This is a genomic window from Streptomyces sp. NPDC005955 (assembly GCF_042871255.1).
Taxonomy (GTDB): Bacteria; Actinomycetota; Actinomycetes; order Streptomycetales; family Streptomycetaceae; genus Streptomyces.
In genome coordinates, this window is sequence record NZ_JBIAIF010000003.1 from 397,557 (window position 1) to 453,641 (window position 56,085).

The following is a 56,085-nucleotide window of genomic DNA, read 5'->3' on the forward strand; positions in this document are numbered from 1 at the left end:
GCTCAACGAGGCCATCCTCGACGACCGGCAACAGACCTGGTCGGCGCAGAACTTCACCGACACCCCCTGGAACACGCGGGCCGTCCGCGGCGCGGCCTGGGGGCACTACCTGGGCTCCCAGCCCGCCACGCCGTACGCCGCACCGGCCCGCGCCGAAGACCTGTCCGGCCTCCCGCCGGCCTACATCGCCACCGCGGAGTTCGACCCGAACCGCGACGAGGCCATCACCTACGCACAGCGCCTGCTCCAGGCGGGGGTCTCGGTCGAACTGCACCAGTGGCCCGGCACCTTCCACGGGTCGCAGGCGCTCCAGTCCGCCGAGGTCTCCCAGCGGCAACTCACCGAACTCGGCACCGTCCTGCGCCGGGCCCTCGCGGGCTGAGGCCCTCCCGGCCACGGCGCTCGGGGGGCGTGCCCGACCGCGCGTTCCGCCGACCGCCGTGGCCGGCGACCCGGTGGCGTCCCGGGTTCGGTACTGTCGAGGCCGATGCGAAAGACCCTGATCGTCACGAACGACTTCCCGCCCCGGCCCGGTGGTATCCAGGCGTTCCTGCACAACATGGCCCTGCGGTTGGACCCCGAGCGGATCGTCGTCTACGCCTCCACCTGGAAGCGGAGCCGCGAGGGCGTGGAGGCCACCGCCGCCTTCGACGCGGAACAGCCCTTCACCGTCGTCCGCGACCGCACCACCATGCTGCTGCCGACCCCGCGCGTCACCCGTCGGGCCACCGCGCTGCTGCGCGAGCACGGCTGCGAGTCGGTGTGGTTCGGGGCCGCCGCCCCGCTCGGCCTGATGGCGCCCGCACTGCGCGCCGCGGGGGCGCAGCGGCTGGTCGCCACCACCCACGGCCACGAAGCGGGCTGGGCGCAACTGCCCGCCGCCCGGCAACTGCTCCGCCGGATCGGCGAGTCGACGGACACCCTCACCTACCTCGGTGAGTACACCCGCTCCCGGATCGCCGGTGCGCTGACGCCGGCCGCCGCGGCCCGCATGGTGCAATTGCCGCCGGGCGTCGACGAGAAGACCTTCCACCCCGGCTCGGGCGGCGACCTGGTGCGCCGACGCCTCGGCCTCGCGGACCGGCCCGTCGTCGTGTGCGTCTCCCGACTGGTGCCGCGCAAGGGACAGGACACCCTGATCGAGGCGATGCCCCGCATCCTGGCCGCCGTGCCGGACGCGGTGCTGCTGGTGGTGGGCGGCGGCCCGTACGAGAAGGACCTGCGCGCGCTCGCCGGGACGACGGGGGTCGCCGACTCGGTGCGGTTCACCGGGGCGGTGCCGTGGTCGGAACTGCCCGCCCACTACGGCGCGGGGGACGTCTTCGCGATGCCGTGCCGCACCCGTCGGGGCGGACTCGACGTCGAGGGCCTGGGGATCGTGTACCTGGAGGCGTCCGCCACCGGGCTGCCCGTGGTCGCCGGGGACTCCGGCGGCGCTCCGGACGCCGTCCTGGAGGGCGAGACCGGCTGGGTGGTGCGCGGCGGACGCCCCGAGGAGGCGGCCGACCGGATCGTGACCCTGCTCGGCGACGCGGAACTGCGGCGGCGGATGGGGGAGCGCGGCCGGGCCTGGGTCGAGGAGCGTTGGCGCTGGGACCTGCTGGCGGAGCGGCTGCGCGAACTGCTTTGACCGTCCGCCCGGGCCCACCGATCGGTCCGGGCGCCGGCCTCGAACGGGGCCGTTCGCGCAGTTCCCCGCGCCCCTGACGGGGCACTCCTGTGGCGCACGGGTCGGAAGCCGCCCCGGTGGGGGCGCGGGGTACTGCGCACGACACCGGCGCACCCGTGCAGGGCAGCGCACCGCCAGGTGAACGTACCCAGAGGGGCGCGGGGAACGGCGCGGGCAACCGCGACGCACCCCGCACGGAGCAGCGCACATGCAGCGGAACGCACCCGAAGGGGCGCGGGGAACTGCGCAGCGCCCCGGCCCGGACCCGGCGGCCGGGGCACGGCTCCACGAACCGGGCGCCGGTTCTCAGCCGACGAGTTCGGCCTTGTTCATCGCGCTCACCGAGGAGGACGCACGGTCCTCGGGAATGACGATCTTCGCGAGCTGTCCGGCGGCCCCGATCAGGAAACCGGAGACCACGAGGGTGGCGAAGGCGAGCGCGAGACGTCGGACGGTCATGGGAACCCCCTGGGACACGGGCCGTCGTCGCCCGGGTGGCCGACGGCGGCTGCGGACACCGCCACTGCGGCGGCACTTGGGACAGTAGGGCGCCCGCCCGCGCCCCGCCAGACCCGTTCCGGGCCGAAGCCCGGTCACCGCGCCGACCGGGGCACGCCGGCGGCGGCCCGACTCACCCCGCGTCCCGTCGCCGCAGCGCCGCGTACCCCGCGGCGAGCGCGACGGCGGCCCACCCCGCGAGGATCGCGGTCCCCGTCCAGGGCCCGTACGCCCGGGGGAACGCCGGATCCTCCGGCGGCCCGGCCAGGTGCATGATGAACGAGCCCGCGGAGTCCGGCAGGAACTGCATCACCTCCTGGAGCTGCGGCAGGTTGCCGAGCCCCTGCGAACCGAGGAAGAGCAGCGGCAACAGCACCCCCATCGCCAGCGCCGGCCTGCGCACCACGGTGGCCACGCCGAACGCGAACCACCCGATCAACATCAGGTACAGCCAGGAGCCGACCGCCGTCCGGTACGTGTCCCGGTCCCCCCACCCGATCCCCCACGGGCCGAGGGCCGCCTGCCCGGCCGCGAACCCCGTCGCCACCGTCACCAGGCAGACGACGGACAACAGGGCCGTCACCGCGCCCAGTTTGCCCGCGTAGTAGCGGCCCCGGCCCGGGGTCGCGACCAGCGAGACGCGCACCGTGCCCGTCGCGTACTCGCCGCCGACCGCCAGCACCGCGAACACCACCACGGCCAACTGGGCCAGCGTCAGACCGTAGGTGCTCGCGAAGACCGGGTCGACCAGCCCCGGCCCGTCCGCCGACGGGTCCTCCCAGCCCGCCCGCAACGCCCGCCCGATCAGCGCCGCCCCGCCCCCGCCGACGGCCACCACCGCCGCCAGGGACCACGGCATCGACCGCACGGTGAGGATCTTGGTCAGCTCGGCGCGGAACACGCTCACCGTCCCGCCCCCCGGTACTCCACGGCGGCGTCGGTGAGCCGCAACACCGACTCCTCCAACGTGCCCCCGCCCCCCGCGGCCACCACCTCGGCGAGCGGCGCGTCCGCCAGCAGCCTGCCCCGCCCGATCACCAGCAGATGATCGGCGGTGAGCTCCATCTCGGCCATCAGATGGCTGGACACCAGCACCGTGCGGCCCTCCGCGGCGAGGGCCCGCAGCAGTTTCCTGATCCAGCGGACGCCCTCCGGGTCGAGTCCGTTGACGGGCTCGTCCAGGATCAGCACCGGAGGATCACCGAGCAGCGCACCGGCGATCCCGAGCCGCTGCGTCATCCCCAGCGAGAACCCCTTGGTGCGTCGCGACCCGGCGTCACCCAGCCCGACCAGGTCCAGCACCTCGCGGACCCGGCGGGCCGGTATCCGGTTGCTGTGCGCCTGCCACAGCAGGTGGTGCCGGGCCCGCCGGCCCCCGTGCAGGGCGCCGGCGTCGAGCAGCGCCCCCACGTGGCACAGCGGACGGGTCAGCTCCCGGTAGGGCCGCTCCCCGATCAGTGCCGTGCCGGACGTCGGGCGGTCCAGCCCCAGGACCATGCGCAGCGTGGTGGACTTGCCCGCGCCGTTGGGGCCCACGAACCCGGTCACCCGCCCGGGGCGGACCGTGAAGGTCAGGTCGTCCACCGCGACCCGGGGACCGTACCTCTTGGCGAGGTTCCGTACGTTGATCATGCTGCGACGCTAGGGGCGCGACCCGCCGCGGCACCGCCCCCGAAAGTGGGCGGAGCCGATCCGCCTTCGTGGTGTGGCGCCGTCCGCGCGGCGCGTCCTACGCTGCTCGCCATGATCCGCCCGATCCTCGCCGCGGTCGCCGCGCCCGCCGTGGTCGCGACGGACACCCTCCTGCTGACCGCGGCCCACTTGGGTGGTCCGTCGCGGTGGGTCACGGTCCCGGGGTACGCGGCGCTCGCCGTCGCCCTCGTCTGGTGGGGCCGGCGCGCCCCGGCCGCGGCCTTCGCGGCGACCGTGGTGGTCTCGGTGGTGCCCGGCGCGTACACGCTGCTGCTGTGGAGCGGGTACCGGGCCGGCCACGCACCCGCCACCCGCGCCGGTACCGCGATCACCGTGGGCGCCGCCTGCGGCGGTCTCGCGGCCCAGTTGGCGTTGCGGGCCGCCGGGGTGGGGATCGCCACCGTCGTCACCGGCTACCTGGTGTTCGTCGCGATGCCGCTGCTGGTGGGCCGTCACCAGGCGCAGCACGACCAGTTGGTGGCCGCCCTGTCCCAACGCAACCGGCAACTCGTCCGCCGACAGGAACTGCTCGCCGAACGGGAGCGGTTGGCGGAGCGGCTGCGGATCGCGCGGGACATGCACGACTCCTTGGGCGGGCGGCTCAGCCTGGTGTCGGTGCAGGCCGCCGCGCTGGAGGTGGCGGACCTGCCGCCCGCCCAGCGGGACGGGGTGCGACGGCTGGCCGGGTCCGCCCGGGGCGCCGTGGACGACCTGCACGAACTGGTCGGGGCGCTGCGCGGGGCGGAGGAGGCGTCGCCCGAGCCGGGGCCGGCCGCCGTCGAACGGGTCGTCGCGGAGTTCCGGGAGGCCGGGGTGCCCGTGGTGCTGTCCGGCGGCGGGGAGCCGCTGGAGCTCACCGACGCCGGTTGGCGCGCCGCCTACCGGGTGGTGCAGGAGGGGCTGACGAACGCGGTCAAGCACGCGGCCGGTCAGCCCGTGACGGTGGCGTTCGACTGGGAGGGCGACGCCGCCCTGCTCACCGTCGTCAGCCGGGGCGCGACCGGGCCCGACCGGGGCACCGCACCGGGCGCCGGGCACGGCCTGGCGGGGCTCCGGGAACGGGTGCGGCACGCCGGCGGCCTGCTGGACCACGGGCCCACCGGGGACGGCTTCCGGCTGCTGGCGATGCTGCCCGCGCGCCGCCCCGACGCGGAGGACGGCAGGGGCGTGCGGTCCGTCGCAGCGGGGGACGTCGATCTCGACGGCCCGGTGCCGCCGTGGTCTGCGGTGCCCGACGGAACCGTCCGGTCCGTCGTCCAGGGGGTCGCCGTCGCCGTGCTGGTGTTCGTGGTGGTGCCCGGTTCCCTGATGCTGGGGGTGCGCTGAATGATCAGGGTCCTGATCGCCGACGACGAGCCGCTCATCACGGCGGGCATCCGCACCGTCCTCACCTCCGCCGCGGACATCGAGGTCGTCGCGGAGGCGGGCGACGGGCGCGGCGCCGTGGAACAGGCGGTGCGCCACCGGCCGGACGTGGCCCTGCTCGACGTGGTCATGCCGGTGCTGGACGGACTGGGCGCCGTGGCGGAACTGCGCGGCAAGGCGCCGTCGACCCGGTGCGTGGTCCTGACCGCCTTCGGCGCGGAGCCCCACGTCCTGGCGGCCCTGCAACACGGCGCGGCGGGTTTCGTGCTGAAGAACTGCGAACCGGGGGAGCTGATCCGGGCGGTCCGCGCGGCACACGCCGGGGACGCCTTCCTCTCGCCCCAGGTGACCCGACTGCTGCTGGACACCGTCGGCGCCGAACGGGTGGCCCGGCGCCAGGAGGCGGTGCAGCGGCTGACCCGGCTGACCACCCGCGAGTCCCAGGTGCTGGCACTGGTCGCCGAGGGGCTGTCCAACGCCCAGATCGCCCGCCGCCTCCACATGACGGAGATGACCATCAAGACGTACGTGAGCCGGGTGCTGGCCAAGCTCGACTGCGCCAACCGGGTCCAGGCCGCGCTGCTCTGCCGGGACGCCCACCCGGGCGCCCCGGGCTGACCGCTCCCGGGCGCCGGGTGCCACCCCGACGGCCGGCCGTCGACCGTCGACCCTCGATACAGACTCGATACACAGCCGCGCGACTTCTGAAGCGCTCCCCTGAACAACCGGAAGCGCGCCTCCCGGAAGGTGTCGGGGTACCCGGGCCCCGGGTGTCCGTGACCGTGGGGAGACACCTACCGTGCCGAGCCTTCCGAGGGCCACCGCGCCCGCCACCGCCACCGCGCCCCCCGCCGCCCCTCCCGTGCGCCCCGCCCCGGACGCCGCCCCGGACGCCGAGCGGGGCGTCGAGCGGGACACCGCCCGGGAGGCAGCGGGAGAGGCAGCCGGGGAGGCCGCGGAGTGCACCGCCCCCCGGTCCCGCCTCCGCGGCCGCCGACCGGCGGTCGCCGCCCTGTTCACCGGGGCCCTCATGGCGCTGCACGCCTCGCTGCCCAACACCGTCGGCAACCTCGGCAGCCTCGTCCAGACGCTGCTGCCCTGGCTGGGCCTGAGCGTGCCCGTCCTGCTCGCCCTGGCGGCGCTGCGCCGCTCCCGGCTCGCCGCCGTCGCCGCGCTGGTTCCCGCCGTGGTGTGGGCCTCGCTCTTCGGCGGTGTGCTCACGGACAAGTCGGGTGCGCACGGAGGTGGTGCCGGCCGGCTGGTGGTGGTCAGCCACAACGTGGACGAGGGCAACCGGGACCCGGAGGGCACCGCCCGCGCCCTCGCCGCGACGGAGGCGGACGTCCTGGCCCTGGAGGAACTGGGCCGGGACGCCGCCCCCGTCTACGCCCGCGAACTGGCCGGCGCCTACCCGCACCGGACGGTGCACGGCGGGATCGGACTGTGGAGCCGACACCGGCTGGAGGACGTCGAGGTGGTGCCGATCATGCCGTGGACCCGTGCGGTGCGGGCCACCGTCCGCACCCCCGAAGGACCCGTCGCCGTCTACGCCGCCCACCTCGCCTCGGTCCGCGTCCACCCCTTCCACGGCTTCACCACCGAGCGCCGCAACGACGCGGCCCGCCTGCTCGCCGACGCGGTCCACGCGGAGCCGCTGCCCCGGGTCGTGGTGCTGGGCGACCTCAACGGCACGGACCGGGACCGCTCCCTGGCACCCCTCACCTCCGGGCTGCGTTCCGCCCAGCGGGAAGCGGGCGACGGCTTCGGGTTCACCTGGCCCGCCGCGTTCCCGATGGTCCGCATCGACGACGTCCTGGTCCGCGGAATGACCCCGCGCTCCTCCTGGACGTTGCCCGCCACCGGCAGCGACCACCTTCCCGTCGCCGCCTCCCTCACGCTGTGAGATGCGTCCCCGCCCACCGCCGGGCGGCCGGAGCCGGGGCTACGATGCGAACGACCGACACCCCCCACGACCAGGAAGGCACCGTGCCGCAAGCCCGGGCCAACGACCCCGTACCCGCCCCCGTACACGTGCTGCTCGTCGAGGACGACGCCACGATCCGCCGCGGTGTCCAACTCTCCCTGGAGCGGTACGGCTACCGGGTCACGGTCGCCGCCGACGGGCTCAGCGGGCTGGAGGGCTTCCGCGCGGGCGGCCACGACCTGCTGCTCCTCGACGTGATGCTGCCCGAGCTCGACGGGATCGGGCTGTGCCACCGCATCCGTGAGGAGAGCCTGGTCCCGGTCCTGATGATGTCCGCCCGCGGCGACTCCCTCGACGTGATCGCCGGACTGGAGGCGGGCGCCGACGACTACGTGGTCAAACCCGTCGAGACCAACGTCCTGGTGGCCCGCATCCGGACCCTGCTGCGCCGCGCCACCTACCGGCCGCCCGCGGAGTCCGTGACGGCCGCCGACCGGGACCCCGTACGGCCGCTGGTCTTCGGGGACCTGAGCGTGGACCCCCTGGGCATGGAGGTGCGCCGGGACGGACACCTCGTCCCGCTGACCCCCACCGAGCTGCGGCTGCTGCTGGAGTTCGCCGCCGCGCCCGGCGCCGTCCTCGACCGCCGGCGGCTGCTGCGCGACGTCTGGGACTACGGGTGGGAGGGCGACACCCGGGTCGTGGACCTGTGCGTGCTGCGGCTGCGCAAGAAGATCGGCAGCGGTCGGATCGAGACCGTCCGCGGCTTCGGCTACAAGCTCGTCCGCGGCTGACCGCGGTGAGCCTGTCCGCCTTCCGCACCCTGCGCTGGAAGATCGCCGTACTGACCGCCGTCGCCTGTTGCGCGGTCGCCGGAGTGATCGGCGTCCTCGTGCGCGACGCGGTCCACGACCGGGGCATGAAAGTGATGCGCGAGCACGTCGAGGACCGACTGCTCGCGGCGGAGAAGGAGTACGTCCGCACGGGCCGGGTGGGGCTCCCCGTCGACGCCCGCGCCCCCGAGGAGCTGCCCGCGCCCCTGGCCCGCTTGCTGGCCGCCGAGCAGTCCGCGGGCTGGAACAAGGCCCTGTGGTACGACGTCGACCCGCCCAACTGGTACTGGATGTGGGGCGCCGCCGCGGTCGGGGACCGGGTGCTGGTCGTCCGGATGGACATGAGCCGGGAGGAACGCAACCGCCAGCTCCTGGACCGCCGCATCCTCATCTCCCTGTTCACCTCGCTCGCCGTCGTCGTCCCGCTCGCCGCCCTGGCCACCGAGCCCGTCCACCGGCGGCTGCGCTACGGCGCCCGCACCGCCCGGGTGATCGCCGACGGCGACCTCGACGCCCGCATCGGACGACCCGGACGGGCCCGTGACGAGATCACCGAGATGTCGGCGGCCGTCGACGAGATGGCCGCCGCCCTGCAACGCAAGCTGGAGGACGAACGCCGGTTCACCGCGGACGTCGCCCATGAGCTGCGCACCCCGCTGATGGGCCTGGCGACCGCCGCCGGGCTGCTCGGCGAGGACGACGAGGCGACCGCCCTGGTACGGGACCGGGTACGGGCGCTGACCGTGCTGGTCGAGGACCTGTTGGAGATCTCCCGACTCGACGCGGGGGTCGAACGGGCCCGGCTGGACCGGGTGCCGCTCGCGGAGTTCGTCGAGGACGTGGTGCGGCGCTCGGGCGCCGGCTCCCCGGCGGACACCCGGATCACCGTCCGGGACGCCGCCGTGATGGAGACCGATCCGCGCCGGGTGGAGCGCATCGTGGTCAATCTGGTCACCAACGCCCACCGGCACGGGGCGACGCCCGTGGAGGTCACCGTCACCGGCACCCGGATCGTCGTGCGCGACCACGGGCCGGGCTTCCCCGCGGCGCTGCTGGAGCACGGGCCGCGCCGGTTCCTCACCGGGGCCAGCGAGCGCGGACGCGGCCACGGCCTCGGGCTGACCGTCGCCGAGGGCCAGGCACGGGTGCTCGGAGCCCGGCTGACCTTCGAGGACGCCCCGGACGGCGGGGCGGTCGCGACCCTCCACCTGACCTCCGGCACCCTCTGAAACGGAACCGAAACGGGACTACGCGGCGGCCGAAACGGCGCCGCACCGGCCCGGAAGAACGACTCCCCGAAGGTGGGGTGCGTACCCGGCGCACACGTCTTCCGGAGGTTCCCCGTGTCAGTCGACCACCCGTCAGTCGACCACCCGTCAGTCGACCACCCGTCAGTCGGTCCCCGCACCCGTCCGGCCCCCCGTCCGACCTTCCGTCCGGCGGGCCGACGCACCGTGCTCGCCCCGCTCGTCGCGGCGGCCGTGCTGGCGACCGGCACCGGAGCCTGGCTCTTCCTCGGCGGCGACGAGCGGCGCCTCGCCCCCGCCGTCACCGAGGCCCCGCCGACGCTCTCCGCGGCCCGGGCGCTGGACCTGCCGTGGCCCGCCGAGGGCCAGGCGAGCGTGACGGTCGAGGGGGTCGGCAGCCTCGGTACCCGCGGCGCCCAGACCCCGGTGCCGATCGCCAGCCTCACCAAGGTCATGACCGCCTACGTGATCCTGAAGGAACACCCCGTCCGGGCCGGCTCCGGGGGCGCCGACGTCACGGCCGACCAGCGGGCCGCCGACGAGTCGTACTCGTCCGTCGAGTCGACCGTCCCGGTGGACGAAGGGCGCACGTACTCCCAGCGGCGGCTGCTGGAGTACATGATGGTGGGCTCCGCCAACAACGTGGCCCGACTGCTGGCCCGTTGGGACGCGGGCGACGAGCAGGCGTTCGTCGCGAAGATGAACCGGGCCGCCGACGACCTCGGCATGGGCCGCACCACGTACACCGGGGTCAGCGGCATGGAGGCCAGCACCAAGAGCACCGCCACCGATCAACTCCGGCTGGCCCGCGCCGTCATGAAGGACCCGGTCTTCCGGGAGGTCGTCGCCACCGAGGAGGTCGCGGGCGGCAGCGGGGCGCGGGTGGCGAACACCAACAAGCTCCTCGGCCGGGACGGCGTCGTCGGCCTCAAGACCGGCTCCTCCACCCCGGCCGGCGGCAACCTCGTGTGGGCCGTCCGGCAGGAGGTCGCGGGCAGTTCACGGCTGGTCCTCGGAGTGGTCCTCGGGCAGCGCGCCGGCAGCAACCCGGTCGCCGGCGGGGCCGCCGCCCACGAGGTCAGCCACGCCCTGATCACCGCGGTCCGGGGGGCCCTGCCGGACGTCATCGGCCGCGGATGACCGGCCGGGCCCTACGGTCGGTAGAGCGCCTCGATCTCGTCCGCGAAGTCCTTCGCGACGACGTTCCGCTTCAGCTTCAGGGACGGCGTCAGATGCCCCGAGTCCTCGGTGAACTGCGAGTCCAGGACGCGGAACTTGCGCACCGACTCCGCCTTGGACACCGCGGCGTTGCCGTCGTCGACGGCGCGCTGGAGGGTGGCCAGCAGATCCGGGTCCGAGCGCAGGGAGGCCGGCGTGGCGTCGGCGGGCTTGCCGTTCTCCCGCACCCAGCGACCGAGGAAGTCCTCGTCCAGGGTGATCAGCGCGCCGACGAACGGACGCCCGTCGCCGACCACCATGCACTCGGCGATCAGGGCGTGCGCGCGGATGCGGTCCTCGATCACCGCGGGCGCCACGTTCTTGCCGCCCGCGGTGACGATGATCTCCTTCTTCCGGCCGGTGATCCGCAGATAACCGTCCTCGTCCAGGGTGCCGATGTCCCCGGTGTGGAACCAGCCGTCGCGCAGCGCCTCGGCGGTCGCGGCCTCGTTGTTCCAGTAGCCGGTGAACAGGTGCTCGCCGTGCAGCAGCACCTCGCCGTCGTCGGCGATCCGGACCACCGAACCGGGGAGCGGCTGTCCGACCGTGCCGATCTTCTGCCGGTCCCACGGGTTGAACGTGGTCGCCGCGCAGCTCTCGGTGAGGCCGTACCCCTCCAGGACGGTGAAGCCGATGCCCCGGAAGAAGTGGCCCAGCCGCTCCCCGAGCGGTGCGCCGCCCGAGATCGCGTACTCGCCGCGCCCGCCCAGCACCGCGCGGATCTTGCGGTAGACCAGCTTGTCGAAGATCTTGTGCTTGATCCGCAGTCCCAGCGACGGGCCCTGCGCGGTGTCCCGGGCCCGGCTGTACGCGATGGCCGTGTCGGCGGCCCGGTCGAAGATCTTGCCCTTGCCGTCGGCCTGCGCCTTGGCCCGGGCGCCGTTGTAGACCTTCTCGAAGACCCGGGGCACGCCGAGCACCAACGTCGGCTGGAACGAGGCCAGTTCGTCCGTGAGCTGGCGGATGTCCGGTACGCAGCCGAGCCGGATCGGCGCCACCATCGGCGCGATCTGCACCATGCGGCCGAAGACGTGCGCGAGCGGCAGGAACAACAGGATCGAACACTCGCCGGTGCGGAACAGGGGCCGCAGCCGCTCCACCACGTTGCCGCACTCCGCGAGGAAGCTGCGGTGGGTCAGCACGCAGCCCTTCGGCCGGCCCGTGGTGCCGGACGTGTAGATGATGGTCGCCGGATCGTCGGCCTTGGCGAGCGAGCCCCGTTCGGCGACCACCGCGTCACCGTCCGCCAGCTCGGCGCCGAGCCGTCCCAGCTCCTCCACCCCGCCCGCGTCGATCTGCCAGACGTGCCGCAGCGCCGGGAGCCGATCGCGCACCGCCGCCAGTTCGGCCGCGTGGGAGTCCAGCTCGACCACGCAGGCCACCGCGCCCGCGTCGGACAGGATCCACTCCAGCTGCTCGGACGAGCTGGTCTCGTACACCGGGACGGTGACCCCGCCCGCGCTCCAGATCGCGAAGTCCAGCAGGGTCCACTCGTAGCGGGTGCGGGACATCAGGCCGACCCGGTCGCCGGGGCCCACCCCGGCGGCGATCAGGCCCTTGGCCGCCTTCTCGACCTCGGCGAGGAACGCGCGTGCGGACACGTCCTGCCAGGCGGCGCCCGCCTTGCGGGCGATCACGGCGACCTCGGGGTGGCGCGTCGCGTTTCTGCGGACGATGTCGGTCAGGTTGCCGTCCGTCGGGACCTCGTACAGGGCCGGAAGGCTGAACTCGCGCAAGGCTGCTGCTCCTCATAGGGCGCCGGCGCCACGACACTGTGTCGCTGCGGCGGTCCGGTCACGGCTCGGCAGTGCCGCGGACTCCGCTACCGGGCCCCGCGACCGGGGCGCGGCACACGGCGCCGGGCTCGGAGCTCGACGGCACGACGGGACGGCCCGGACGTTACCGACCGGTACGACTCTTCGATAGAGGGTTCCGGCCAGATGTTCGCTGCGTCACATGTCATGGTGTTCCTGCGCGCACAGTAGTCCACCCCCTTCCCGACTGGGAAGTAACCGCAGGTCCGGCGCCCTCCGGTAGGCCCCTACGGCCCTGTCGGAGCACCGTGGGCCCACCGCTCCCGTTCTAGGGTCGGGCCATGGCAGTCACCGCGTCCCGAACACGCCACCCCCGCCCCCGCACCCGCGTTCACGTGGTGAGCGACGTCCACGGCAACGCCCGGGACCTCGCCCGCGCCGGGGACGGTGCCGACGCCCTCCTCTGCCTCGGTGACCTGGTGCTCTTCCTCGACTACGCCGACCACGCGCGCGGTATCTTCCCCCAGCTGTTCGGCGCGGAGAGCGCCACGCGGCTCATCGCGCTGCGCACCGCCCGCCGCTTCGACGAGGCGCGGGCCTTCGCGGCGGAGCTCTGGGCGGGCGTCGACCGGAACGCGGCCGTCGAGCAGGCCGTGCGCGAGCAGTACGCCGAGTTGTTCGCCGCCCTCCCCACTCCGACGTACGCCACCTACGGCAACGTCGACATACCGGGCCTGTGGCCCGAGTACGCCCGCCCCGGCACCACGGTCCTGGACGGACAGCGCGTCGAGATCGGCGGGCGGACCTTCGGGTTCGTCGGCGGGGGGCTGCGCAGCCCCATGCGCACGCCCTACGAGATCGGCGACGAGGAGTACGCCGCCAAGGTCGAGGCGCTGGGCGAGGTCGACGTGCTGTGCAGCCACATCCCGCCGGACGTGCCCGAGCTGCTCTACGACACCGTGCCGCGCCGCTTCGAACGGGGCAGCCGCGCCCTGCTCGACGCCATCCGCCGCACCCGCCCCCGGTACGCCCTCTTCGGGCACGTCCACCAGCCGCTCGCCCGGCGGATGCGGATCGGCGCCACCGAGTGCGTGAACGTCGGGCACTTCGCCCGTACCGGGCGGCCCTGGGTCCTGGAGTGGTGAACCGCCCCCGCACCCCGTCGCGGGCCGCCGCCGGCCGACCGGCGGCCCGGGGCCGGGAACGGCCGGTCAGCGCTGCGCGGTAGCCTTCATCCCTGTCCCGCGCGGCACACGCGCACCCCGCACCCACCTGACCGCATCTGGAGGAGCCACGGCGATGGCGGAGTACACCAGTTCGAGCATCAGGATCGAGGCCGCCCCGGCCGAGGTCATGGCCGTGATCGCCGACTTCGCCCGCTACCCCGACTGGACCGGCGAGGTGAAGGAGGCCCAGGTGCTGGCCACCGACGCCGACGGCCGCGCCGAAGAGGTGCGGCTCGTCATGGACGCCGGCGCGATCAAGGACGACCAGACCCTCGCCTACACCTGGGGCGGTCCGCACGAGGTGAGCTGGACGCTGGTGAAGTCGCAGATGCTGCGCTCGCTGGACGGCTCGTACCTGCTCAAGGAGGTGGGGGCGGCGGTGACGGAGGTCACCTACCAGCTCACCGTGGACGTCAAGATCCCCATGCTGGGGATGATCAAGCGCAAGGCCGAGAAGGTCATCATCGACCGCGCGCTCGCCGGACTCAAGAAGCGCGTCGAGTCCGCCTGACACGACGGGTCCGCCCCTGACACGGCGGGTCGGCCTGACGCGCCGGGTCTGCCTCGCCACCGACCGACGTCGGGGGACCGACCGGTCCGTACGGGCTCCCCGACCGCCCCTACGGCCGCGCCCCCTCCCGTACGGCCACGCCCCCCGCACGGCCGCGCCGTCGGCAGGCACCGCGGCAGGCACTAGCGTTCGGGCATGCGAACGATCCTCGTCACGGGCCCCGGCGGAGCGGGCCGCAGCACGGCTGCGGCCGCCACCGCACTGACCGCCGCCCGCGCGGGACAACGGACCCTGGTCCTGTCCACCGACCCCGCCGACGGCCTCGGCGCGGCCCTCGGCACCCCCACCCGCCAGGACCCCGTCGAACTCGCGCCCGGCCTCACCGCCTGGCGTCCCTCGGCGGCGCCCTCCTTCGGCGAGGAACTGCTGCGCCTCCAGGACTGGGCCGCCCCCGCACTCGACCTCGCGGGAGCCGCCCGGCTGGACGGCGAGGAACTCACCCCGCTGCCCGGAGCGGAGGAAGCCGCCGTCTTCCGCGCCCTGCGGGAAGCCGTCCGGGCCCCGCACGACGTGGTCGTCGTCGACCTGCCGCCCCTCGACCGGGCCCTCGCCCTGCTCGCCCTGCCCCAGCAGCTCCGCCGCTACCTGCGCCGACTGCTGCCCCCCGAGCGCCGGGCGGCCCGCGCCCTGCGCCCCGTCCTCGGCCGGCTCGCCGGCGTCCCGCTGCCCACCGCCGCCCTGTACGAGACCGTGGAACGCTGGGACGGGGAACTCGCCGCCGTCGAAGCCGTCATCGCCGACCCGGCCACCACCGTGCGCCTGGTCGCCGAACCCGGCTCCGCCGCCACCGACGCCCTGCACACCGCCGCCACCGGCCTCGCCCTGCACGGACTGCGGGTGGACACCCTCCTCGCCAACCGGGTGCTCCCCGAGGACACCGGCAGCCACTGGCTGGCCGGCGCGGTCGCCCAGCAGCGCAAGGCCCTCGCCGACTGGGCCCCCTACCCCGTGCACGAGGTGCCGCACCTGGGCCGCGAGCCGCGCGGCGACGACGACCTCGCCGCACTCGCCGTCCCCTTCGACCCCGCGCCCCCGACCCCCGTCACCTGGTCGCTCACCGACCGGATCGCCGCCGACGGCGTACTGGTGTGGGCGATCCCGCTGCCCGGGGCCGTCCGCGAAGAGCTCGACCTGGTCCGTCGCGGCGACGAACTCGTCATCACCGCGGGACGGTTCCGCAGGATCGTTCCGCTCCCCTCCGCACTGCGCCGCTGCACGGTCGTCGGCGCCGGCCTGCGCGACGGGGAGCTCCGGATCCGCTGCGCGCCCGACCCCGGACTGTGGCCGGCGAAGTGAAGGGGACACCGCCGTTCGGGTACCGTCGAAGGGGCGAACCGTCGTCTTCCTCTTCAGGAGTCAGCCCGTCATGAGCGATGCCGAGCGCCCCGCCCCCAGCTCCAGCCCCGGTGCCGAAGGCGGCTCGGGCGGCAAGGACCAGCGGGGCGCCGCCCCGTCCGACCCCGGCTTCGACACCGACGCCTGGTCCACGGCCTGCGCCGAGGACCTCGCCGAGGAGCAGGCCCGCCGCCGGGCCCAGTACGGCCCGCCGCCCGGCTCCGCCACCGAAGAACTGCGCAAGCTGATGGACGCGGTCGCCGACAAGCTCTCCGGGCTGTCCGGCCCGCTGCTCGGCCCCGCCACCTCGGGCGTCGTCCAGCAGGTGGTGCGCCAGGCCCGGGAGGCCGTCGAACCGGTCATCGAGCGCAACCCGGCGGTCTTCGACCACCTCACCGCCGCGGGCGGCGAACTGCTCGCCGCGTACCGCTCCGCCGTCCAGAACCAGGAGTCCCGCTGGACCCGGGGCCCCGCCGAGGACCCCCGCAAGAGCACCGACGGCGCCGCGTCCCACGACCCCGACGCCCCCGCCGACCCCGGTGACCAGCCGGGCGACGAGGGCACCAGCGGTGGCGGACGGATCGATCTCGACTGAACTCCCCCTCGGGTACCGTGTGCCGTGCGGGGCACGACCGAACTGAGGGACACATGGGACTGACCATCGGGGTCGACATCGGCGGCACGAAGATCGCGGCCGGAGTGGTCGACGAAGAGGGCGCGATCCTGGAGACGCACACCGTGCCGACGCCGTCCACCCCCGACGGCATCGTCGAGGCGATCTGCGACGCGGTCGGCGGCGCGGGCGGGGGCCACACCATCGAGGCCGTCGGCATCGGCGCCGCCGGTTACGTGGACGACAAGCGGGCCACCGTGCTGTTCGCCCCCAACATCGACTGGCGGCACGAGGCGCTGAAGGACAAGGTCGAGCAGCGGGTCGGGCTGCCCGTCGTCGTGGAGAACGACGCGAACGCCGCCGCCTGGGGCGAGTACCGGTTCGGTGCGGGCCGCGGACACGAGGACGTCATCTGCGTCACCCTCGGCACCGGCATCGGCGGCGGCATCATCATGGGCAACAAGCTGCGGCGCGGACGCTTCGGCGTCGCCGCCGAGTTCGGCCACGTCCGGGTCGTTCCCGACGGACTGCTGTGCGGCTGCGGCAGCCAGGGCTGCTGGGAGCAGTACGCCAGCGGCCGGGCCCTCGTGCGCTACGCCCGGCAGCGCGCCCGGGCCACCCCCGAGAACGCCGCGGTGCTGCTGGCCCTCGGCGACGGCACCCCCGACGGCATCCAGGGCAAGCACGTGAGCGACGCCGCGCGGGCCGGCGACCCGGTGGCCGTCGACTCGTTCCGGGAACTGGCCCGCTGGGCCGGCGCCGGACTCGCCGACCTCGCCTCGCTGTTCGACCCCTCCGCCTTCATCGTGGGCGGCGGCGTGTCCGACGAGGGCGATCTGGTGCTCGACCCCATCCGCAAGTCCTTCCGGCGCTGGCTCGTGGGCTCCCACTGGCGGCCCCACGCCCAGGTCCTCGCCGCCCAGTTGGGCAACCGGGCCGGCCTGGTGGGCGCCGCCGACCTCGCCCGACAGGGCTGACCGCTCCGGGCCCGCGCGGGTCCCGTGTCGCGTCGAACGGGCCCCGGGGGCCGCGTACGTTGGGGGCATGGACTTCAACTCGGTTGCGGAACCCGACGGTTCCGCCGTGGTGCGGGTGCTGAGCTACAACGTACGGTCGATGCGGGACGACACCGCGGCGCTGGCCCGGGTGATCCGGGCCAGCGCCCCCGACGTGGTCCTCGTCCAGGAGGCCCCGCGGTTCTTCCGCTGGCGCAAGAAGCTGGCCCGGCTCGCCGCGACGAGCGGCCTGTACGTGCTGTCCGGCGGAGCGACCGCCGCCGGCCCCGCCCTGCTCTGCTCGCTGCGGGCCACCGTGGAACGCACCGAGGACACCCTCCTCCCCCTGACCCCCGGCCTGCACCGCCGCGGGTTCGCCACCGCGGTCCTCCGGTTCGGCGCCGCCCGGGTCGGCGTGCTCAGCTGCCACCTCTCGCTCCAGAAGGACGAGCGCTTCGCCCAGTCGGGCCTGCTGCTCGACCGGCTCGGGGAGCTGGGCACCCCCCACGCCATCGCCGGCGGTGACATCAACGAACGCCCCGACGGCCCCGCCTTCCGTCGACTCGCGGACTCCCTCCAGGACGGTTGGGCCACCCGCCCCCTGGGGAACGAGTACACCTCGCCGGCCGAGGCCCCGCGCCAGCGGATCGACGCGGTCTTCGCGACGCACGGCATCGACGTGCTCGGCTGCGGCGTCCCCGAGGACCTGCCGGACGTCACCACCGCGGACCTGAGGGCGGCCACCGACCACCTGCCCGTCCTGGCCACCCTCCGGATTCCCCCCGAGCCCCGCTGACCGACCGCGGCCCCGGCGGCCCACCGCGGGCTCAGGTGTCCGCGGGTACCGGGCGGCGCAGCAGATAGCCGCCCGCGGTCACGACCAGGACGGTCATGCAGGCGATGAACACCAGCCCCGCGCTCTCCAGCCCGATCGGCCCCGTCAGCAGCCCGACACCGATCACCGGCACCGAGATGCCCGCGTACGCCACCACGAACAGGGTCGAGATCACCGCCGCCCGCTGGTCCGCCGGGGACGCCGCCGCCACCGCGGCCATCGCCCCGCGGAACGCCAACCCCTGCCCGCCGCCCCCGACGAGCGCGCTCAGCACCACCAGCGCCAACAGGTCCCAGTGCAGCGCCCCCGCGAGCAGCGCCAGCCCGGCCAGTAGCGCCGCGCAACCCAGCGGCAGGGACTTGCCCACCCCGACCCGGCCGACCGCCAGTTGCCCGGCGGTGGAGGCGAAGAAGGCCAGCGCGACGACCAGACCGCTGACGGCGTGGTCGTCGACGTCCAGGGACTGCGCGAGGAACGCGGGGCTGACCGAGGTGAACACCCCGAACAGCGCGAACCCCACGAAGGAGGCGATCGCCGCCGGACCGAACACCGTCCGCACCTGTGCGGGCAGCCCGGGCCGCCGCGGCCGTACGGCGCTCAGCGGCCGTCGTTCGCCCACCGTTTCGGGAAGGCGCAGCAGCACCAGGGCCGCGCCGGCCACCAGGGCCAGGTGCACGGCGAACGGCAGGTACAGCGGCCAGGGGGCGTACTGGGCGAGCAGCCCGGCGAGCAGCGGGCCGCAGCCCAGGCCGCCCATGTTGGCGGCCGTCGCCACGAAGGTGGCCCGGGCGGTGCCGCCGGGCGGGGCCAGCTCCATCACGTACGCGGTGGCGGCCCCGGTGAACAGCCCGGCGGACAGGCCCGACAGCAGCCGTCCCGCGTACAGCCAGCCCAGCCCGGTGGCGCACAGGAAGCAGCCGGCGCTCAGCGCGGCGCAGCCCAGCCCCCACGCCAGCACCTTGCGCCGACCCACCGCGTCCGAGACGTTGCCCGTCAGCAGCAGCACGCCGATGACCCCGAAGGCGTACACGGCGTACACCACGGTCACCGTCAGCTCGGAGAACCCGAACTCCTCCTGGTACAGGGGGTACAAGGGGGTCGGCAGGGTGGTGCCGGCCATGCACACCGCGAACACCGCCCCGCTGAGCAAGCACGCGCGCCATCCCCGGCGGTCACCGTCCACGCCGCCGACCGTAACCCCGCACCCCGCCCCGGCCCGTGCCGGCGCGCCCTCGGCACGACAGATCCCGGCCGGGGCGGGTGGCGGCGGGGCCGCGTCGAGAGCGGGGCCTAGACGACCGCGCCCCGACCGGGGTCGTCGTCGTCCTCCTCGTCGCCGCGCATCCGCCCCACCAGCGTGGCGAACCCGCCCAGGAACCCGCCGACCCCGAGCAGGGTCAGCCACCAGGTCATCTGCCAGCCGAACAGCACCGCCAGCAACAGGAGCAGCGGGCCGCCCAGCACTCCGAGCCAGCCGAACTTGGCGGTGGCGTCGGCGGCGGGCAGCGGCGGCGGCTCCGGCGGCACGAAGTGCCCCTCGTCATCGCCGTCGAAGTCCTCTTCGGACGCCGGCTGCGGGCTGTAGTCCCGCGGCCCGGCGACCCCGGGCGCGAAGGCGACTGAGCTGCCCAGCGGTTTGCCCGGCCCGTCGGCCGGGTCCGCGTCGTTCGAAGGCGCGGTGGACGGCGCGTCGTCCGTGCCGTTCGGCTCGGCCTCCAACAGGGCCAGGTCCTCCACCGACTTGAACGGCTTCGCCCCGGGCGGGTCGACCGGCTCGTCCCCGTAACCGGCCACGATCGCCTCCCACGCCGCCGTCTCGTCCAGGGGCACGGCCTCGCCCGCCGCCGCCTGTTCCGCCGCGGCGCGGTCGTCGGGCTCGCGGCCCTCCTCACGGTCGTGCTCAGCCACCGGTGGCCGTCCCTTCTTCGCCGACACTGGGTGCGATCCGTTCGATGAACGCGTGACTCTCCGCGAAGATCCGGTCCGCGTCGTAGTCCAACGTCGCGACGTGGTAGCTCTGTTCCAACAGGATCTCCGTGACGTCCGTGGAGGACACCCGGCTCAGGACCCGGCGCGAGTCCGAGGGCGGCACGACGTGGTCCTCCGGGCTGTGCAGCAACAGCAGCGGTTGGGTCACCTGCGGCAGCTCCCCGTCCACGAGCCGGAAGAACCGTCCCAGCGAGTACGCCGCGTGCAGCGGCACCCGGTCGTACCCGATCTCGACCGGACCGTCCTTGGCGATGTCCCCGACCAGGCCCTTCGTCGAGGGCACCAGGTGCCGGACCACCGGCAGCACCCTGGCCCCCGCACCGTGCACGGCGATCGCCGGGTTGACCACGACGATCCCGCTGATCGCGTCACCGTGCTGGGCGGCGAGGCGCAGGGTCAGCGCCCCGCCCATGGACAGCCCGAAGACGAACACCCGGGCGCACCGGTCGCTGAGGACGCGCAGCTCCCGGTCCACCTCCCCGTACCAGTCCTGCCACCCGGTGGGCCGCATGTCCTCCCAGCGGGTGCCGTGCCCCGGGAGCAGCGGCAGGGACACGGTCAGCCCGCGGGCGGCGAGGAAGTCCGCCCAGGGGCGCAGGGACTGTGGGGAACCGGTGAATCCGTGACAGAGGAGGACACCGATGTCACCGCCTTCGTGGCGGAACGGCTCGGCACCGGGGAGGACCGTCACGTTCGGTCTCCTGTTCGTGTGAGAGGGGGGCGGGGGGAACCGGGGCGCCCCGGGGCGGGGGAAGGAGAAGGGGCACTTCACGGTACGCGACCGCCCTGACACCGACCAGGGCCATCGGACCGGTTCGGGGTGGACCGGGTTATGGTCTGTTCGACAGAAATAGGAGGCAGTCGGTTGATCTACGGCGCGATGAAGTTTTCCATCGGAGGGCCACTGAAGCTCGCCTTCAGGCCCTGGGTGGAGGGCATCGAGCACGTTCCCGCCGAGGGTCCCGCCATCCTCGCGAGCAATCACCTCTCGTTCTCGGACTCGTTCTTCCTCCCCGCGGTCCTCGACCGCAAGGTCACCTTCATCGCGAAGGCCGAGTACTTCACCACCCCGGGCGTCAAGGGCCGGATGACGGCGGCGTTCTTCAAGGGCGTCGGCCAGCTCCCGGTGGACCGCTCCGGGGTGCGCGGCGCGGGCGAGGCGGCGATCCGCAGCGGCATCGAGGTGCTGGAGCGGGGCGAGCTGTTCGGCATCTACCCGGAGGGCACCCGGTCGCCGGACGGTCGCCTCTACCGGGGCAAGCCGGGCGGTCTGGCCCGGGTGGCGCTGGCCACCGGCGCGCCCGTGATCCCGGTCGCGATGATCGACACCGAGAAGATCCAGCCGCCCGGCAAGGTGCTCCCCAAGCTGATGCGCCCGGGCATCCGGATCGGCAAGCCCCTCGACTTCACCCGCTACCAGGGCATGGACCACGACCGGTTCGTGCTGCGCGCGGTGACCGACGAGGTCATGTACGAGATCATGAAGCTCTCCGGCCAGGAGTACGTCGACATCTACGCGACCGCCGCCAAGCGGCAGATCGCCGATGCCGCGAAGGCCGAGCGGGAGGCGGCGAAGGCCGAGAAGGCAGCCGCCCAGCAGGCCGCGAAGAACGACGCGGGCCAGGAACGCCCGCAGCACGCCGAGCGCCCGGACGGCGAGGCCTCCGAAGGCGAGGCCTCCGAAGGCGAGCGACCCGCCGGTCACGCGGGCCGGGAGAACCGCCAGGAGCCGTCCGGCTCCTGAACGACGGGCCCGGGCACCGGGCGGGCGGTCGGTCGGATTGACGGTCGGGGCCGTCCGGGCGGTCGGCCGGAGCGACACGGGAACCGGTACCGACCGCGGTGCCGGGGGGAACACTGGGGGAGCGGTGGGCGGGACGGTCAAACGCTGGCGCGTGACACGCATGTCGGTCGAACAACCGCTGTGGCGCGCCCTCACCGGGTACCGCGTGCTCACCGCGCTGTACGCGATCGGCGTGTTCGTGTCGATGTACGACACCTTCGCCCGGCCCTGGGTCGCCATCGCGTACTACGTGGTGCTGGTGGTGTGGACCGCCGCGACCCTCGACCAGGTCTCCGGGGCGGCCCGCTGCACCCGGCGGTTCCTGTTCGTGGACCTGACCATCGCCCTCACCGGCATCCTGCTCACCCCGCTGGCCGCCTCGCCCGACCGCATCGTCGAGGGCTCGCCGACCCTGCCGTCGATATGGACCGCGGGCGCCGTGCTCGCCTTCGCGCTCAAGGGCGGCTGGCGCTGGGCCGCCGTCGCCTCCGCGCTGGTCGGCGTCGCGAACATCATCCAGCGGGGTGCCGTCAGCCGGGACACCGTCCACAACGTGCTGCTGGTGTGGGTCGCCTCCATCGCCATCGGGTACGTCGTGGAGGTCGCCCGGGCCTCGGAGGCGACGCTCGCCCGGGCCCTGGAGATCGAAGCGGCCACCCGGGAGCGCGAACGCCTCGCCCGGGACATCCACGACGGCGTCCTCCAGGTCCTCGCGATGGTGCAGCGCCGCGGCAACGCCCTGGGCGGGGAGGCCGCCGAGCTGGGCCGGATGGCGGGGGAACAGGAGGTCGCGCTGCGGACCCTGGTCTCCGAGGGGCTGCCCTCCCGCGCCTCGGGGGACGCGGCCGACGGCGCCTTCGTGCGGGCCGTCGACGACCCCGGCGATCCCGCGAACCCTCCCGGCCCCGCTGCTCCCGACGACGAAGGACCGCACGACCTGCGGCACCTGCTCAGCGGGCACGCGAGCGCCCTGGTGACCCTCTCGGACCCCGGCGCGCCGGTCCTCCTCCCACCGGCGACGGCACGGGAGTTGGCCGCGGCCGTGGGCGCCGCGATGGACAACGTGCGGCGGCACGCGGGCGAGGGGGCGCGGGCCTGGATCCTGATCGAGGACGAACCGGACGCGGTGATCGTGACGGTCCGTGACGACGGTCCCGGCATTCCCGAAGGCAGACTGGAGCGGGCCGAGGGCGAAGGGCGTCTCGGCGTGGCCCAGTCGATCCGCGGACGGCTGCGGGACATCGGCGGTACGACCGAGCTGTACTCCGTACCGGGCCAGGGCACGGAAGTGGAACTGAGGGTGCCGAGGGACGGCACCCGGGGGAGGGCGGCACGATGACGCAGGACACGACCGGGAGACCGGTGACGATCAAGGTCATGGTCGTGGACGACCATCCGATGTGGCGGGACGCCGTCGCCCGGGACCTCGCCGGAGCCGGCTTCGAGGTGGTCGCCACCGCCGGCGACGGCGAACAGGCGGTCCGCCGGGCCCGGGCCACCGCCCCCGACGTGGTCGTCCTCGACCTCAACCTGCCCGCCAAGCCGGGGGTCCAGGTCTGCAAGGAGGTCGTCGCCGACAACCCCGCGCTCCGGGTGCTGGTGCTGTCGGCGAGCGGTGAGCACGCGGACGTCCTGGAGGCGGTGAAGTCCGGGGCGACCGGCTACCTCCTCAAGTCGGCGTCCACCGAGGAACTGATCGACGCGGTCCGCCGCACCGCCGACGGCGACGCGGTGTTCACCCCCGGGCTCGCCGGACTGGTCCTCGGCGAGTACCGGCGGCTGGCCGCCGAGCCCCCGTCCACCGCGTCCGACGAGCCGGGCGCCCCGCGGCTGACCGACCGGGAGACGGAGGTGCTGCGGCTGGTCGCCAAGGGACTCAGCTACAAGCAGATCGCCGAACGCCTGGTCATCTCGCACCGGACCGTCCAGAACCACGTGCAGAACACCCTCGGCAAGCTCCAGCTCCACAACCGGGTGGAACTCGTCCGCTACGCGATCGAGCGCGGACTCGACGACTGACCGTCGGTGACCGCCCCCCCCGGGTGGGCCTCCACCAGGGGGGCGGTCACCGGGCCCCGCCCGGCGGCCCCGCGTATATTCCGAACCGGCACCCGATCGCCCCGCACCTGGAGGGACCCTCGTGGAGATCCTCGCCTTCGGCGTACAAGCCGACGAGAAGCCCCTGATCGAAGCCGCCTTCGAGGCCCCGCACGAGGCCCGCTGCCTGGACGTCTTCCTCAACGAGGACACCGCCCCGATCGCGGCCGGCTACGAGGTCGTCTCCACCAGCGTCAACGCGGACCTGGGGCACCGGGTGCTCCAGACGCTCGCCGCCGGCGGCACCCAGATGATCGCCCAGCGCTCCACCGGCTTCAACAACATCGACCTCGACGTCGCGGAACGCCTCGGCATGACCGTGGCGCGGGTCTCGTACTACTCCCCGTACGCGGTCGCCGAGTTCGCCTGGACCCTCGCCATGGCGGTCAACCGCCGCATCGTCCGGGCGAGCAACCGCACCCGCGACTTCGACTTCCGTCTCGACGGGCTGATGGGCCGCGACCTGCACGGTCGGACCGCCGGGGTGATCGGCACCGGCAAGATCGGCGAGGCGTTCGCCCGGATCGCCCACGGCTTCGGGATGCGGCTGCTCGGCTGGGACGTCGCCGAGAACCCGGCCTGCGCCGCCCTCGGCATGGAGTACGTCAACAAGGACCGGCTGTTCGCCGAGGCGGACCTGATCAGCCTGCACGTCCCGCTCCTCGCGGACACCCAGCACCTGATCGACGCGTCGGCGCTGCGGACGATGAAGGACGACGCGATCCTCGTCAACTCCAGCCGGGGCGGCCTGATCGACACCAAGGCCCTGGTGGAGGAGTTGCGGGCGGGCCGGTTCACCGGTGTCGGCCTGGACGTGTACGAGGCGGAGGCGGGCCTGTTCTTCCTCGACAAGTCCCTGGAAGCCGTCCCGGACGACGTCCTGGCCCGCCTCGTCACCTTCCCGAACGTGGTGGTGACCTCCCACCAGGCGTACTACACGGTGGACGCGGTGGCCCAGATCGTGGACACCACCGCCTCCAACGTGCTCGACTACCTCGCCGGCCGCCGCAGCGGGAACGTCCTGGTCCCGGCATCGCCCAACAGCTGACCGGCCAACTCCCGCACGATCGCCGCCCCGCGCAGCGTCAACACCGACTCGGGGTGGAACTGGACGCCCGCGAACCCGGGCCCGCGCAGTGCGTGCACCTCGCCCCGCGCGTCCCGGCTGACCTCCACCCCGTGCGCGGCCAGTTCCAGGGCGGCGTCCGCGTCGCAGTGGGCGACGAAGCTGTTGTAGAAGCCGACGGTCTCGGTCCGCCCGAACAGGTCGACCGCCGTCTGCGCCCCCTGGTACGGGACCTCCTTGCGGACGACGGCGAGCCCCAGTTCCGCCGCGATCAGCTCGTGCCCCAGGCACACCCCGAGCACCCCGTACGGATGGCGGCGGATCAGCTCGGCGGCCAGCTCCCGCAGGAACCGCATCTTCGGGTCCGCCGGGTCCGAGGGGTCCCCCGGACCGGGGCCCAGCACCACGGGACCCGGATGGGCGAGCACCGCGGCGCGCAGCCCCGGTTCGTCGTAGCGGCGGACCGTGACCTCCAGGCCCGCGGACCGCAGCAGGTGCGCCAGCATCGCGGTGAACGTGTCCTCGCCGTCCACCACCAGGGCGTGCCCCGCCAGCGCGTCGGAGCGCTCCTGCATCCGCAGCCAGAACGGCGCCAGTGCGGCCCGCCGCCCGGCGAGGGCCTCCCGCACCCGGGGGTCGTCCGCCAGCGCGCCCCGCACCGTGCCGCGGTGCGCGGGGCCCGGCCGCACCCCGAGGGCGGTGAGCACCCCGGCGGCCTTGGCATGGGTCTCCGCGACCTCGCCCCGGGGGTCCGAACCGCGCACCAGGGTCGCCCCGACCGGCACCTTGAGCGTTCCGTCGGCGCCGATGTCCGCGGTCCTGATGAGGATCGGCGAGTCCAGGGTCTGCGCGCCCCCCGGGTCCCGCCCGACCAGGGCCAGGGCCCCGGCGTAGTACCCGCGGCCGCTGCCGTCCGGCCCCGCCGGCTCGTAGCGCTCGATCACCCGGCACGCGTTCTGCACCGGCGACCCGGTCACCGTCGCCGCGAACATCGTCTCCCGCAGCACCTCGCGGACCCCGAGCGAGGACCGGCCGCGCAGCTCGTACTCGGTGTGCGCCAGATGGGACATCTCCCGCAGCCGCGGCCCGACCACCACCCCGCCGCGGTCGCCGACCGTGCACATCATCTTGAGTTCCTCGTCCACCACCATCGACAGCTCCTCGATCTCCTTGCCGTCGGCGAGGAAGTCGAGCAGCCCCTCGGGGGTGGGCCCCTCGTCCGGGTAGCGGTACGTCCCGCTGATCGGGTTCATCACGACGGTGCCGCCGTTCATCCGCACGTGCACCTCGGGGCTGGCCCCGACCAGGGTGCGCTCACCGGTGTGCACCACGAACGTCCAGTACGCGCCCTCCTCCCCGAGCAGCAGCCGCCGGAACAGGGCCAGCGCCCCGGCCCGTCCGAAGCCGGGGACGCGACCGGTGTAGGTGCGCCGGATGACGAAGTTGGCGCCCGAGCCCCGGCCGATCTCGTCGCGCAGCACCCGCTCCACGATGCCCGCGTACTCCTCGTCGCTGACGTCGAAGCCGCCGTCCAGGACCTGCACCGGCTCCCCGGCCAGCGCGGCCAGTGCGGCCAGCGCCTCGGCGAGGGGCACCTCGTACGACTCCTCGGGGACCAGTACCGCGAGCGGGGTGCCGTCGTCGCGCACGTCGAAGCCGCGTTCGCGGATCTGGCGGAACGGGACGAGGGCCAGCCCGTCCGGGATGTCGGCGAGCCGCTCGTGGTGGACGACCGGGCCGATCAGCACCTCGACGGTGTCGTGGTCGCGGCCCGGGGTGCGGCGGCGCAGCAGTGCGAACGGAGGGGAGTGGGGGTCGAGCAGACGGTTGAGGTCCACGGGTGATCGGTTCCTTCCCTGGCGGGCGCCGGCCGGGCGGTGCCCGGTGGCGGAGCGGAGGGAACGGCCCCGGAAAAGCAGGAAGGCCGCCCCTCGGGCGGCCTTCGCGTGATCTCGGGTACGCGCAGTCAGTGGGCCGCCGGATGAGCGGTCCACCACCAGCTACGGGTCGAGTGCACGAACATGCCGGGCACCCTACCCGATGCGCCGGTGCCCCGGCACACGATCCTCCCCGCCGGGTTCCGACCCGCCCGCGCTCCGGCGGCGCATCCCGCGCTCATCTGCGATGTGCGTCTCAAAAGATGAGCGGACGGATGGACACCCCCGGTCACCCCGTAATGTTGGGGAGGTGACCGTGAACGCTGAATCCCAGTCCGTCGACGCCGGGCCCACCTGGCGCGACCTGCCCGCGGCGCAGCAGCCCGAGTACCCGGATGCCGAGGCTCTGCGCGATGTGATCGCCGACCTCGAAAGCTATCCGCCACTGGTCTTCGCCGGTGAGTGCGACCAACTGCGCGCCCGGTTGGCCGCGGTCGCCAAGGGCGAGGCGTTCCTGCTCCAGGGCGGGGACTGCGCCGAGTCGTTCGACGCGGTCGGCGCCGACCAGATCAGGGCCAAGCTCAAGACCCTGCTCCAGATGGGCGCCGTCCTCACCTACGCCGCCTCGGTGCCGGTGGTGAAGGTCGGCCGGATCGCGGGCCAGTACTCCAAACCGCGCTCCAAGCCCACCGAGACCCGCGACGGCGTGACCCTGCCGACGTACCGCGGCGACTCGGTGAACGGTTTCGCCTTCACCGAGGAGGAGCGGGTCCCGGACCCGCAGCGCCTCAAGCGGATGTACCACGCGTCGGCCTCCACGCTGAACCTCGTCCGCGCCTTCACCACCGGTGGTTACGCGGACCTGCGCCAGGTGCACGCCTGGAACCAGGACTTCGTGAAGTCCTCGCCGTCCGGCCAGCGCTACGAGCAGTTGGCGCGCGAGATCGACAACGCGCTGAACTTCATGCGGGCCTGCGGCACGGACCCCGAGGAGTTCAAGACGGTCGAGTTCTTCGCCTCCCACGAGGCGCTGCTGCTCGACTACGAGGGCGCCCTCACCCGGGTCGACTCCCGCACCGGGCGGCTGTACGACACCTCCGGCCACATGGTGTGGATCGGTGAGCGCACCCGGCAGCTCGACGGCGCGCACATCGAGTTCGCGTCGAAGATCCGCAACCCGATCGGCATCAAGCTGGGCCCGACGACGACCGTCGACGAGGCGCTGACCTACATCGACCGCCTGGACCCCGACCGTGAGCCCGGCCGGCTCACGTTCATCGTCCGGATGGGCGCCGACAAGGTCCGCGACAAGCTGCCGAACCTCGTCGAGAAGGTCACGGCCTCCGGCGCCACCGTCGCCTGGGTCACCGACCCGATGCACGGCAACACCTTCGAGGCCGCCTCCGGTCACAAGACCCGTCGCTTCGACGACGTCCTGGACGAGGTCAAGGGCTTCTTCGAGGTCCACAAGGGCCTGGGCACCCACCCGGGCGGCATCCACGTGGAGCTGACCGGCGACGACGTCACCGAGTGCGTGGGCGGCGGCGACGAGATCTTCGTCGACGACCTCCACCAGCGCTACGAGACGGCCTGCGACCCGCGGCTCAACCGCAGCCAGTCGCTGGACCTGGCCTTCCTGGTGGCGGAGATGTACCGCGACCAGTAGGCCCGTGGCCGTGGAAGTCGGGTGATCTTGCCCGGATGTGTACCGATGGGGCGTGGATGCTGTGATCCGCGCCCCATCGGCACGTCCGGGACTTTTACGTCACCCGCGGGACGGGTAAGGTTAGGCAAGCCTCACCGAAATCTCGGGACGGCACCAGCGATCGGCTCGCGCCGGTCCCGAGCGATTCCACCGGGGAGGTGACCGCGTGTACGTGTGCAGTTGCTTCGGTGTCACCGAAGCCCAGGTGCGTCAACACGCGGCGGACGGGGCCTGCACCCCGCGTCAGATCGCTTCCGCCTCCAAGGCGGGCACGGACTGCGGTTCCTGCGTCCGGAGCATCCAGGCACTGCTCGGCCGGGGCACGTGTCCCCGTCGGGCGCTGGTGGAGCAGGGTGAGCCCGCCCTCGCGAAGATCGGAGTCCCGCGTTCCGGCGGGCGTGTCGCAGGACTCGAAGAAGCCGCCTGACCGTTTCTCCACGTCGCTGGCGGGTCGTGGACGGCCCCGGGACGGCCTGGGGAGGGGTCTCGGACGGTCGTCGGGCGGCCGTGACCCGTCGGGGTCAGCTGCTCGGCTGCTCGATCTGCTGGGCCAGGTACAGCGGCTCGCCGAGCTTCTCGATCAGCTCCAGCTGGGTGTCCAGGTAGTCGATGTGGTGCTCTTCGTCCTGGAGGATGTCCTCGAAGATCCGGGCCGAGGTGACGTCGCCCTTGGCGCGCATCACGTCGATGCCGCGCTTCAGTCGGTCGATGGCCTCCACCTCGACCTGTCGGTCGGCCTGGAACATCTCCGTCACCGTCTGACCGACCCGGACGTGGAACAACCGCTGGTAGTTCGGCAGGGCGTCCAGGAAGAGGATGCGCTCGGTGAGGCGGTCCGCGTGCTTCATCTCGTCGATGGACTCGGACCGCGTGTAGTTCGCGAGCTTGGTCCAGCCGTTGTTGTCCTGGATGCGGTAGTGCAGCCAGTACTGGTTGATCGCGGTCAGCTCACCCGTGAGCTGTTCGTTCAGGAACTCGATGACCTCGGGGTCGCCCTGCATCGCAGAGGCTCCTTCCAGGTGGGGACCGGTTCGGTGGCCGCATCCTCGCACCGTGATTCCGAGGCCGTCCAGTAAGTGCCTCCTTAGTAGGAGTTGCCCCCACCGGGCCTGACCTGGTCATGAACACCTACCCGGTCTGTCAGGATGGAGTCATGGGTCAACCGGTCGGTAGCGAATCTCCACAGGCGGCGCAGCCGCAGCTACCGCCGGGGCAGCGACTCCAACGCGGATGGCCCGTCACGCACTACGGTCCGGTGCCCAGATTCCGCCCCGAACGCTGGGAGTTCAGGGTCTTCGGCGCGACCGCCGACGGCGACAAGCAGTGCTGGAACCACGAGCAGTTCTCGGCGCTCCCGTACACCACGGTCGTGGCCGATCTGCACTGCGTCACCAAGTTCAGCATGCTCGGTGCCGAGTGGGGCGGGGTGCCGGCCCGGACGGTCCTGGACCTCGCACCGCCCGCCGCGAACGTCACCCATGTGATGGTCTGGGCAGAGTACGGCTTCAGCTCCAACATGCGGCTGTCCGACTTCGCCGTCGAGGACGCGATCTTCGCCACGCACAAGGACGGTGAGCCGCTCACCGCGGAACACGGGTTCCCGCTGCGCCTCGTGGTGCCCCACCTGTACGCCTGGAAGGGCCCCAAATGGGTGCGGGGCGTCGAGTACATGACCGCGGACCGACGGGGCTTCTGGGAAGAACGCGGTTACCACAACGTGGGTGACCCCTGGCGGGAACAGCGCTACTCGTACCAGGAGGAGCCCGGCGAGGGCCCCGAGCTCTGACACCGGCCGACGCCGGCCCTCGGGTCCGGAGCCGCCTCATGGGATCCCACGGAAAGCGCGTACCGTCTCAGTGGCGCCGCACCCACCCCTAGGGGGTGGGCAGGCCGTCCCTGATCTTCTGGAGGAGCGCCACGTCGTCCGCGTGCCCGCTCGGGCCGCCGGGAGTCTCGATGACCAGGGGCACGCCCTCGGTCGCCGGATGCGCCAGCAGGGCACGGAAGGGATCCTCCCCGATGTGGCCGGCCCCGATGTTGGCGTGCCGGTCCTTGCGGGCACCGACGCCCTCCTGGGAGTCGTTGGCGTGGATCAGTTTCAGCCGTCCCGCGCCGACCGTCCCCACCAACGCGTCCAGGGTCCGGTCCATCCCGCCCGGACCGGCCAGGTCGTGCCCGGCCGCGAAGATGTGGCACGTGTCGAGACAGATCCCCAGCATCGGATGGGAGTCCAGCGCCTCGAAGTACGGTCCGAAGTCCTCCGCCCGGGAACACAGCGAGGACCCCTGACCGGCCGTCGACTCCAACAGCAGGAACGGATCGTCCTCGTGCGTCAGTTCGTCCAACAGCGGCAACATCCGCTCGCGCACCTGCGCCAGGGCCACCGCACGCTCCCGGCCGCCGGTCGCCGACCCCGTGTGCACCACCACCCCCAGCGCCCCGATCGCCCGGGCCCGGCGCAGCGAGTGCCGCAGCGACTCCACCGAGCGGTCGACGGTCGCCTCCGTGTGCGAGCCGAAGTTGATCAGATAGGGGGCGTGCACGTACGCCGGAACGCCCTCGGCGGCGCAGACCGCGCGGAACTCCTCGTCCTGCCGGGGGTTGCCGGGCGGAGTGGCCCAGCCGCGCGGATTGGCGACGAAGACCTGAACGGTTTCGGCGCCCATCTCACGGGCGTACGCGAGACCGGTGGAGGCGAGGCCCCCGGCGACCGGGACGTGGCCGCCGACGGGGTTGCGGAGCGGGGTGACTGTCACCCCGCCAGGGTGGCACGCGCGAGCGCGGCTCCCGAACGCCGCCCGCCCCGGTCCCGGCCCGGCCCGTCTGCGCGGGGGAGGGGAGCGCGGCCCGTCAGCCGATGTGGAGGGTGATCTCCGAGCCCTCGGGGGCCTCCTCGCCGGCGGCCACCGACTGCTCGTCCACCGTGTCCCCGAACAGCCCGAGGATGCCCCGGTCCACCTTCACCTCGAACCCGGCCGCCTCCAGGGTCTGCCGCGCGTCGTCCACGCCGTCCCCGACCACGTCCGGCACCTCGATCATCTCCGGCCCCTCGGACAGCGTCAGCGTGACCGTGTCCCCCTCGGCGACCTCGGACCGCGCCCGGGGGAACTGCTGGGCCACCTCGCCCGCCGGCACCTTCGCGGTGACCCGCTCCGGCGCGATCTCCGACTTCAGCCCGAGCTCCGCCAACGCCTCCTGCGCCGCCTTGAGGCCCTTCCCTTCGAGCTCGGGCACCTCCACCGGGGCGCCCCTGCTCAGGGTGAGCGCCACGGCCGAACCCGCCCGGCGCTCCGTACCCGCAGCGGGGTCGGTGCTGATCACCTCGCCCCGCGGGACGGTGGTGTCGAAGGCGTCGGTGACCATCCCCGGCTCCAGCCCGGCGGCCGTGATCTCCTTGCGCGCCACGGCCAACGTGCGGTCCGTCACATCGGGCACCCGCACGGTCTGCGGCCCCAGCGACACCGTCAGCCCGACGCTGCCGTTGCCGCGGATGCGGGACCCGACGGTCGGGTCGGTGGCGATCACCGTGCCGCGCCGGTTGGTGTCGCTGTACTCCCGCCGGACGTCCCCGACGTCCAGCCCCGCGTCCGTGAGCCGCTCCCGGGCCTCCGCCTCGGTCTGCGTGAGCAGCGCGGGGACCTTCGTGAACTGTCCCGAGTTGATGTACCAGACGCCGATCCCGGCCAGCAGGACCAGCAGCAGGGCCCCGAGCCCGGCCACCGCCCGGCGCGGCGGCCGACCGGTGCGCAGGAGGCCCCCGAACCGGGACCGCACGGGTACCGGACTCCCCAGCAACGCGGTGCGCTGGACGTCGTCGGGACCGTCCTCGTTCACCGGCAGCGGGCGGGGTATGTCGAGCGCCCGGGGGATGACGCTGGTCCGGTCCTCGGCGCCGTCGTGCGCCGCCTCGTCGGCCCCCGGCGGGACCGCGTCGAGCTGCGCCTCGGTGAGGGCGGCCCGGGTCGACCGGAGCGCCGCGAGCAGCGCCACCGCGTCGCGCGGACGCAGCCGGGGGTCGCGGGCCGTCGCCGCGGCGACCAGCTCGTCCAGTTCCACGGCCGTCCCGGGGACCGCCGCCGAAGGGGCCGGGACGTCCTCGTTGACGTGCCGGTAGAGGACCTGCGCCGTGGTGTCGCCGGTGTGGGGCTTGCCGCCGGTCAGCATCTCGTAGAGCACGATCCCGCAGGCGTACACGTCCACCCGGGTGTCCGCCGCGCCGTCCTCGATCTGCTCCGGCGCGAGGTACGCCACCGTCCCGAGCACCGGACCGGTCGAACCGGTCCGGGAGTCCACCGAGCGGACCAGCCCGAAGTCGGCGACCTTGACCCGGCCGTCGTCGCCGATCAGGACGTTCTCCGGCTTCATGTCCCGGTGGACCAGACCCGCCCGGTGCGCCGCGCCGAGGGCGGCGAGCACCGACTCCAGGACGTCCAGGGCGGCCCGCGGGCGCAGTGCGACCCGTTCCCGCAGCACGTCCCGCAGCGTGCAGCCGGGCACGTACTCCATCGCGAGGTACACGTAGGCGCCCTGGGCGCCCTGGTCGAAGACGCCGACCACGTTCGGGTGCGAGAGCCGGGCCACCGACTTCGCCTCGCGGATGAACCGCTCCACGAAGCCCGCGTCCACCGCGAGGGCGGGGTGCATCACCTTCAGGGCGACCACCCGGTCCAGCCGGATGTCCAGGGCGCGGTACACCGTGGCCATGCCGCCGGTGGCGATCCTCGCGTCCACCCGGTAGCGGGCGTCCAGCACGTGCCCGAGCAGCGGGTCCTGAAGCGAAGTGTCCACGGAGGCAGTCTAAGAGCCGGCGCAGTGGGGGCGTGCCGACCCGGGGGGCGCGCCCCGGACGGTCCGCGCCCCGTAGCGGGGTCAGAACGCGGGGCGCTCCGGGTCCAGCCGGGCCTGCCCCGCGGCGGGCGAGCTGGCCTGCGCGAAGAAGCGCCGGGGGATGCGCCCGGCGCGGTGGGCGAGGCGGCCGGCCTCCACGGCGTGCCGCATCGCCTCGGCCATCAGCACCGGCACCCGGGCCCGGGTCACCGCTGAGGCGAGCATCACCCCCGCACAGCCCAGCTCCATGGCCAGCGCCACGTCCGAGGCGGTCCCGGCCCCCGCGTCCAGGATGACCGGGACCCCCGCCCGCTCCACGATCAACTCGAAGTTGTGCGGATTGCGGATGCCCAGCCCGGAGCCGATGGGCGAGCCCAGCGGCATCACCGCCGCGCACCCCACGTCCTCCAGCTTGTGCGCCAGGACGGGATCGTCGTTGGTGTACGGCAGGACGGTGAAACCGTCGTCGACGAGGATCTCGGCGGCGTCCAGCAACTCGACGGGATCGGGCAGCAGGGTCCGCTCGTCGGCGATGACCTCCAGTTTGACCAGATCGGTGCCGAGCGCCTCCCGGGCCAGCCGCGCGGTGAGCACCGCCTCCCCGGCGGTGAAGCAGCCCGCGGTGTTGGGCAGCACCCGGATGCCGAGCCGGTCCAGCACGGAGAGCACCGAGCCGGCGGTCGTCGGGTCGACCCGACGCATCGCGACGGTGGTCAGCTCGGTGCCGGAGGCCACCAGCGAGCGTTCCAGCACGTCGAGGCTGGGGGCGCCGCCGGTGCCCATGATCAACCGGGAGCCGTAGCTCCGCCCGCCGAGGACGAAGGGGTCGTCGGCCACGTCAGCCTCCCTGGACCGCGGTGAGGACCTCGACGCGGTCGCCGTCCGCGAGCACGACCCGCGGCCAGCCCGTGCGCGGGACGACGGTCTCGTTGAGGGCCGCGGCCACTCCGCCGGGCGCGGTGGTGAGCGAGGCGACGAGGTCGCCGAGGGTCGTCCCGGGGGAGACCTCCCGGTGCTCGCCGTTGAGGGTGACGCTCAGGGTCGTGGACCCGGGGGCGGGTGACGCGCTCATGCGGGCTGCTCCTGGGGGAGGCGGGCGAACCGGAGGGGGGTGAAGGGGCGTGCGGCGTCCGGCAGTTCACCGTGCACCAGGGCGTGGGCCAGCACGTCCCCGGTGACGGGGGTGAGCAGCACGCCGTTGCGGTGGTGGCCGGTGGCCAGCAGCAGCCCGTCCAGTGCGGTGGGGCCGAGCAGGGGGGCGTTGTCGGGCGAGCCGGGCCGCAGCCCCGCACGGGTCTCGACGAGCGGCAGCTCGGTGATGCCGGGGACCAGCTCGTGGGCGTCCCGCAGCAGTTCGTACACGCCGCCCGCGGTGACGGTGGTGTCCCAGCCCAGTTCCTCGCTGGTGGCTCCGAGGACCAGCTCACCGTCCTCGCGCGGCACCAGGTACACCTGTCCGCCGCGCACCACCGCCCGCACGGTCCGACTCAGGAACGGGCCGAGGCCGGGCGGCACCCGCAGCCGCAGGATCTGTCCCTTGACCGGTCGTACCGGAGGCAGGACCTCCTCGGGGACGCCCGCGAGCCGTCCGCTGAGACTGCCCGCGGCGAGCACGACCTGCCCGGCCGCCAGCTCGGTGCCGTCGGCGAGCAGGACGCCCGAGGCCCGCTCCCGGCGGGTGACCAGACGTTCGACCCGCTGCCGGTGGAAGACCACACCGGCCGACGCACAGGCGGTGACCAGGGCCGCGGCCAGTCGCCGCGGGTCGATCTGGTGGTCGTCGTCCACCCGCAGCCCGCCGCGCACGCCCGGGGCCAGCATCGGTTCGAGCCGCCGGCACTCCCGACCGTTGAGCCACTGTGGCGTCAGCCCCGCCGCGGTCTGCACGGCGTGCAACTCCCGCAGCTGGGACCGGTCGTCGGCGTCGAGGGCGACGGCGAGGGTGCCGCAGCGCCGGTAGCCGAGGTCCGCCCCGGTGACCTCGGACAGTTCGGCGGCGAACGCCGGATAGGCCCGGGCCGAGGCGGTGTTGAGGGCGAGGAGCTGCTCCTCGCCGGGGTGCAGTTCGGTGACCGCGGCGAGCATCCCGGCCGCCACCTGCGCGGCGCCGCCGCCCGGCGCGGGGTCCGCCAGTGCGGTGCTCAGACCGCGCCCGGCGGCCCGCCAGGCCGTCACCAGACCGATGATCCCGCCGCCCACCACCAGGACGTCCGCTGAACGAGACATGGGTGCTCCGCTCCTCCCTTCGCCGGCATGACCCGGATCAGGTTCGTACGGTCGGAGGCCGGTCAGCCTCCCTCTCAGCCCGGTGCGTCCGGGCTCCCGCGAGTTACGTTGGCCACCCTAACCCGATGCCCCGCACCCCAGTAAGGGAGTCGTGTCCCGTGCCCGACCAGCCGCACCGCCCCGACGCACCGGCCGCGCCCTCGCTCGACGGACGGGTCCTGGTACCCGTGGCCGACCAGGCGCCCGGCCAGGTCGGCACCCGCACCCGCTTCGCCTACCACGAGCGCGACGGCGTGGTCTGGGCCGACTACGCGGGCGGCGAGGTGGTCCGCGGCCACCTCGTCGGCACCCGCACCGGGGACCGGCTGGACTTCCGGTACGTCCAACTGCGCACCGACGGGACGACCGCATCCGGACACTGCGCGTCCCGGGTGGTCGCCCTGCCGGACGGGCGGGTGCGGCTGTTGGAGACCTGGGAGTGGGAGTCGCGCGAGGGGCGGGGAACGAGCGTGGTGGAGGAGACACCGCCCGAGCCGGGACCGACCGCCGACTGAGCCGGCGTCCGGGTGTCTAGGGTGACGACCGGGGACAGCCGGATGCCGGCCGACGGCCCCACCACCCGACGAGGCGGACGAGGGCGACATGCCAGACGAGACAGAAGAGACAGACGAGACGGCCAGGACAGCCAGGACAGCCGGGGCAGCCGGGCCGGAAGAGACAGCCGCGGCAGTCGAAACGGACGAGACGACCGGGGCGACGGAGACGGCCGGGGTGTCCGGGGTGTCCGGGGTGTCCGGGGTGACGGAGACGGGCGCGGCGGGCCGGTCGACCGCGACGGCCGAACCGGGTGGCACGGCTGACCGGCCACCGGGCGTCGTCATCGCGGGCGCGGGCATGGCCGGGGTGCAGACCGCGGTGGCCCTGCGCGAACAGGGCTTCGCCGGACCGGTCGTCCTGATCGGCGCCGAACCCCACCAGCCCTACGACCGGCCGCCGTTGTCCAAGGCCGTGCTCCTGGGCAAGGCCGAGGACTCCGCCTTCGACGTGGACTTCGCGGCGCTCGGCATCGACCTGCGGCTCGGCCTGGAGGTCACCGGCGTCCGCCCCGACGACCACGCACTCGACACCGAGGCCGGACCCGTCCCGTACGACACGCTGGTCATCGCGACCGGCGCCGAACCGGTCCGGTTGCCGGGCGCGGACGGCGTCCCCGGGGTGCACCTGCTGCGCACCCTGGACGACGCGGAGCGGCTGCGCCCGGTGCTCGCCGACCAACACGACGTCGTGGTGGTGGGCGCCGGCTGGATCGGCGCCGAGTTCGCGACGGCCGCCCGTGAGGCGGGCTGCGCGGTGACCGTGGTGGAGGCCGCCGACCGGCCGCTCGCGGGCGCCCTGCCGGCCGAGGTCGCGGCCCCCATGACCGACTGGTACGCGGAGGCCGGGGCCACCCTGCGCACCCGGGCGCGCGTGGTCCGCGTGCAGCCCGGCGAAGTGGTCCTGGACGACGGCAGCGTGCTGCCCGCGGGCGCGGTGGTGGTGGGCATCGGCGCCCGCCCCGCCACCGACTGGCTCGCCGGCTCCGGGATCGCGCTCGGCGCGCACCGGGACGTGCTCGCCGACGACCACCTGCGGACCTCGGTGCCCGACGTCTACGCGGTCGGCGACTGCGCCTCCTTCCCCTCCGCCCGGTACGGCGAACGCCTGCTGGTGCACCACTGGGACAACGCGCTCCAGGGCCCGCGCACGGTCGCCGCCGGCATCGTCGGCGAGGTGCCCGCGGTGTACGACCCGGTGCCGTACTTCTGGTCCGAGCAGTTCGGGCGCTTCGTCCAGTACGCGGGCCACCACGAAGGCGCCGACACGGTGGTCTGGCGCGGGGAGCCCTCGGGTGCCGCCTGGTCGGTGTGCTGGCTGCGCGGCGGGCGGCTGGTGGCGCTGCTGGCCGTGGGGCGCCCCCGCGACCTGGCCCAGGGCCGCAAGCTGATCGAGTCCGGCGCGGTGCTCGACACCGGGCTGCTGGTGGACCCCGCGCGCCCCCTGAAGTCGGCCGTCCGCTGACCCGTCGGGGCGGGCCGCCGGTGGGGCCGACCGGCCCCACCGGCAGCGGGCCGCTTTTCCGATGTCAGAAGGAAGTGGCAGGCTTGGGTACGTGACCGAGATTGACGCAAAGATTGATGCTCTCGTCCCCGCCTGGCTGACCCTCCCGGACATCGCCGAGCGGATCGGCGTGGAGGTGACCCGTGTTCGGCAGCTCGTCAAGGAGGGCCAGCTGATCGCGGTGCGCCGCGGCGAGAACAGGGCCCTGCACGTACCCGCGGCCTTCATCGACGACGACAAGGTCGTCAAGGGCCTCAGCGGCACCCTGACGCTCCTGCGGGACGACGGCTTCACGGACGAAGAGACGCTCGAATGGCTCTTCACCCCCGACCCCAGCCTGCCGGGCACGCCCGCCCAGGCCCTGAGTGAGAACCGCGGTACGGAGGTGAAGCGCCGCGCGCAGGCGCTCGCCGTCTGAGCCGCGCACCCGCCGCCGACTGAGCGGCCGACGCCGTCGGTGCGCGGACCCGAGGTGGTCCGCGCACCGTACTCACCTGCGCGGTACGCCGCGTTCCCTCCGTACGCCCGCCTGCGGTGCGCTGTTCGGTGGGGGTGCGCGGTGGCTTCGCGCGCAGTTCCCCGCGCCCCTGATCGGGCGCGTCCTGCTCGGCGTGCGCCGTCCTGCGCGGACCGCCCACGCACCACCGCACCGTCCACGGGGGGACCAGTACCGCCATGGCAGATTCCACTCCCACGCGCCGCGCCCGGCTCGCCGACGCGCGCCTCTACCTCTGCACGGACGCCCGCACCCGCCAGGGCGACCTCCCGGAGTTCCTCGACCGCGTCCTCGCGTCCGGCGTGGACGTCGTGCAACTGCGCGACAAGGGCATGGAGGCCGCCGAGGAACTGGACCACCTGCGGGTGTTCGCCGACGCCTGCCGGCGGCACGGCAAGCTGCTCGCGGTGAACGACCGGGCGGACGTCGCCCACGCCATCGGCGCCGACGTGCTCCACCTGGGCCAGGGCGACCTCCCGGTCCCCGCCGCCCGGGCGATCCTCGGCGAGGACGTCCTGATCGGCCGCTCCACCCACGCCGACGAGGAGGCGCAGGCAGCGGCCCGGCAACCGGGCGCCGACTACTTCTGCACGGGCCCGGTGTGGCCCACCCCCACTAAGCCGGGACGGCACGCCCCGGGGCTTGCCCTGGTCCGCCACACCGCCGGGCTGCGCCCCGAGCGGCCCTGGTTCGCCATCGGCGGCATCGACCTGGGCAACCTCGACCAGGTCATCGAGGCAGGGGCCCGTCGGGTGGTCGTCGTCCGGGCCCTCACCGAGGCCACCGACCCGGGCGCGGCAGCCGCCGAATTCGCGCGCCGGCTGCGGAACCCGTAGACCCCGGCCCCCGCTCCGCCCACTCTGAGGACGGAGAGTGTCCGAGGGGTGGACACCGCGGGGGTCTTTCGTCGGATTTGTCCCTCGCCCGGTTGGGGGACGGCCCCGGCGTGGCTAACCTGCCCGTATGGCCCTTGGGACAGCTTCCACCAGGACGGATCGCGCGCGCACGGTCCGTGACATGCTCGCATCGGGTAAAACGACGTACTCGTTCGAGTTCTGGGCACCGAAAACCCCGAAGGGCGAACGGAACCTCTGGAACGCGCTGCGGCGCGTCGAGGCCGTCGCGCCGAGCTTCGTTTCGGTGACCTACGGTGCCGGCGGCTCCACCCGCGCGGGCACGGTCCGGGCCACCGAGCAGATCGCCTCCGACTCCACCCTGACCCCCGTCGCCCACCTCACGGCGGTGGACCACTCCATCGCGGAGCTGCGCAACATCATCGGCCAGTACGCCGACGCCGGCATCCGCAACATGCTCGCCGTCCGCGGCGACCCGCCCGGCGACCCCATGGGCGCCTGGGTGCCGCACCCGCAGGGCCTCACCTACGCGGCCGAACTCGTCCGACTCATCAAGGAGTCGGGGGACTTCTGCGTCGGCGTCGCCGCCTTCCCGGAGATGCACCCGCGCTCCCCCGACTGGGACGCGGACATCCGGCACTTCGTCGACAAGTGTCGGGCGGGCGCCGACTACGCCATCACCCAGATGTTCTTCGACCCCGAGTCCTATCTGCGGCTGCGTGACCGGGTGGTCGCGGCCGGGTGCGACACGCCCGTCATTCCCGAGGTCATGCCGGTCACGAACGTCAGACAGCTCGAACGGCTGTCCCAGCTCAGCAACGCCGCCTTCCCGGCCGAGCTGAAAGACCGCATCCTCGCCGCGCGGGACGATCCCGCCGCTGTACGCTCCATGGGAATCGCGTTCGCGACCGAGTTCTGTGCGCGGCTGCTGGACGAGGGCGTTCCCGGGCTGCACTTCATCACGCTCAACAACTCGACCGCGACGCTGGAAATCTACGAGAATCTGGGGCTGCACCACACGCAGGTCTAGATCGGTCGTGCGCGGTGGGGCGCCGACCGCACGAGAGGGGCGTACATGGGCTGGGCGGTCCTCTACATCGCGTTCGGCGTCGTCGCGCTGTGGCTGCTGGGCGAAGTGCTGTTGCAGTACAAGGCCAGGCTCCGCTGGCGGTTGCTGGCCTTCTGCGGCTTCCTGGGCGTGGTCATCGGCGTCGTCGTCTCGTCGGTCGTGGTCATCGGGATCGGCGCGATCGCCTTCGCCATCGGGCAGACGTACGTGACCATGTCCTTCCGCAAGGGCTTCTCCACGGGCTGGGCGATCGGCGGCCGGCCGGGCGCCAGCAAGCGCCGCAAGACGGAGACCGAGGGACGACAGGAGCCCACGCTCCAGGTGTCCGGCATGGAGGAGACGGGCGGGTACCCCTCCGACGCCGCCTTCGCGAACGCCGCCACCACCATCGGGCCGGTCTTCGACGCGGACGCCTTCGCCCCCGGGGCCACGGGCCCCGACCACCCCACCGAGGTCTACGCGCCCGAGCCGATGCCGGACGACACCGGCCAGTACGGCGTGTACGGCGACCCCGGGCCCACCCCGCACGGCCAGGGCGGCCCGGGCGGCCCGGATCAGGGGTTCGGCCACGACGCCCACCCCGGCCCCGGACAGGACTACGGCTACGACCAGGGGCAACAGCAGTACGCCGCCTACGCGGACCCCTACCCGACCGCCGCCCCGCCGTACGGGGGCGCCCCGCACGACCCCTACGCCCAGCCCGCACCCGGCCAGGACCCGTACGGCGCGGGCTACCAGGAGACGCCGCCCGGTGGGGTCTGGGTCCCCCAGCAGCGCACCACGGCCGCCGACGGCAGTTACGGCGACGACTTCCCGGACGCACAGCCCTACCCGTACCCGTATCCGCAGTCGGACGACGGCCAGGGCGTCTACGACCCCGGTCACGACGAGCGTCAGCCGTACCGCTACTGACCGCCCGGCGTCCCGCGCCCCGGTGACCGCCCGTCACTGGGAGCCGCGGAACTCCGGCCCCTCGACGACGAGTCCGGCGACCAGCGCGCCCGACATGCCCGCGTGCGGCAGCCCGCCGCCCGGGTGCGACCACCCGCCGACCAGGAACAGCCCCGGCAACCGGGTGCTGTTCGCCTGGTGCAGCAGCCGCCCCCCGGCCGCCGCGAGCGCCGGGCCGGGCACCGCCCCGTCCGGTACCCCGGTGGCCACCGCCACGTCCGCGGGGGTGCGCACCTCCTGCCACAGCAGCCGCTCCCGCAGGTCCGGCACGGCCCGACCGGCCGACTCGACCATCCGTTCCGCCGCCCGACGGTGCTCGACGAGCGCGCTGTCTCCCCCGCTGCCCAGCGCCGGGACGGTCGCCGTCAACGTCACCGCCTCGTGCTCCGCGTCCGGTGCGCCCGCCGGGTCGCCCGTGCGCAGCACCTCCACCGTCGGGTGCGCGGGCAGACCGGGCACGGCGCCGAACAGGGCGTCCAACTCGCCCTCCGGATCCGTCGAGTGGACCACCGTGCGGTGTGCGGTGCCCTCGGGGCGTGCCCCGCGCAGTGCCAGGAAGACCGTGAGCCGGCTCGCACCGCCCGGCCGGGGCGGTACGTCACCCGCAGCGCGCAATTCGGTGTCCGGCAGCAGCGAGGCCAGTACGGGCGGTGCCACCCCGGCGACCACATGGTCCGCCTCGACCACCGTGCCGTCGGCCAGCTCGACGCCCGCCGCGCGGCCGTCCGCCGCCAGGATCCGGGTCACCGCCGTGCCGAACCGGAACTCCACCCGACGGGCCGTGCAGCGTTCGTACACGGCACGGGCCAGGGCGCGCATCCCGCCGCCCACCGACCAGACGCCGAACGTCTGCTCCAGATAGGGCAGGACCGCGGCGCTCGCCGGGGCCGTGCGCGGATCGAGCCCCCAGGCCAGGGGGTGGCACTCCAGCAGCGCCCGCAGTCGCGGTTCGCCCGCCAACTCCAGCTCCGCGATCTCCCGGACCGTCGTCGCCGTCCGGTCCCGGCGCAGCAGCCGCCTGACGGGGCGCGCCGGATACGGCTCCCGCTCGGCCAACACCTGCCAGTTGGGCCACAGGGGCTCCTCCAGCAGCGGACGGCGGGACCGGTCCCAGGCGTCCCGGGCCCGGTTCACGAAGGCGGCCCACCGGTCGCCCGCGCCCCCGCCGAGGGCCGCGTCCAGGGCTTCGGCGACGCCCGCGCGGGACGCGTTCGGCAGGGACACCACCGTGCCGTCCGCGAAGACGTGCCGCACCGCGGGCTCCACCTGGCACAGCTCGACGCGACTCTCCAGCGGTTCCTTGCCCGTCTTGACGAACAGGTCGCGCTGCACGGCGGGCAACAGCAGCAGTCCGGGCCCGGTGTCGAACGAGAAGCCGTCCCGCTCGAAGCGGCCCAGCGCCCCGCCGTACGTCTCCCCGCGCTCGTAGACCACCACGCGGTGGCCCGCCACGGCCAGCCGCGCGGCGGCAGCCATGGCGCCCATGCCCGCGCCGATCACCGCAATCCGTCCCATGCCGCGACCCTATCCGCCGCCACTGACAGCCCCGCCACGCGCCCGGGGACCGCCGGTCGTGGCCGCCCGGGGTCCGTACGGGTACTCAGAGGGCCACCTGAGTACCCGTACGGATGGAAGCGGCCCCCGGACCCGGAAGAGTGAGGGCACGGGAGAGGGACACCGCGGACCGCACCGCCGACACGGGGCGGCGGAGCGGCCGCAGCCCTCGACCGCGGCTCAGGCCGGGAACCCGTCCGCCCGGTCACGGGACTGACCGGGCGACGGGAGCGACGGGGAACGCGCCGCTGCGGCGAGGGCTCAGGGGGATGAGCCCCGCCGGAGCGGCGCGCTCCCCGTCAGCCGCCGGCGACCCGCCCCTGGAGCAGCCGGGACAACGCCGCGTGGACGTCGTCCAAGGACCGCTGGGGCTGGAACGACTGCCAGTCCAGCGCCGCCACCAGCACCATCCCGACCAGCGCCGAAGCCGTCAGCGGGACATCGATCTCACCGTTCAGCTCACCCGCCTCGACGCCGGCCCGCAGCACGTCCTCGACGACCGTGACGGCCTCCTGGCGCACCACCATCAGCGTGGACTGCCAGGCCCGGTTGGTGCGCCACAGCTCCGCGACGTACAGCTGGGTGAAGGCCGGGTAGCGCTCGATGAAGACGAGCCCGGCCCGGACCATCGCGTCCAACGCGTCGACGTTGCTGCCGCCGGCGCGTCTGGAGCCGTCGGCGGCGTCCCGCAGGGACGCGGCGAGCAGTCCCACGCCGTGCCGGAGCAGTTCCTCGAACAGGACCGACTTGCTGGCGAAGTTGTAGTACACCGTCCCCTTGGCCACTCCGGCCCGTTCGGCGATCTCGTCCACGGTCGTTGCCGAGAACCCCTGCTCGGCGATCAGGGTCACGGCGGCCTCGTACAGCTTCTGACGGGTCGCCTGACGTCGGGTGCTGCTCTGCATGGCGTCGATTCTCACAGGCTCGGCCCCGGGTCTCACAGGCTGAGCTCCGGGTGGAGCCGGTCCAGGGTCCACGACTGGCGCCGGCGGGCGGTCAGCGCGGTCAGTGCGAGCGCCCCCGCGGTGAAGGCGAGGAGCACCGCGCACGCCTGCCACACCGGGCCCACGTCTCCGCCGGTGATCAGCCGCCGCAGGGCCGCCACCACGTGGGTCATCGGCAGGAACGGGTGGATCGCCTGGAAGAACCCCGGACTGGTCTGCACCGGGTACGTGCCGCCCGCCGAGGTGAGCTGGAGCATCAGCATCGCCAGGACCAGGATGCGCCCGGCCGCGCCGAAGCGGGCGTTGAGCCACTGGACGATCGCCGCGAAGCACCCCGTGACCAGGAGCAGGAAGGCCACGGTCCCCGCCGCACGGGCCAGTTGGAGTCCCAGCCCCCAGTGCAGCACCGACATCAGGGCGCCCGTCTGGAGCGCCCCCAGCGCGGCCACCGGCAGCCAGCCCGCGAGCGCGACGCGCCAGGCGGGTGCCCCGGCCGCCAGCGCCCGCCGGTTGAGCGGTGCGACCACCATGTACGCCACCATCGCGCCCACCCACAGGGAGAGCGGGATGAAGTAGGGCGCGAAGCCGGTGCCGTAGTTGGCCGCCCGGTGGACCGACTCGGCGGCCAGCCGCACCGGATCGGCCATCACCTCGGTGCGCCGGTCGCGGTCGTCGGCGGAGTGGTCGGGGATCTTCCCCGCCCCGTCGTGCAGCCCGCTCGCCAGCGCGTGCACGCCGTCGACCAGGGGGAACAGGCCCCCGTCCAGATCACCGGCGCCGGTCTTCAGACGTTCCACGCCGGCGTCCAGGTCGGCGGAGCCGGTGGCCGCCGCGGTGAGCCCCAGCTGGAGGTCCGCGGCGCCGTCGGCGACCTTCTGGGCGCCCTCGTCGAGCGCGGTCACCCCGGTGACCGCGCCGTCCAGGTCCTTGCTCAGGGTCGGCGCCGCGTCCGCCAGGGCCTCGGCCTGGGTCTGGAGCGTGGCGAGGTCCTTCTCCAGGGCGGTGGTGTCGCCCCGGTGGTCGGTGACGACCGTGTCGACCTCCGCCACCAGCCGGGCGGCCCTGGCCGACTCGTCCCGTGCCTTCTTGAGGTCGGCGCAGGAGGCGTCGGGGCCGGGTGCCCGCGGTGCCTGCGGCGTCGCGTCCGGCGCCGGGGCGGAGGACTCCTGCGGGCCCGGGGCGTCCTGCGGTCCGGACGTCCCCTGCGGGGCGGCCGGGGGAGCGCCGGCGGCCGTCGGCGCGCCCGGTGCTGCGCACCGGCGCTCGTACACCGAGTCCAGGGCGTCGGCGGCCTCCCGGGTGCCCGTCCGGGCCGCGGGGGCCGTGGTCACGACCGCCTCCAGGTGTTCGCGCAGGGTGCCGGCCGCCCCGGCGACCGCCCGCGCGGTGTCCTCGACGCGGCGCCCGTCGTCCTTGAGGAACGGGCGCACCCGCTCGGCCGCCCCGCTGACCTCGTCCACGAGCGCTCGGGTCCCGTCCGCGATGTCCCGGGTCCCCGTCTCCAGGGTGCGGGCCCCGCCGGTGAGCTTCCCCAGACCGCCCGCGAGGTCGCCGCTGCCGTCCTTGGCGTCCCGAAGGCCGTCCGCGAGGTCCTCGGCGCCCTGCTTGGCCTTCCCGATCCCGCCTTCGAGCGCGTCGGCGCTGCCGGCCGCCCGTTCGGCCTCCCCGTGGAGGTCCGAGAACGAGACGAACATGCGGTCCAGGTACTGGCGGGACGCATCGGCGGAGGCCGCCCGACGCACCTCCGCGAACACCGAGCGGGACAACTGCCCGACCAGGTAGTTGTTGGCGTCGTTGGTGCGCACCTTCAGGGCGCTCGCCGCGGGGGAGTCCCCGGCGCCGCCGGCGATCCGTTCGCTGAGGCGGGCGGGGATCGTCAGGGAGAGGTAGTACCTGCCGTCCGCCACGCCCTCCCGCGCCTGCCGGGCGTCCACCTCGTGCCACTGGAACGCGCCGCTCTCCCGCAGTCTCCCGGCGATCTCGTCGCCCACCGCGATCCGTTCCCCGGCGGAGGTGGTGGCGGTGCCGCCTTCGTCTTCGTTCACCAGGGCGACCGGCACGCGGTCCATGCGGCTGTACGGGTCCCAGAACGACCACAGGTACAGCGCCCCGTACAGCAGGGGCAGCAACAGCACCGCGACGAGCGCCGCGCGCGGGAGCCGTCCCCGGCCGAACCGTCGCAGTTCCAGCACGGCGAGCCTAGGCGGACGCATCGCACTCCTCCTGCTCCTGCGGGGCGGGCGCCGTCGTCACGACGATCACGTCCCCGGCGTCCCCCCGGTCCCGGGGCGCCTCGCTGCACACCGCGAGGACGGTCAGCCCCTCGGCGGCGAGGTCCCGCAACAGCCGCCAGGCCGCCGCGCGCTCACGGTCCGACAACTTGAGGTCCAGGTCGTCGACGCCCAGCACCCGCGGCCGTCCGATCAGGGCCAGGGCCACCGACAGACGCAGCGCCGCCAGCCGTTCGAGGTCCCGCACCGCGGTCCGCGCCCCCTTGGGCAGGGCCTCGGGGTCGAGGCCCGCGGCGGTGAGCGCGCCGTCGATCCGGCGACGGGTCTCGGCCGCCCGGTCGGCGCGCGGACGCAGCAGCGACCGCAGGGAGCCGCCGAACCGCCGTTGGAGCAGCGCCCGTTCCCGCAGGTGTTCGTCGACGGTGAGCGCCGGGTCCAGGTCGGCGACCCCGGGAACGTGGGCGAGGGCGCTGATCCGGCGGACCGCGGCCGACTGCTTCGGCAGCCGCAGGCCGGCCACCTCGGCACGGCCCGCGGAGGTCCGCATCCGCCCGGTGAGCGCCAACAGCAGGCAGGTGCGGCCCGACCCGGACGGGCCCTCGACCACCACCAGCGAACCCGGCGGCGCATCGACCCCGACCCCTTCGAAGGCCCAGCCCCGGGGTCCCTTGACCCCCAGCCGGTCCGCCGTCACCGCGGCTCCGTCCACCGTTCCCCTCCGAGCACTTTTGAACTGACTGGTCAGTTCAAAAACTATCCCGATGGTCCGCCCGCGCCCAAACCGGCAAGGAACCGCAGGTCAGCCCGCATTGTCAGTGGCGTACTCCACGATGGGGCACATAACGGCACCAGTGTTGTCAACTGACGACAGGAGGCTCGTCATGGCCAGTTCCCCCGCGGCAGCCGCCGCACTCCGCCACGTCGCCGCCGGCCCCGCCCCTTCGCCGACCGGTCCCGCCGGCGACGTGCACCCCGTGCCGCGCCGCACCGGAGCCCCGCCCGCCGCCCTCGACATGCTCGCCAAGGCCCGCGCCGGGCTGGCCGAGGCCGCCGCCCTCACCACTCCCAACGAGCGTTACGCCACCGCGCACCTGGCCGCCCTGCGCACCGCGGCGGCCGTCCTCGCCGCCCGGGGCCGCCCCGAGCCGCCCGCCCGGCGCCGGGCCCCCATACGGAGCGCCTGGGAGGTCCTGCCGGAGATCGCCCCGGAGCTGACCGAGTGGAGTGCGCTGTTCGCCTCCGGCGCCGCCCGCCGGGCCCGTGCCGAGGCCGGGATCAAGGACGCGGCGAGCCCCAGGGACGCCGATGACCTGCTGCGGGACGCCGCGATGTTCCTCAGGCTCGTCGAACGCATGCTGGTGCTCCAGCCGGTGCCCCGTCCCCGGCACCGCCCCGGTGCGCCCGGGGACCGGGAGCCGCCCGCCGTGCCGGACGCCGTCTGACGCCCCCGGCGGCGGCAGGCGCGGGACGGACGCGGGGCGGCGGCCCGGTGCCGCGGCGAGGCAATAGGGTGGGACGACCTGAAGCTTCGCCGGGCACACGCCCGGGCCCCGTGCCCGGCCGGGACAGCGCGAGGCCCACCCGATCGCTACCGCCGCAGGACGGGCGGTGCCGTGCCGAGGAGTCAGTTGCAGTGTCGGACCCGATGCGCCCCCGCGCCTCTCTCCGTACCGCCGTGGTCTGGGACGTGCTGAAGGACGCCCTCGACCAGCGGGCCGCCTCCACGGGACGCGAGGTGCTCGACGTCCTGGACACGGGCGGCGGCAGCGGCAACTTCGCCGTGCCCGTCGCCCGGCTCGGCCATCGGGTGACCGTCGTCGACCCGAGCCCGAACGCCCTCTTCGCCCTGGAGCGCCGGGCCGCGGAAGCCGGTGTCGACGGCCTGGTCCAGGGCGTCCAGGGGGACGCCCACGGCCTCTTCGACGTCGTCGAGCGCGGTGGCTACGACGCGGTGCTGTGCCACGGAGTGCTGGAGTACGTGGACGACCCCGCCGAGGGGGTGCGCAACACGATCGGCGCCCTGCGCCCCGCCGGCGTGCTCAGCCTGCTCGCGGCGGGCGTCGGCGGCGCCGTCCTCGCCCGGGCCCTCGCCGGCCACTTCACCGAGGCCCGCCGGGCCCTGGGCGACCCCGACGGGCGCTGGGGCGACAGCGATCCCGTGCCCCGTCGCTTCACCACCGAACAGCTCACCGAACTGGTGACCGCCTCGGGCGTCCGGGTGGACGCCGTGCACGGCGTGCGGGTCTTCGCCGACCTGGTCCCCGGCGTCCTCGTGGACACCGAGCCGGGAGCGTTGGACGCCCTGCTGCGGCTGGAGGCGGCGGCCGCCGAGTTGCCCGCCTTCCACTCGGTGGCCACCCAGCTGCACCTGCTCGGAGCCCGTCAGGACCCCGCGGACGCCTGAGCTCCTGGCCGGGATGCCGCTGATCAGGAACGCAGCAGCACATGGAGTACGCCACCGGCCACCCGATCGGGCGCCACTCGCCGTATGATCGAGGGAGACGGTCCGGCATGACGGACTGCCCGTCGGGGAATGGACGCCTCAGCGGGCCGAACCGCCACGACGGGTTCTGACTGGCGAATTGGCGTAGAGGGGCGGGTTTCACGGGGGCGATTCCCTGCCTATCCTGAAGGGAACCCCCCGGTCGCCCCGGCGACTGCACGATGAGGAGGACTCCGTGCCGCTCTCGGAGCACGAGCAGCGAATGCTCGAGCAGATGGAGCGAGCGCTGTACGCCGAAGATCCTAAGTTCGCGACAGCGCTTGAGGGAAGCGGGCTGCGTACGTACACCCGGCGTCGGGTGTACCAGGCGGTCGCCGGCTTCCTGGTGGGTATTGCGCTCCTCATGGCCGGAATGGTCGCCCAGCAGATCTGGATCAGCGTGGTCGGCTTCCTCGTCATGCTGGGGTGCGCGGTGCTCGCCGTAACCGGATGGCGCAAGGCGCCCAAGCCGGGCGAACAGGCGGGTTCCCCACCCGGTGCTCCGTCCGCTCGGCCGCAGAACCGGCAGCGCCGGTCCATGATGAACCGGATCGAGCAGCGGTGGCAGCGCCGCCGTGACGAGCAAGAAGGCGGTCGCTGAGGCGCCCGCCCGTCCCTAGGCTTCTCCCAGGGTGCCCCTCTCCGGAAGGGCACCCTTCGCCGTTCCCGGCGCCCCCTCCGTACGTCCACCTGGCGGTGCGCTGCTCCGTGCGGGTGCGTCGTCGTTTCGCGCAGTTCCCCGCGCCCCTTTCGGGGCTGCCTCCGGCGGTGCGTCGCCGGGTGCGGCTGCACGGTGCTTGCTCGCGCAGTTCCCCGCGCCCCTTCAGTACGTCCACCTGGCCCTGCGTTGCTCGGTGCGCCCCGAAGGGGCGCGGGGAACGGCGCGGACGACCGCAGCGCACCCACCCCGGACAGCGCACCGCAGGTGGACGTGCCCCGAAAGGGGCGCGGGGAACGGCGCGGGGAACCACCGGGCACCCGCACGGAGCAGCGCACCGCCAGGTGGACGTACCGAAGAGCGGGCGCCCAAGAACCGCTCAGCGACGCAGCACCCCCGCCCAGGAGGGCACCACCCCGGCCACCCGCACCCGCACCCCGGTCCACCCGTCGGCCACCGACCACAGCACCCGCACCGCGGACCGCGGCACCCACAGCGCCCGCACCCGAGCCCCGCGCCCCACCGCCGCCCGCAGGGCCCCCCGCACGGTCCGGACCTCGTCCCCGAGCCCCGTCACCGGCCGGGGAACCGGCGCGTACAGCGCCTGCTCCACCGCCTCGGCCACCCGCCGCACCGCTGCCGCCGACGCCTCGTCCAGCCGGGCGACCCGCACGATCCTGGCCGCCGCGGCCCGGGGCGTCTCGGAGACGTCAGGACCGATCCCGTGGTCCCAGGCGGTGTCGACCAGTTCCCGCCACGCCGCCAGCGTCCGTGCCTGGGCGTCCGCTCCGGTGCGCCCCGGTGAGGACCCCAGCCGGCGGGCCCGCACCCGGGCCCGCCACAGCATCGGCAGGAACGGCAGCGCCAGCGCGACCAACACCCCCGCCCCGATCAGTACGGCCTGCCACCGCGGACCGCCGTCGCCCGAGGAACCGGTGGCCACGGCGGGCGCCGTGGTCCCGCAGCTGCCGTCCAACCGCTTCTGCTCCGCCGAGCAGCTCTCCGTCTCGGACGGCGCCGTCGACGGAGCGTCGGACGCCGACTCGGTGGGCCGCGCCTCGGTGCTCGGCGCCGCCGAGGGGGCCTCGGGCCGCGTGTAGTCCGGTGCCGAGCCGCGGCTCGGCGTCGGCTCGAAGCGGGTCCAGCCCACCCCTTCGAAGTACAGCTCGGGCCAGGCGTGCGCGTCCTTCAGCCCCACGGACATCTCCCCGTTCGAACCGGGGGAGCCGGGGGTGAAGCCGACCGCGACCCGGGCGGGTATGCCGAGGGTGCGGGCCATCGCCGCCATGGCGAACGAGAAGTGCACGCAGAAGCCCTGCTTCTGCTGGAGGAACCGGGCGATCGCGGCGCTCCCGGTGCCCGCGGTCACCTCCGTGTCGTAGGTGAAGCCGCCGTCGAAGGCGAACCAGTCCTGGAGCTTCACGGCCCGCTCGTAGTCGTTCGAGGCGCCCGCGGTGACCTTGCGGGCCTGCTCGGCGACCTCGTCCGGCAGCGACGCCGGAACCTTGGTGAACTCACGTTCGAACTCCGGCGGCGGTGCCGGGGCGTTCGCCAACTGCTGCGCCGTGGGCTCCACGATCAGGCTCTCGACCGTGTACCGGGCGCCCCGGGTGGTCTGCTCGTGGTCACCCACCAGGGTGCGGCCCACCGGCTCGAACCGCCACTGTCCGTCGATGTCCACCCGACTCGCCGGGAACGGCATCGGCAGCCAGTCCTGGGCGTACCAGTCCGCGGCCTCGATCCGGGTGGTGACCCCGCGGCGCGCCACCTCGGGGTTGAGGCCCGGGGGCGTCGGCAGGAACGCCGGAACGTCGGTGACCTCGCGTTGCGAGGGCTTCCACGCACTGCCGTCGAAATCGTCGAGGGCGACGATCCGCAGGTACAGCTCCTGGGTGTCGGGGGTGCTGGTGGTGTACTTCAGCACCTCCCGGTCCTGGGGTTGGTTCAGGCTGTTCTGGAGCGAGACCAACGGGTTCACCGCGGAGATGGTGCCGCCCTCCGAGTCGCCCGTTCCGCCGCGCTCGCGGTCCAGCAGGCCACCGTCCAGCGCGGGCAGCGCCAGCGGCACGACCACGGCGATCCCGAGGGCCAGGGCGCCGATCCGGTGACCGGTGCGCACCCGGACGGTGGCCCGGCCGCTCTCCATCCCGGCCGTCACCGGCCCGCCACGGGACGGGACCGGTCCGCCGAAGACCCGCCCCCACTGGGCGAGCCGGTCCCGCCCCTCGGCGAGCAGGAGCAGCAGATAGCCGACGGCGGCCAGCAGGAACCAGGCCCAGCCCGCGTCGCCGCCGGCGATCCCCGCGGCGACCGAGTACAGCGCGAGCAGCGGCAGGCCCGCTGGGGCCGCGCTGCGCAGGGTCACCGCGAAGAGGTCCACCACGAGCCCGATCAGCAGGACCCCGCTGACCAGCATCAGCCGTATCCCGTCCGAGAGCGGCACCGGGGGCGCGTAACGGCTCGCGTCGTCGCCCCCGTCCCGCAGCAGATCGGCGAAGGCGTTGAGGGTGTCGGGACCGGGGACGAACCCCAGCAGCGCCCGGTCCCCGGCGAAGGACGCGGTCAGCAGCAGCACGGTGACGAGGAACTGGGCGAACACCGTGAACCCCCGGGACAGCGGGACGCGCCGGGCCAGTGCCCCCACCGCCGTCTGCACGCCCAGCAGCGCCGCCGCCTGGAGCAGCCAGGAGGTCGGCTCGACCAGCGGGACCAGCGCCGTCGCCGCCAGCAACGTGGCCAGCCAGGCGCACAGCGCCAGTCGTATCCGGCCGCTCATGACCAACCCCCCGTGGTTCCCGGTGCCGGGCCCGATCCGACGCGTTCCTGATCCGCCCTGCGCCACGCCTCGGCGACGCTCGACCCCGGCGCCACGGCGAGGGCGGTCCACCCCGCCTCCTGGAGCAGCCGCAGGCGGTGCGCGGCCTCGTCGCCCGGGCGTGCGCCCGGTCCGCCCGTCCACTGCACCGGGTCCAGGACGAAGGCGACGGCGGCGCCCACCCGCTGCCGCATCCGGGCGACCACGGCGGCCTGTTCCTCGTCGAGGTCGCCGAGGAACGCCACGAACAGCCCCTCACGGCCGCCGCGCACCTGGTCGAAGGCGCGCGACAGGCCCTCCCCGTCGGAGTGGTCGACCACGGCCAGCGTGTCCAACATCAGCCCGGCCGTCTCCGCGGACTCCTGGGCGGCCCCGGCGAAGCCGTCGCCCCCCTCGTCGGGCGCCGAGGCCCCGGTGTCGGTGAGCAGTCGGACCGAGAAGCCCCGCTCGATCATGTGGGTGAGGACCGAAGCGGCCCCGGACACGGCCCATTCGAAGGCGGAGTCGGGCCCCGCCCCCTCGTAGGCGAGGTACCGGGTGTCCAGCAGGACCGAGCAGCGGGCGCGTTGCGGCTGTTCCTCGCGGCGGACCATCAGTTCGCCGTGGCGGGCGGTGGACCGCCAGTGGACCCGACGCAGGTCGTCGCCGTAGCGGTAGCCGCGCGGGATGACGTCGTCCTCCCCGGCGAGGGCGAGCGACCGTTGCCGCCCCTCCCCGTACCCCTTGGCGTCGCCGCTGAGCCCGACCGGCGGCAGCGGCTCGACGCGGGGGACCACCGTGAGGTCGTCGTGGGTGGCGAAGGAGCGGGTCAGTTCGCACATCCCGAACGGGTCGCTCAGCCGCAGTTGGAGCGGCCCCAGCGGGTAGCGGCCCCGCAGGTCGGACCGGACCCGGTAGGACACCTCGCGCCGGCCGCCCGCCTCGACCCGGTCCAGTACGAACCGGGGCCGCGGCCCGAGCACGTACGGCACCTGGTCCTGGAGCATCAGCAGCCCCGTCGGCAACCGGGAGACGTTCTCCATCCGCAGGTGGACCCGGGCCTCCGAACCGGCCGGCACCCGGCCGGGCGAGAGCCGGCGGCTGCTCGCGACCCGGTACCGGGTGCGCTGGAGGACGAGCGCGCACACCAGCGGCAGGACGGCGAGCAGCAGCCCCACGCGCAGCAGGTCGCCCTGGCCCAGCACGTAGGCGCAGACCGCGGCGGCGAGCCCGGCGGCGAGGAAGGACCTGCCGCGGGTGGTGAGCCCCGCCAGCGCCGCGCGGGCCCCGCCCCGGTCCTCCTGGGGACGGGCGCCCGACGGATCGGCGGGAGCCGTCATCACAGCCTCCGGGCGCCCGGCGGACGCTCGCCGTAGGCCGGGGGGACCGGCCCGCGGCCCGGGTAACCGCCCGCACCTTGGTGCGCCACCGGTGCGGGGGTGCGCTGGAGGATCTCCAGCACGACCTGTTCGGCGGTGCGTCGGTTCAGCTGGGCCTGCGGGGTGGGCAGCAGCCGGTGCGCGAGCACGGGCGCGGCGAGCGACTGCACGTCGTCCGGCAGCGCGTACTCGCGGCCCGCGAGGGCGGCGGCGGCCTTGGCGGCGCGCAGCAGGTGCAGCGTCGCGCGCGGGGAGGCGCCCAGCCGGAGGTCCGGGTGGCTGCGCGTCGCGGACACGAGGTCCACCACGTAGCGGCGGACGGTGTCGGCGACGTGGACCGAGCGGACGGCCTCGATCAGCTTCACGATGTCGTGCGCGTGGGCGACCGGTTGCAGGTCGTCCAGCGGGGACACCCCGCCGTGCACGCCGAGCATCTCCAACTCCGCCTCGGGGCTCGGGTAGCCGATGGAGACCCGGGCCATGAAGCGGTCGCGCTGGGCCTCGGGGAGGGGGTAGGTGCCCTCCATCTCGACCGGGTTCTGCGTGGCCACCACCATGAACGGGTCCGGCAGTTCGTAACTGTGGCCGTCGATGGTGACCTGTCGTTCCTCCATCGACTCCAGCAGCGCCGACTGCGTCTTCGGCGAGGCCCGGTTGATCTCGTCGCCGATCACGATCTGGGCGAAGATCGCGCCCGGTTTGAACTCGAAGTCCCGTGCTTCCTGGTCCCAGATCGACACGCCCGTGATGTCCGAAGGCAACAGGTCGGGCGTGAACTGGATGCGGCGCACCGAGCAGTCGATGGACCGCGCCAGCGCCTTGGCGAGCATGGTCTTGCCCACGCCCGGTACGTCCTCGATGAGCAGGTGCCCCTCGGCGAGGAGCACGGTCAGCGAAAGCCGTACGACCTCCGGCTTGCCCTCGATCACGCTCTCCACCGACCCGCGGACGCGCTCCGCTGTGGTGGTCAGATCAGTGAGGCTCGCTCGATCGTCATAGGTCGTCACCCGGCCCTCCTCGGCCCTCCCCCTGGCTCCTCGCGGTGCCGGGGATTCCCCAACTTCGGGCCGGTGCGCTGCGCCGCGGACCGACCCACCCCGAAACACGGGCACCACGCGTCAGGCGTTCGGCGCGGTGCTCGTACGCGCATTCTGACGTGTCCCGGCCGCCTCGTGTCACTCGGCGCCGGACAAGGCCCGCGTCGTATGCCCCGCTTGTGGTGCTCCGGTGCCTCAGCGTATGCCGTCCCGGCGGGTGGCGTGGTCCGTGGCGGGTTCCCGGGCGGATCGTCCCGGTGGGGAGGGGAGTTCCGGTGGACGGGTCGATCTCGCGCAGCAGTCCGGTGCGCACGTCGAAGACGAATCCGCGCACATGGCCGGTCTCCAGCAGGAACGGAGAGGTCCGCACCCGCTGCATGGACTGCCGGACGTCCTGGTCGACGTCCCGGAACGCCTCCACCGCCCAGGCGGGCCGCTGGCCGACCTCCATCTCCAGGTCGTGCCGGAACTCCTCGGTGAGGGTCTCCAGACCGCATCCGGTGTGGTGGATGAGGACGACGCTGCGGGTGCCGAGCGCCCGCTGGCTGATGGTGAGCGAGCGGATCACGTCATCGGTGACGACGCCGCCGGCGTTGCGGATGGTGTGGCAGTCGCCCAGCTCCAGGCCGAGCGCCGCGTGCAGGTCGAGACGGGCGTCCATGCAGGCCACCACGGCGACCTTGAGGACGGGGCGGGCGTCCATGCCCGGGTCGGTGAATGCTGCGGCGTAGTCGGCGTTCGCCTCGATGAGCCGGTCGGTGACGGTGTGACCGGCACTTATGGCGGCTTCGGTGCCTGACGGTAGGGGTGCGGAAGTCGTCATGCTCCGACCGTAGTGCGGACCGGCCCGACGGGCAGGGCGCGGGAGTGGACAAAGAACGTCATTGCGCCTTGTTGTGAGGTAACCCACAGACGGGCAGGTCACCCCGCCGAACGGGTGACGCACCCGCGGTCCCGTCCCGGCCGTGCACTCATCGAGTCTGTGTGCGAACGCCGCCCGCGACGCGCAGGCGCGTTGATTGACCGTGCGACAGGGTGGACTAAAGTGACGCGAAGCGGGAGGCCCCGAGCGCTCCCTGCTGGACTGTGGACATCCAGAGATCCGAACGATCTCCCCGCGCGCGCGACGCGCCCCGTACGGCTCGGCCCCCTCCCGCTCCGGACGGCCGCGCGCTCCCCGACGACGGGGCCCGCGCCGGCGGTCCCCTCTCCCCACCGGCGGGCGGCGGCCCGGCGGTGCGGGCGCCGCGCCCGGACCTGAGAGGGCACATGCAAGGGCGCGCAGGGGACACCCCCGGACCCGACGGCAGCACCGTCACCAGCAGCGGTGACGAAGGGGTCGACGGGGCTCCCGCGGCCGGGGGCGCACCGCGGCCCCCCGGTACCCGGCACGTTCCCGTGATGCTGCGGCGCTGTCTGGACCTGCTGGCCCCCGCCCTGCAACCCACCACCGGCCCGGCGCCCGTGGTGGTCGACTGCACCCTCGGGCTCGGCGGCCACAGCGAGGCCCTCCTCACCGAGTTCCCCGCCGCCCGGCTGATCGCCCTGGACCGGGACCCGGAAGCCCTGCGCCTGTCCGGCGAGCGCCTGGCGCCCTTCGGCGACCGGGCGACCCTCGTGCACGCCGTGTACGACGAACTGCCCGAGGTCCTCGCCCGACTGCGGGTGCCCTCGGTCGCGGGCGTCCTGTTCGACCTGGGGGTCTCCTCCATGCAACTGGACGAGGCCGAGAGGGGCTTCGCCTACGCGCAGGACGCCCCCCTGGACATGCGCATGGACCAGACGACCGGCATCAGCGCCGCCGAGGTCCTCAACACCTACCCGCCGGGCGAACTGGTCCGACTGCTGCGCGCCTACGGCGAGGAGAAGCAGGCCAAGCGGATCGTCTCCGCCGTGGTGCAGGAGCGGGCGAAGGAACCGTTCACCCGCAGCGCCCGACTGGTCGAAGTGATCCGCGACGCCCTGCCGCAGGCCGCCAAGCGCACCGGCGGCAACCCCGCCAAACGCACCTTCCAGGCGCTGCGGATCGAGGTGAACGGCGAACTGTCCGTACTGGAACGGGCCGTCCCCGCCGCGGTGGCCGCCCTCGCCGTCGGCGGCCGGATCGCCGTCCTGTCGTACCACTCGCTGGAGGACCGCCTCGTCAAACAGGTGCTCGCGGCGGGCGCGGCGAACACCGCGCCCCCCGGGCTGC

At 74.0% G+C, this 56,085-nt stretch carries 53 protein-coding genes, 1 pseudogene and 1 riboswitch (2 of these 55 running past the window's edge); of the genes and pseudogenes, 31 read left to right on the forward strand and 23 right to left on the reverse strand.

What is annotated here, in order from left to right; genetic code table 11:
- Both ACFYOU_RS10220 and ACFYOU_RS10225 read left to right on the forward strand, forming a co-directional pair.
- Positions 1-382, forward strand: partial view of an alpha/beta hydrolase gene (locus ACFYOU_RS10220; RefSeq protein WP_389766992.1) — the final stretch only. The gene continues 515 nt to the left of window position 1, outside the view; 382 of the gene's 897 nt are visible here — the last part of the coding sequence; its start codon lies beyond the left edge, outside the window; its stop codon occupies positions 380-382.
- 105 nt (positions 383-487) lie between these two features.
- Entirely contained in the window at positions 488-1,630 is a 1,143-nt protein-coding gene (locus tag ACFYOU_RS10225; RefSeq protein WP_391304627.1) for a glycosyltransferase, read from the forward strand.
- 345 nt (positions 1,631-1,975) lie between these two features.
- On the opposite strand, the gene ACFYOU_RS10230 is transcribed toward ACFYOU_RS10225, so the two are convergent.
- The 3 genes from ACFYOU_RS10230 to ACFYOU_RS10240 form a co-directional block, all read right to left on the reverse strand.
- The gene (locus ACFYOU_RS10230) at positions 1,976-2,128 is read right to left on the reverse strand and encodes a hypothetical protein (RefSeq protein ID WP_391304629.1); all 153 of its coding nucleotides are present in this window, start codon (positions 2,126-2,128) and stop codon (positions 1,976-1,978) included.
- 172 nt (positions 2,129-2,300) lie between these two features.
- Positions 2,301-3,074 (reverse strand): ABC transporter permease subunit, encoded by a 774-nt coding sequence (locus ACFYOU_RS10235; protein WP_391304631.1) that lies wholly within the window; start codon positions 3,072-3,074, stop codon positions 2,301-2,303.
- Positions 3,071-3,799, reverse strand: a complete 729-nt coding sequence (locus ACFYOU_RS10240) for an ABC transporter ATP-binding protein (protein ID WP_389766984.1) — start codon at positions 3,797-3,799, stop codon at positions 3,071-3,073. The genes ACFYOU_RS10235 and ACFYOU_RS10240 overlap by 4 nt, the downstream gene beginning before the upstream one ends.
- Positions 3,800-3,910: 111 nt before the next feature.
- Between ACFYOU_RS10240 and ACFYOU_RS10245 the strand changes: the two genes are divergently transcribed.
- The 6 genes from ACFYOU_RS10245 to ACFYOU_RS10270 all read left to right on the forward strand — a co-directional run bounded on the left by ACFYOU_RS10245 (position 3,911) and on the right by ACFYOU_RS10270 (position 10,368).
- Positions 3,911-5,185, forward strand: a complete 1,275-nt coding sequence (locus ACFYOU_RS10245) for a histidine kinase (RefSeq protein ID WP_391304634.1) — start codon at positions 3,911-3,913, stop codon at positions 5,183-5,185.
- Positions 5,186-5,842, forward strand: a complete 657-nt coding sequence (locus ACFYOU_RS10250; RefSeq protein ID WP_389766980.1) for a response regulator — start codon at positions 5,186-5,188, stop codon at positions 5,840-5,842.
- 394 nt (positions 5,843-6,236) lie between these two features.
- Positions 6,237-7,127, forward strand: a complete 891-nt coding sequence (locus ACFYOU_RS10255) for an endonuclease/exonuclease/phosphatase family protein (RefSeq protein WP_391304969.1) — start codon at positions 6,237-6,239, stop codon at positions 7,125-7,127.
- A gap of 44 nt (positions 7,128-7,171) precedes the next feature.
- Positions 7,172-7,942 (forward strand): two-component system response regulator CseB, encoded by a 771-nt coding sequence (cseB, locus tag ACFYOU_RS10260; RefSeq protein ID WP_391304635.1) that lies wholly within the window; start codon positions 7,172-7,174, stop codon positions 7,940-7,942.
- Between the two features lie 5 nt (positions 7,943-7,947).
- The gene (locus tag ACFYOU_RS10265) at positions 7,948-9,210 is read left to right on the forward strand and encodes an ATP-binding protein (RefSeq protein ID WP_391304636.1); all 1,263 of its coding nucleotides are present in this window, start codon (positions 7,948-7,950) and stop codon (positions 9,208-9,210) included.
- A gap of 225 nt (positions 9,211-9,435) precedes the next feature.
- On the forward strand, positions 9,436-10,368 hold the full coding sequence (locus tag ACFYOU_RS10270; RefSeq protein WP_391304638.1) for a D-alanyl-D-alanine carboxypeptidase family protein: 933 nt from the start codon (positions 9,436-9,438) through the stop codon (positions 10,366-10,368).
- An 11-nt stretch (positions 10,369-10,379) separates the two neighbouring features.
- Here ACFYOU_RS10270 and ACFYOU_RS10275 read toward each other — a convergent pair whose 3' ends face one another.
- Positions 10,380-12,182, reverse strand: coding sequence for an AMP-dependent synthetase/ligase (locus tag ACFYOU_RS10275; protein WP_389766972.1), 1,803 nt, complete (start codon positions 12,180-12,182; stop codon positions 10,380-10,382).
- 359 nt (positions 12,183-12,541) lie between these two features.
- On the opposite strand from ACFYOU_RS10275, the gene ACFYOU_RS10280 reads away from it, so the two are divergent.
- From ACFYOU_RS10280 to ACFYOU_RS10305, 6 genes are all read left to right on the forward strand, one after another.
- A complete protein-coding gene (locus ACFYOU_RS10280; RefSeq protein WP_389766970.1) occupies positions 12,542-13,345 on the forward strand; it encodes a metallophosphoesterase in 804 nt (267 codons plus the stop codon).
- A 154-nt stretch (positions 13,346-13,499) separates the two neighbouring features.
- Positions 13,500-13,937, forward strand: coding sequence for an SRPBCC family protein (locus ACFYOU_RS10285; protein WP_391304641.1), 438 nt, complete (start codon positions 13,500-13,502; stop codon positions 13,935-13,937).
- A 195-nt stretch (positions 13,938-14,132) separates the two neighbouring features.
- On the forward strand, positions 14,133-15,293 hold the full coding sequence (locus ACFYOU_RS10290) for an ArsA-related P-loop ATPase (protein ID WP_391304643.1): 1,161 nt from the start codon (positions 14,133-14,135) through the stop codon (positions 15,291-15,293).
- A gap of 70 nt (positions 15,294-15,363) precedes the next feature.
- On the forward strand, positions 15,364-15,927 hold the full coding sequence (locus ACFYOU_RS10295) for a DUF5304 family protein (protein ID WP_391304645.1): 564 nt from the start codon (positions 15,364-15,366) through the stop codon (positions 15,925-15,927).
- Positions 15,928-15,980: 53 nt separating this feature from the next.
- Positions 15,981-16,922: an ROK family glucokinase gene (locus ACFYOU_RS10300; protein WP_389766963.1), complete on the forward strand. Its 942-nt coding sequence runs from the start codon at positions 15,981-15,983 to the stop codon at positions 16,920-16,922.
- A gap of 67 nt (positions 16,923-16,989) precedes the next feature.
- Positions 16,990-17,736: an endonuclease/exonuclease/phosphatase family protein gene (locus tag ACFYOU_RS10305; protein WP_391304647.1), complete on the forward strand. Its 747-nt coding sequence runs from the start codon at positions 16,990-16,992 to the stop codon at positions 17,734-17,736.
- Between the two features lie 31 nt (positions 17,737-17,767).
- Here ACFYOU_RS10305 and ACFYOU_RS10310 read toward each other — a convergent pair whose 3' ends face one another.
- The 3 genes from ACFYOU_RS10310 to ACFYOU_RS10320 form a co-directional block, all read right to left on the reverse strand.
- Positions 17,768-18,958, reverse strand: coding sequence for an MFS transporter (locus ACFYOU_RS10310; RefSeq protein ID WP_391304648.1), 1,191 nt, complete (start codon positions 18,956-18,958; stop codon positions 17,768-17,770).
- Between the two features lie 107 nt (positions 18,959-19,065).
- Entirely contained in the window at positions 19,066-19,683 is a 618-nt protein-coding gene (locus tag ACFYOU_RS10315) for a hypothetical protein (RefSeq protein ID WP_391304650.1), read from the reverse strand.
- Positions 19,676-20,455, reverse strand: a complete 780-nt coding sequence (locus tag ACFYOU_RS10320; protein WP_389766956.1) for an alpha/beta hydrolase — start codon at positions 20,453-20,455, stop codon at positions 19,676-19,678. Before ACFYOU_RS10320 ends, ACFYOU_RS10315 begins: the two co-directional genes overlap by 8 nt.
- Positions 20,456-20,644: 189 nt before the next feature.
- On the opposite strand from ACFYOU_RS10320, the gene ACFYOU_RS10325 reads away from it, so the two are divergent.
- From ACFYOU_RS10325 to ACFYOU_RS10340, 4 genes are all read left to right on the forward strand, one after another.
- Positions 20,645-21,508, forward strand: coding sequence for a 1-acyl-sn-glycerol-3-phosphate acyltransferase (locus tag ACFYOU_RS10325; protein ID WP_391304652.1), 864 nt, complete (start codon positions 20,645-20,647; stop codon positions 21,506-21,508).
- A 160-nt stretch (positions 21,509-21,668) separates the two neighbouring features.
- A complete protein-coding gene (gene macS / locus ACFYOU_RS10330) occupies positions 21,669-22,886 on the forward strand; it encodes a MacS family sensor histidine kinase (RefSeq protein WP_391304971.1) in 1,218 nt (405 codons plus the stop codon).
- Positions 22,883-23,566, forward strand: coding sequence for a response regulator (locus ACFYOU_RS10335; RefSeq protein ID WP_391304654.1), 684 nt, complete (start codon positions 22,883-22,885; stop codon positions 23,564-23,566). The genes macS and ACFYOU_RS10335 overlap by 4 nt, the downstream gene beginning before the upstream one ends.
- Before the next feature lie 121 nt (positions 23,567-23,687).
- Positions 23,688-24,692, forward strand: coding sequence for an NAD(P)-dependent oxidoreductase (locus ACFYOU_RS10340; protein ID WP_391304656.1), 1,005 nt, complete (start codon positions 23,688-23,690; stop codon positions 24,690-24,692).
- Here ACFYOU_RS10340 and ACFYOU_RS10345 read toward each other — a convergent pair.
- Both ACFYOU_RS10345 and ACFYOU_RS10350 read right to left on the reverse strand, forming a co-directional pair.
- Entirely contained in the window at positions 24,635-26,548 is a 1,914-nt protein-coding gene (locus tag ACFYOU_RS10345) for a chorismate-binding protein (protein ID WP_391304657.1), read from the reverse strand. The two genes, ACFYOU_RS10340 and ACFYOU_RS10345, sit on opposite strands and share 58 nt — an antisense overlap.
- A gap of 128 nt (positions 26,549-26,676) precedes the next feature.
- A complete protein-coding gene (locus tag ACFYOU_RS10350; protein ID WP_391304659.1) occupies positions 26,677-26,829 on the reverse strand; it encodes a trp operon leader peptide in 153 nt (50 codons plus the stop codon).
- 68 nt (positions 26,830-26,897) lie between these two features.
- On the opposite strand from ACFYOU_RS10350, the gene ACFYOU_RS10355 reads away from it, so the two are divergent.
- A complete protein-coding gene (locus tag ACFYOU_RS10355; RefSeq protein ID WP_385485639.1) occupies positions 26,898-28,253 on the forward strand; it encodes a class II 3-deoxy-7-phosphoheptulonate synthase in 1,356 nt (451 codons plus the stop codon).
- A 205-nt stretch (positions 28,254-28,458) separates the two neighbouring features.
- The gene (locus ACFYOU_RS10360; protein WP_387007243.1) at positions 28,459-28,719 is read left to right on the forward strand and encodes a bacterioferritin-associated ferredoxin; all 261 of its coding nucleotides are present in this window, start codon (positions 28,459-28,461) and stop codon (positions 28,717-28,719) included.
- Positions 28,720-28,813: 94 nt separating this feature from the next.
- Here the strand turns inward: ACFYOU_RS10360 and bfr are convergent, their stop codons facing one another.
- The gene (bfr, locus tag ACFYOU_RS10365) at positions 28,814-29,293 is read right to left on the reverse strand and encodes a bacterioferritin (RefSeq protein ID WP_385485635.1); all 480 of its coding nucleotides are present in this window, start codon (positions 29,291-29,293) and stop codon (positions 28,814-28,816) included.
- A 152-nt stretch (positions 29,294-29,445) separates the two neighbouring features.
- On the opposite strand from bfr, the gene ACFYOU_RS10370 reads away from it, so the two are divergent.
- The gene (locus tag ACFYOU_RS10370) at positions 29,446-30,078 is read left to right on the forward strand and encodes a molybdopterin-dependent oxidoreductase (protein WP_391304663.1); all 633 of its coding nucleotides are present in this window, start codon (positions 29,446-29,448) and stop codon (positions 30,076-30,078) included.
- Between the two features lie 88 nt (positions 30,079-30,166).
- Here the strand turns inward: ACFYOU_RS10370 and ACFYOU_RS10375 are convergent, their stop codons facing one another.
- The 5 genes from ACFYOU_RS10375 to thiO all read right to left on the reverse strand — a co-directional run bounded on the left by ACFYOU_RS10375 (position 30,167) and on the right by thiO (position 35,345).
- Entirely contained in the window at positions 30,167-31,048 is an 882-nt protein-coding gene (locus ACFYOU_RS10375) for a deoxyribonuclease IV (protein ID WP_391304665.1), read from the reverse strand.
- A 94-nt stretch (positions 31,049-31,142) separates the two neighbouring features.
- A complete protein-coding gene (pknB, locus tag ACFYOU_RS10380) occupies positions 31,143-33,080 on the reverse strand; it encodes a Stk1 family PASTA domain-containing Ser/Thr kinase (RefSeq protein ID WP_391304667.1) in 1,938 nt (645 codons plus the stop codon).
- Positions 33,081-33,161: 81 nt separating this feature from the next.
- Positions 33,162-33,956: a thiazole synthase gene (locus ACFYOU_RS10385; protein ID WP_391304669.1), complete on the reverse strand. Its 795-nt coding sequence runs from the start codon at positions 33,954-33,956 to the stop codon at positions 33,162-33,164.
- A 1-nt stretch (position 33,957) separates the two neighbouring features.
- Positions 33,958-34,191: a sulfur carrier protein ThiS gene (gene thiS / locus ACFYOU_RS10390; protein WP_389766935.1), complete on the reverse strand. Its 234-nt coding sequence runs from the start codon at positions 34,189-34,191 to the stop codon at positions 33,958-33,960.
- Entirely contained in the window at positions 34,188-35,345 is a 1,158-nt protein-coding gene (gene thiO, locus ACFYOU_RS10395) for a glycine oxidase ThiO (RefSeq protein ID WP_391304670.1), read from the reverse strand. Before thiO ends, thiS begins: the two co-directional genes overlap by 4 nt.
- Positions 35,342-35,455: riboswitch (TPP riboswitch) on the reverse strand. It overlaps the preceding gene by 4 nt.
- Before the next feature lie 48 nt (positions 35,456-35,503).
- Between thiO and ACFYOU_RS10400 the strand changes: the two genes are divergently transcribed.
- The 6 genes from ACFYOU_RS10400 (at position 35,504) to ACFYOU_RS10425 (ending at position 40,773) form a co-directional block, all read left to right on the forward strand.
- Complete coding sequence (locus tag ACFYOU_RS10400; RefSeq protein ID WP_389766931.1) at positions 35,504-35,899, forward strand: hypothetical protein; 396 nt, start codon at positions 35,504-35,506, stop codon at positions 35,897-35,899.
- A 340-nt stretch (positions 35,900-36,239) separates the two neighbouring features.
- Positions 36,240-37,403 carry an FAD-dependent oxidoreductase gene (locus ACFYOU_RS10405; protein WP_391304972.1) on the forward strand — a complete coding sequence of 388 codons (1,164 nt, stop codon included), beginning with the start codon at positions 36,240-36,242 and terminating at the stop codon, positions 37,401-37,403.
- A gap of 91 nt (positions 37,404-37,494) precedes the next feature.
- Positions 37,495-37,860, forward strand: coding sequence for an Rv2175c family DNA-binding protein (locus tag ACFYOU_RS10410; protein ID WP_389766929.1), 366 nt, complete (start codon positions 37,495-37,497; stop codon positions 37,858-37,860).
- Between the two features lie 257 nt (positions 37,861-38,117).
- Positions 38,118-38,774, forward strand: a complete 657-nt coding sequence (thiE, locus tag ACFYOU_RS10415; protein WP_391304673.1) for a thiamine phosphate synthase — start codon at positions 38,118-38,120, stop codon at positions 38,772-38,774.
- A 127-nt stretch (positions 38,775-38,901) separates the two neighbouring features.
- Positions 38,902-39,822: a methylenetetrahydrofolate reductase [NAD(P)H] gene (metF, locus tag ACFYOU_RS10420; protein ID WP_389766925.1), complete on the forward strand. Its 921-nt coding sequence runs from the start codon at positions 38,902-38,904 to the stop codon at positions 39,820-39,822.
- Positions 39,823-39,867: 45 nt separating this feature from the next.
- Entirely contained in the window at positions 39,868-40,773 is a 906-nt protein-coding gene (locus ACFYOU_RS10425) for a hypothetical protein (RefSeq protein WP_391304675.1), read from the forward strand.
- Positions 40,774-40,806: 33 nt separating this feature from the next.
- Here the strand turns inward: ACFYOU_RS10425 and ACFYOU_RS10430 are convergent, their stop codons facing one another.
- The 4 genes from ACFYOU_RS10430 to ACFYOU_RS10445 all read right to left on the reverse strand — a co-directional run bounded on the left by ACFYOU_RS10430 (position 40,807) and on the right by ACFYOU_RS10445 (position 46,250).
- On the reverse strand, positions 40,807-42,327 hold the full coding sequence (locus ACFYOU_RS10430) for an FAD-dependent oxidoreductase (protein WP_391304677.1): 1,521 nt from the start codon (positions 42,325-42,327) through the stop codon (positions 40,807-40,809).
- Positions 42,328-42,665: 338 nt separating this feature from the next.
- Complete coding sequence (locus ACFYOU_RS10435) at positions 42,666-43,271, reverse strand: TetR family transcriptional regulator (RefSeq protein ID WP_391304680.1); 606 nt, start codon at positions 43,269-43,271, stop codon at positions 42,666-42,668.
- 32 nt (positions 43,272-43,303) lie between these two features.
- The gene (locus tag ACFYOU_RS10440) at positions 43,304-45,523 is read right to left on the reverse strand and encodes a YhgE/Pip family protein (protein ID WP_391304681.1); all 2,220 of its coding nucleotides are present in this window, start codon (positions 45,521-45,523) and stop codon (positions 43,304-43,306) included.
- Positions 45,510-46,250, reverse strand: coding sequence for an ATP-binding cassette domain-containing protein (locus ACFYOU_RS10445; RefSeq protein ID WP_391304683.1), 741 nt, complete (start codon positions 46,248-46,250; stop codon positions 45,510-45,512). Before ACFYOU_RS10445 ends, ACFYOU_RS10440 begins: the two co-directional genes overlap by 14 nt.
- 172 nt (positions 46,251-46,422) lie before the next feature.
- Here ACFYOU_RS10445 and ACFYOU_RS10450 point away from each other — a divergent pair, with 172 nt between their 5' ends.
- The 3 genes from ACFYOU_RS10450 to ACFYOU_RS10460 all read left to right on the forward strand — a co-directional run bounded on the left by ACFYOU_RS10450 (position 46,423) and on the right by ACFYOU_RS10460 (position 48,624).
- The gene (locus tag ACFYOU_RS10450) at positions 46,423-46,983 is read left to right on the forward strand and encodes an SAV_6107 family HEPN domain-containing protein (protein WP_391304685.1); all 561 of its coding nucleotides are present in this window, start codon (positions 46,423-46,425) and stop codon (positions 46,981-46,983) included.
- A 191-nt stretch (positions 46,984-47,174) separates the two neighbouring features.
- Positions 47,175-47,945, forward strand: coding sequence for a methyltransferase (locus tag ACFYOU_RS10455; protein WP_391304687.1), 771 nt, complete (start codon positions 47,175-47,177; stop codon positions 47,943-47,945).
- 274 nt (positions 47,946-48,219) lie between these two features.
- A complete protein-coding gene (locus tag ACFYOU_RS10460) occupies positions 48,220-48,624 on the forward strand; it encodes a DUF3040 domain-containing protein (protein ID WP_389766909.1) in 405 nt (134 codons plus the stop codon).
- Positions 48,625-49,060: 436 nt separating this feature from the next.
- Here ACFYOU_RS10460 and ACFYOU_RS10465 read toward each other — a convergent pair whose 3' ends face one another.
- From ACFYOU_RS10465 to ACFYOU_RS10480, 4 genes and pseudogenes are all read right to left on the reverse strand, one after another.
- Entirely contained in the window at positions 49,061-51,457 is a 2,397-nt protein-coding gene (locus ACFYOU_RS10465; RefSeq protein WP_391304690.1) for a transglutaminaseTgpA domain-containing protein, read from the reverse strand.
- Complete coding sequence (locus ACFYOU_RS10470) at positions 51,454-52,815, reverse strand: DUF58 domain-containing protein (protein WP_389761518.1); 1,362 nt, start codon at positions 52,813-52,815, stop codon at positions 51,454-51,456. The genes ACFYOU_RS10465 and ACFYOU_RS10470 overlap by 4 nt, the downstream gene beginning before the upstream one ends.
- On the reverse strand, positions 52,815-53,861 hold the full coding sequence (locus ACFYOU_RS10475; protein WP_389761516.1) for an AAA family ATPase: 1,047 nt from the start codon (positions 53,859-53,861) through the stop codon (positions 52,815-52,817). The genes ACFYOU_RS10470 and ACFYOU_RS10475 overlap by 1 nt, the downstream gene beginning before the upstream one ends.
- A 307-nt stretch (positions 53,862-54,168) precedes the next feature.
- Positions 54,169-54,714, reverse strand: a pseudogene (locus ACFYOU_RS10480) (beta-class carbonic anhydrase); the annotation flags it as partial.
- Positions 54,715-55,160: 446 nt separating this feature from the next.
- Between ACFYOU_RS10480 and rsmH the strand changes: the two are divergent.
- Positions 55,161-56,085: the 5' portion of a 16S rRNA (cytosine(1402)-N(4))-methyltransferase RsmH gene (gene rsmH / locus ACFYOU_RS10485; protein ID WP_391304693.1), read on the forward strand. It continues 149 nt past the right edge of the window; the window shows 925 of its 1,074 coding nt (coding positions 1-925); it begins with the start codon at positions 55,161-55,163; its stop codon lies beyond the right edge, outside the window.

What these genes read in the sequence shown, in the direction of transcription:
- ACFYOU_RS10335 (WP_391304654.1), top strand. Translation starts at nt 22,883, where the DNA reads ATGACGCAGGACACGACCGGGAGACCGGTGACGATCAAGGTCATGGTC.
- cseB (WP_391304635.1), top strand. Translation starts at nt 7,172, where the DNA reads ATGCGAACGACCGACACCCCCCACGACCAGGAAGGCACCGTGCCGCAA.
- ACFYOU_RS10440 (WP_391304681.1), bottom strand. Translation starts at nt 45,523, where the DNA reads ATGCGTCCGCCTAGGCTCGCCGTGCTGGAACTGCGACGGTTCGGCCGG.
- ACFYOU_RS10425 (WP_391304675.1), top strand. Translation starts at nt 39,868, where the DNA reads ATGGGCTGGGCGGTCCTCTACATCGCGTTCGGCGTCGTCGCGCTGTGG.
- ACFYOU_RS10225 (WP_391304627.1), top strand. Translation starts at nt 488, where the DNA reads ATGCGAAAGACCCTGATCGTCACGAACGACTTCCCGCCCCGGCCCGGT.
- ACFYOU_RS10325 (WP_391304652.1), top strand. Translation starts at nt 20,645, where the DNA reads ATGAAGTTTTCCATCGGAGGGCCACTGAAGCTCGCCTTCAGGCCCTGG.
- thiO (WP_391304670.1), bottom strand. Translation starts at nt 35,345, where the DNA reads ATGTCTCGTTCAGCGGACGTCCTGGTGGTGGGCGGCGGGATCATCGGT.
- ACFYOU_RS10245 (WP_391304634.1), top strand. Translation starts at nt 3,911, where the DNA reads ATGATCCGCCCGATCCTCGCCGCGGTCGCCGCGCCCGCCGTGGTCGCG.
- ACFYOU_RS10295 (WP_391304645.1), top strand. Translation starts at nt 15,364, where the DNA reads ATGAGCGATGCCGAGCGCCCCGCCCCCAGCTCCAGCCCCGGTGCCGAA.
- macS (WP_391304971.1), top strand. Translation starts at nt 21,669, where the DNA reads ATGTCGGTCGAACAACCGCTGTGGCGCGCCCTCACCGGGTACCGCGTG.
- ACFYOU_RS10465 (WP_391304690.1), bottom strand. Translation starts at nt 51,457, where the DNA reads ATGAGCGGCCGGATACGACTGGCGCTGTGCGCCTGGCTGGCCACGTTG.
- ACFYOU_RS10280 (WP_389766970.1), top strand. Translation starts at nt 12,542, where the DNA reads ATGGCAGTCACCGCGTCCCGAACACGCCACCCCCGCCCCCGCACCCGC.
- metF (WP_389766925.1), top strand. Translation starts at nt 38,902, where the DNA reads ATGGCCCTTGGGACAGCTTCCACCAGGACGGATCGCGCGCGCACGGTC.
- ACFYOU_RS10240 (WP_389766984.1), bottom strand. Translation starts at nt 3,799, where the DNA reads ATGATCAACGTACGGAACCTCGCCAAGAGGTACGGTCCCCGGGTCGCG.
- ACFYOU_RS10450 (WP_391304685.1), top strand. Translation starts at nt 46,423, where the DNA reads ATGGCCAGTTCCCCCGCGGCAGCCGCCGCACTCCGCCACGTCGCCGCC.
- ACFYOU_RS10470 (WP_389761518.1), bottom strand. Translation starts at nt 52,815, where the DNA reads ATGACGGCTCCCGCCGATCCGTCGGGCGCCCGTCCCCAGGAGGACCGG.
- ACFYOU_RS10305 (WP_391304647.1), top strand. Translation starts at nt 16,990, where the DNA reads ATGGACTTCAACTCGGTTGCGGAACCCGACGGTTCCGCCGTGGTGCGG.
- ACFYOU_RS10290 (WP_391304643.1), top strand. Translation starts at nt 14,133, where the DNA reads ATGCGAACGATCCTCGTCACGGGCCCCGGCGGAGCGGGCCGCAGCACG.
- ACFYOU_RS10435 (WP_391304680.1), bottom strand. Translation starts at nt 43,271, where the DNA reads ATGCAGAGCAGCACCCGACGTCAGGCGACCCGTCAGAAGCTGTACGAG.
- ACFYOU_RS10370 (WP_391304663.1), top strand. Translation starts at nt 29,446, where the DNA reads ATGGGTCAACCGGTCGGTAGCGAATCTCCACAGGCGGCGCAGCCGCAG.
- ACFYOU_RS10430 (WP_391304677.1), bottom strand. Translation starts at nt 42,327, where the DNA reads ATGGGACGGATTGCGGTGATCGGCGCGGGCATGGGCGCCATGGCTGCC.
- ACFYOU_RS10230 (WP_391304629.1), bottom strand. Translation starts at nt 2,128, where the DNA reads ATGACCGTCCGACGTCTCGCGCTCGCCTTCGCCACCCTCGTGGTCTCC.
- thiE (WP_391304673.1), top strand. Translation starts at nt 38,118, where the DNA reads ATGGCAGATTCCACTCCCACGCGCCGCGCCCGGCTCGCCGACGCGCGC.
- ACFYOU_RS10250 (WP_389766980.1), top strand. Translation starts at nt 5,186, where the DNA reads ATGATCAGGGTCCTGATCGCCGACGACGAGCCGCTCATCACGGCGGGC.
- thiS (WP_389766935.1), bottom strand. Translation starts at nt 34,191, where the DNA reads ATGAGCGCGTCACCCGCCCCCGGGTCCACGACCCTGAGCGTCACCCTC.
- ACFYOU_RS10285 (WP_391304641.1), top strand. Translation starts at nt 13,500, where the DNA reads ATGGCGGAGTACACCAGTTCGAGCATCAGGATCGAGGCCGCCCCGGCC.
- ACFYOU_RS10300 (WP_389766963.1), top strand. Translation starts at nt 15,981, where the DNA reads ATGGGACTGACCATCGGGGTCGACATCGGCGGCACGAAGATCGCGGCC.
- ACFYOU_RS10405 (WP_391304972.1), top strand. Translation starts at nt 36,240, where the DNA reads ATGGCCGGGGTGCAGACCGCGGTGGCCCTGCGCGAACAGGGCTTCGCC.
- bfr (WP_385485635.1), bottom strand. Translation starts at nt 29,293, where the DNA reads ATGCAGGGCGACCCCGAGGTCATCGAGTTCCTGAACGAACAGCTCACG.
- ACFYOU_RS10350 (WP_391304659.1), bottom strand. Translation starts at nt 26,829, where the DNA reads ATGAGCGCGGGATGCGCCGCCGGAGCGCGGGCGGGTCGGAACCCGGCG.